The sequence below is a fragment of the Acutalibacter sp. LFL-21 genome, assembly GCF_025630755.1.
Classification (GTDB): Bacteria; Bacillota; Clostridia; order Oscillospirales; family Acutalibacteraceae; genus Acutalibacter; species Acutalibacter stercoravium.
Genome location: NZ_JAOTNT010000001.1, coordinates 170818 through 228176, shown reverse-complemented (window position 1 = coordinate 228176; position 57359 = coordinate 170818). Strand labels below are relative to the sequence as shown.

The window sequence follows — 57359 nt, the reverse complement described above, 5'->3', positions numbered from 1 at the left end:
TTTTGCGGGTGCGTGACAACGGCCAGGGGATGGAGCCAGGGCAGGTGGAAGCCATGAACCGGAAGTTTGCCCAGCCCTATGACGCGCTGGCCCTGCACCATGAGAAGGAGCACGGGATTGGGCTGGAGAACATCAACGACCGGCTGCGCATATTTTCCCGCTCAGATGACAGGTTGGTGCTGCGAAGCAGAAGGGGGCGGTATACCAGCATGTTTATTTTATTGGGCCAGCAAGAGTGAGAGCCGGCGCGGAAGCCCTGTGCCTTTGGGTGGATTCTTCAAAGCAAATAAGCCAGAAGAGGGCTAGCCCTCTTTTTCCGTTGAGAAACTCAACGGAAAAAGGCGGGGCTGTTTGTGATGCGGGGGTCTCCCGCGGGGACAGGCGGGGTGAAATGAAAGGATTGCCAGGAGGAAAAAGGAGGAAGAGAAGATGCTTTCCATTCTAATTGTGGACGATGATCCTCTTTTGTGCGCAGCTATGCGGCGCAAGATCCAGATTGTGGATCAGGGGAACGGGCTGGGTGTCCAAGAGGTGGCGGCGGCCCATTCGGTGCAGGAGGCCTGGGACCTTCTGCGCAGCCGGCCCATCAATGTGCTGATCAGCGATATCCAAATGCCCTATCGTTCGGGGCTGGACTTGGTGCGGGAGGTGAGCCGTTCCCGCCCGGAAATTCAGCTGGTGGTGTTAAGTGGCTATGACGACTATGAGTATATGCGGGGCGCTTTGCACTGCGGTGTGGTGGATTATCTGCTGAAGCCGGTAAAGCTGGTGCAGATCCAAGAGGTGCTGCTAAAATGTGCGGAAAACCTTCGCTGCCAAGAGGAGAGCTCCCCGCGGCAGCAGCCCCAGACGGCCTTGGGGGAATGGGCAAAGGGGCTGCTTGAGGGGAGAAAAGAGGAGCCGCCCTGCGCCTTTCCCCATCCGGTCTTTTGGGTGGCCTGGAGCTTTGGAACAGGGGAGGACCAGGGCCCGCAGCTGCTGCGCGGCTTTTGCGAAGAGAACCAGCCGGCGGGCGTTGCGCTTTACCCCATAGAAACCGCAAACGGAGAGGGCCTCCTGTTTTTGAATACGGAAAGCCGCAGGCAGGCGCCGGTCAAGGCGTGTTTAGAGGCCTGCCGGGCGTACAGCGCTTCTCGGGGGGTGGACATCCGTTTTGCGGTCAGCTGCCCCTTCACGTCTCTGGAGGAATATCCAACTTTTTACAAAGAGGCCCGGTACACCATGGCTTACCGGCTGTTGGAGGATTTTTCCATTCGCTTCGCCTCTCCCCAATGGTCCGCAGAAAGAAGCCGTCTGCCCCGGTATCAGTCCAGGATTCATTCCGCCTTTCAAAGCCGGAATTTTTCAGGAATCTCGGAATGGCTGCAGAGGATCTTTTGTCCCGCCTTTTTTCAAGAGGAGCCCTTTCCCGAAGAGATCCGCAGCTTTTACACCTATTGGGTCTCCCAGGTTCAAGAGATGGCGTCTGGCTTTCACATGGAGCTGGAGCCCTTCCCGCACTTCAGCCGGTTTGGCAGTTTAGAGGCCATGCGGGAATATTTGGACGGCGTTCTGAAGCAGGTGGAGGCCGCAAGCCGCGTCTCCACGGATAAGTACGCCTATATTCTGTCCACGGCCACGGAATATGTGGAGAAAAACTTTAATCGGGAAATCAGCATGAATGAGGTGGCGGAAAAGGTCTCGGTCAGCTATACCTATTTTAGCCGCCTGTTTAAGGAACAGATGCATCAAAGCTTTTCCGAGTACGTTGTGTCGGTGCGGATGCGGGAGGCCAAGCGTTTGATTCAGGAGGACCCTTCTATCAAGATGAAGGATGTGGCGGCCCTGGTGGGCTATGAAAGCGTGTACGCCTTTTCCCGCGCGTTTAAACAGTATTTTCACGTTTCCCCTAAGCAGGCACGGGCGTAAGGGGACGGGGTTTTATTTGAAAAATCTCAAAACAAAAAGCATCGGGCGGAATGTCCGATGCTTTTTGCTGCTTGTAAGGGGTTGAAAACCAACCCTCGTTGTAAAAGGGCCAAAGAGGCCGGTCAGCCCGCCAGCCGGAAAGCCCTCCTCACAGTGTAATGCGGATCTGCTCCTCGCCCTTCAAGGGGAAGAAGGTGCAGTCGTTGCCGAAGGTGCGCTCGGGGAGGAGGATGAGGACGTTGACCTCTGGGGAGTCCACCACGAACTGGCGGCCGTGGAGCACGCCAGGGTTGAGGCGGACAAAAGTGCCCTTGGGCACCCGGAAGGCCACCACCGTCTCCGGGTCCACCCGGAAGCTGGAGGGCCCCACAAAGATGTCAATGTCCCCATCCAGGGGCAGGATGCCCTCGCAGGTGAACTGGTGGTACTCCAGGGCGGAGATGACCCTCTCACATTCCGAGACCCGCGCCACGCACACGGAGGCGGGCATCCGCCCGTCCAAATGGAGCTTCAAAAGGTCCGGGGCAAAGATGTTGTCCCCCTCCCGCCTCTCGATCTGGGGCACACGCAGCAGGTCCATAAAGTCGCCGTAGGGCCGGAACGCCTCCCGGTCCAGGGCCTGGGGATGTATCTCTCTCATAACACATCCCTCCCTCACAAACTGTAAACGCCCTGCTCGTCGGCGTCATCGAAGATGAGGCCGAGATAGCGCGCGGCCTCCCGCAGGACGGGCTTGTAGTTGCCGTAAATGCCGCCCACATGGTGGATGTAGGGGCCGAACATCAGCTTCTCTTCCCAGCGCTTCCAGTTGTCCGTCTCAAACCAGACATAAGTGCCGTTGGTCTGGGGTCCGTCCACCGCCCGGCCCTCGCCGCCGAACAGGTAGTACTTCCCATCACAGTCATCGAACCGGCACACGGTGATGTCCCCCTTCTTCAGCTCAAAGCGCTCCTGGCCGCCCACCAGCCGGGCCTGGCAGCCAGAGTCCTTCAGAGAGTAGGGGAAGGGCCCGCAGTGCCACAGCAGCTCGGCGATCCGCTCAAAGTCCAGGTTGGGCGTCTGGACGTAGGCCCCGTGGGCGTTGCCCACCGCCACCGCCAGGGACCCGCACCCGGTCCGCTCCACGAACTCCACCGCCTGCTCCACGTTGGTGTAGTGGTCCGCGTTGACAATGTCATCCACATTTGCCCCGGACCCCACATGGCCCAGCTCCGCCTCCCAAATTTTGCAAAACTCCGGTGGTTGCCGCCATGGGGCAGCGGCCCTCTGCGCGCTTATTTCAGCCGGAGGGCATACAGCTCCCGTCTGGCGGTGATGTACAAATACTCCTTGTCTGGACCAGCCTCCAGCACACAGGCAGGACGGTCTCCCAGTCCTATGGCGTCTACCTTTTCCCCGTTGCGGAACACATAGAGCAAGCAGTCCGGGACATAGGCCTCGCCGGATTCTGTCATGGCAAAGCCATACTCTCCCCGTTCGGCCCACACCCTCGGGCTGGAAAGGACAAACCCCTCTTCCACCTGCACCTGCACAATGCACTTGTTGTACTCGTCCACCAGGTAAGCAGCCTTCCCGGGGCGGAGGGGCGTCAGCCCCGTGGCCCGGGCCAGAGCGGGCTTGTGAACAATGGCGGTTTTCCCATCGGGAGCCAGATAGCAGTGGGTGTCCCTCTTCTCAAAAGAGCGCATCATGTCCCCGCTGTCCCTCCATTGATTGGCAGGGTAGTAGAGCACCTCTGGCTTTGCCTCTTCCAAGGGGACAATGGGGAGCAGCTCCATAGAGGCTTCTGGCGCCCGGGGGTCTAACGCGCAAACCCGAATGCGCCTGTCATGGGAGAAGAAGGGGTAATAGCACCCGCCGCCCGTGTCCGCGCCGAACTCATCGGTGGAAAGCTCTTCCACGCCGTCCACAGTGGACCCCTTCACAGGCTGGTATTCGGTGACCACCAGCAGCCGGCCCTGGGTGTCGCAGGCAAGAGACAGGGGCTGGAAGTGCTGGCTGGTCAGCAGGGCCAGGGTTTGGGATACGGGGTCCCAGCGGTAGATGCGGTACAGCCGGGAATCACAGAGATAGATGCTGCCGTCCGGCGCCTGGCACAGGGCGTCCACGCAATCCAGGCCAGAGGCCAGCTTGGCAATTTCGCCCTTGGCCCCGGGCAGCTTTTTCTGCGCTGCCGCCTGGGGGATGGAAAGCCGCCCCAGCTGCCAAAAGCCTGCGCGTTCCCCGGTGTTGCCGTCCACATACAGGTTCTCAATGGTGTACTTCATCTGGGTGAAGTTGTGGCAGTTGAGAAACTCCAAGTTCTGGCAATTCCAGGCCCGCACCACACTGGGATAGGGGTTGTCCACCCAGATGACCCGGAAGGAGTAGAAATTGGCGAACAGCAGATTCCGGCAGTTGGTCAGCTCATAGGGCTGGCAATAGGGCCCCTCGGCCACTTCTTCCTCTGTCTGCATGCACAGGAACTGCCAGTTGGCCACGTTGCGCATGAGCACCTCATGGCGCACATGGTGCTCGATGGACACCTGGTACATCACGCCGGGGGTTTCGGTTTCCGAGACGAAAAACCCAGCTTCCGCATAGGTGTTGGCGGTCCACACATCCTTAAAGGCGCCTCCGCCATTTTCGGTGATCCACAAACTCCAGTACTGCGAGTCCCAGGGGCGGTCCGGGTCCACATCCGCTGTGCGGGAGGGGTTGTAAACGGGCACGTTTTCCTGCTGCTGGGTGATTTGGCCATGGCCGCCCACAAACTTCACATCGTTCATGTAGGAATCGGCAGAGGCCATCCACTTGCAGCCCACGGCCCGGGGATTGCGGGACGCGGTGTCGATGCCAAGGCCATTGACCAGGTTCCAGCCGCCCCGGCTGGTCTCCAGAACCGCCTTGGGGGCGCCCATCCCGGCCCAAGCGGGGCTGTTCTCCTCGAGGACCAGCTGGGTGGAAATGGGATTCAGGCCGATGAGGGCGTTCCCCTCCCGCATCCGCAGGGTGTCACGGACAAGGTAGATCCCCTGGGGAAGGTAAACGGTATCGCACTGGTCCAGTGCTTGTTGCAGAGCGGCTGTGTCATCTGCCACACCATTTCCCAACGCGCCGAAGTCCCGCACATTGCGCCAGGTCTCCTGGGGCGGCAGGTCCTGGATCTCCCGGGGGAAATGGGGCGCCTCAGGAAGAGGCTCCAGCTCCACCAGGGTTTTCCGTTCCGGCTCCTGCTGGCCCAGGGTCAGGTCATCTCCGTGGAACAGGCTGTGGAGCAGGTAGGCGCCAGAGCTGCCCTGGGTCACTTGGCCGCTCTCCCTGCCCAGCAGGAGCTGGGGGACATTGCTGCACCAGAGGTTCCGCAGGTTGATCTGGGTGCAGCTGTTGTCCTCGCGGGAAATTTGGATGGCCGGGCCGGAGATGTTCTCCAGCACACAGTCCTTCCAGAACAGCTTTTCCCAGTAGCCGTCCATCACGATATCGGCGGCGGGAACGTCCTGGAACTCCACATGGCTGAACGTCAGGCCGCACTCCCGGGACAGGATGGCGGATTTCCGCTGGCCGGAAAAGGCGCTTTCCACCAGGACAAAGGGCCAGCCGGGAGAGCATTTGGTGGTGTAGATGCCGTACTCTCCCCCCAGAAAGACCAGGTTCTCCATTTCGTTCCCCACATCAAAGATGCCTGCCTTGCCCTGGCCAATGTCGAACACACAGTGGGAGACAAAGCCATGCTGGGCAAAGTGGGCCCGCATCACCACGGCGGCGGGGTTCCCCTCTTCAATTTGAAAGTCAATGTTGGAGACGGCGCTGTAAAAAGTGCCGGCGTTGGCGTCTTGAATACGCCCTTCCACCCGGGGCATGTTGCCCGTGAACCAGAACATGTACACGGCCTCCCCCTTGTCATCCTGGGGGGCTTTCTGAAAGCCGGGGGTGTTCTTTTTCAGGACGAACTTCGGCCGGTTTTTCCCAAAGCCGATCATGCGCACAGCCCGGGGCAGGTAAATGGTCCGGCTGACGCTGTAAGTCCCTTCGGGGATCAGCACGATTCCCCGCTTGTCCTGCTGTTTTACGCTGTCCAGCAGAGTCTGCAGCCGCTCAGTCACATCATACACGCCTTCCGCATCCGGTGTCAAGCCGTCTACGTGAAGTACCACAGCTTTTGGATCGTCCAGCTGCAGGGGATAGACAGAACGGGTGTGGGCAAAACGATACTGCTTCATCATATAGGTAAACTCCTCTCCAAATTCCGGCCCGGCCGGAATTGTAATTTAACCCTTTACTGCTCCAATGACGATGCCCTTTACAAAGTATTTCTGGAAGAAGGGGTACACCACCAGAATGGGCAGCGCGCCCATCACGGCCACCGCCATACGGATGCCTGTGGAGGGCAGCACAAATTCCTCGTTTTGCTGGAGGGATTTGGCCGCGTCGCTGTTACTCATCAGGAACTGTACATCCAAAAGCATCCGATTCAATAGCACCTGAATGCTGAACAGCCGGTCGTCACTAATATAGTATAGACCATTGAGCCAGTCATTCCAATAGGCCAGGCCCACCAAAAGGGCCAGTGTGGCAATGATGGGGATGGACATGGGAAGGACCACCCGGATCAGGATGCGCAGCTCTCCCGCACCGTCAATCCGGGCAGCCTCATACCATAAGCGAGGGCGCTTGCAACCGAGCAGCCGAGCCGAGCGTGACTTTTCGCGGAGAGGAGCGGTGCTGCGCCCCAGTGGGGCGCGTCCAGCACCGACCGAACCGGCAGGTGAGACCAACCCGAACGGTGAAGCCGCATTTTGCGCAGAAAAATGCGGCGAACCACAAGGGTTCGCCGCGACGTGGTTGCGGGGGCAGGATTTGAACCTACGGTCTCGGCTGCCGCCTCGGTCGGGCCTGGACGCGGCCCACCGGGCCGCAGGCCCCTTCGGGAAATCCAGGTTTTATGCGGCTTTCAACGATTTCTCTTTTTCTGGCGTGCGCTGATATTCGCCGCTTTTTGGTAACTTTCTTGAACAAAACTTGAACAAATCCTTGAACAGAAACCGGCGGCTTTTCACACTCTCTCCATCAGCTCCAAAAGCCAGCGGGGTGGAGATCCAGGGGGCTAGAGGGGAGGGGGCTTTTTTTATGTGTCCACTTTTGCACACTTTCCCCGCGTACCATGACAACGTGATCCCCGCCGGGTGTCCACCGGCGATGCTTGCGGGTACGGGAAAAGCGCCTCCCCATTTTCTGGAAAGGCGCACATTTTAAACCCGCACTTCTGTCCCACAGGCAGCGGCGCTTCCTACGTTTTCCCTAATCGCCACGCGCGCGCACGCGAGACCCAAATTCTATGGAATGTCGTGGAAGTCTCACCTGCCGGTTCGGTCGGCGCTGAACGGTGTCCACTGGACACCAGCGCCCCCGAGTAAAGCCCCCAAGGAAATTCCCCGTTTTTTTCGAGGGGGGGAGTCCGACACCTTTGCTTGGATGCTCAACTCGCAAATCACAAATGAAAATTTCAGTTTAGAAATTCATCATTTCGTGATATTCTTCGGGAAAATCCTTTCCACAGTTCCGCCTGCACCTGCTACACTGGGACGCTTGCCGCCCACTGTGCCGTGTGGGGTCATGCCCACCCAGCCGTCGGGGATGTCATAGGTTCCTCTGTGTTCAGTCAGGTGTTTGTAGGGATCACCCTTGGGCAGAGGCCGGTTTGCGTTCTCCGCCTCGCGCAGCATCCCGCCTAGCTGTGTCTCCACGGAAAACTGAGGCCCTGTGTGAATCCCTATGTGGTCGCCGTCACAAGACCCGGTAAAGAGGGAAGGAATGTCGTTTTTTAAGAAGTTGTCCGCTTCTATGTAAGGCTTTACGAGCTTTTCCGTGATCTCGCGCCGGAAATCCTCAAAAGCCTTTAGGGCCTTGCTTACCTTGGCGGAAAGCTCCTTCACCGCCTGTTCTTTTTCGGCAATGGCCTTCTTCAGCTCCGCTTCCAGCTGTTTCTCCCGCTGAATCGCGTAAGGCTTGACGGCTGCCGCTGTAGTTTCCACCGCCTCGCGGAAAGCATCGTCCCGCAGCACAGAGGAGGAAAGCCCGTTCACCACGGCAACCCATTCCTTCATTTTTTCCGGCGAGCCTGTCTCCTGGGCGGCTGTCCATGCCTGTTCCAAATCAAAGGGGTTGTTTCGGGGTAGCTCCATCTGGTCTTTGGTGCCGTTGTTCCGGCTTTCGTTCAATTCCAGAAAGCGCCGGTACATGGCCGCTTTTTTGGCCTTCACAGCTTCACAGGCTTTCGCGTATTCTTGCAGGGCTTGCTCAAAACTTTCCCGGTCGGAAACAGGTGTGGCTGATTCAGAAGTTTTCACCGGCGCGGCTTCTTCCTGGGCAACAGGGGATTCAATGGGTGTTTCCTTCGGCTTTTTCCAAGGATAGTTCATCATTCATCAACCTTTCTAGAAAAATTTTTGTATGGTAAGAGCGCGTCCGCTCGAATTTGCAACCGGGGCGGCAGTCAATTTTTTCCATAGGCAGCCTCCTTCCGCTTCACGTCCTTCTGCATCTCCCGCACCAGCTCCTTGTACAGCTGCTTGCCGTCGGTGGCCTGGGTGTGGATGGTGATGGCCCCCTCCTCGATGGTGTACTGGCGGCGGTTGTCCGTGCTCTGTTGGATGATCTGCTCCCGCCTTATGGCCCCCACCGCCCTGGCGGAGTCCGCGGCAAAGGCGTTGAGCTCCTGCCCCGCCTGATACCACAAGTCCAGGGCCCGGGAGCGGTTTCTTTCCAGGGGGATGACCATTTCATCCCCCGCCTCGCCGATTAACGCAAGCTGGGGTTCATCAACCAGGCCGCCGTCTGCGTAGGCAGAGACGCTGTTTGCCGTTAATCCAACTGCCCCCCGCGCTGCGACTGTATAGTAAATAGTGCGGCTGTTTGCCACCGACTGGGCAATATCCAGTGCCACGCCGACAGAGCTGGCGATATCGGGTGTTGCCACCTTCACCGGGCCCACTGTGGCGCCGGAGATGGTGGTGTCAAATTGGTTCACCGTATCGGAAGCCGACTTCTCCGCCTCCATCAGCAGTGTGGGCGTGTTGTCCCGCACGCCGTCAGCGGTCTTTTGCACCAGCCAGCGTCCATTTTCATACACCAGGCCGTATTGGGAAGCGATTCCCTCGGCGTATTCTGAGCTGTATGAAATGCCGTATTGGTTCATTAGGTCCGCCATCTCCTGAGCGGCTTGGGCTGTATCGTCGGAGAGCTGTGTCCACATCCCCGTGGAAGCGTCCCACACCAGGCCGGAATAGTCGGATGCCATGACAATCGCTGCCCCGCCCGCCGCCAGCAGGGGGGCTGTCACAGCGGTGCTCAGGGTGTTCCCTGCGGAGGAGAGCTTCCCGCCTACGGCTTCCAGCTTGTCCCCGACACTTTGAATTTTGTCCCCCGCAAGGGTGGCCCGGTTGCCCGTGTTTTCCAACTCCTGGGAAAACGTGGCAAGCTGGCCCTTGGCGGTTTGCAGCCTCGATTCCAGGTTGTTCACTGCGGTGGCCTGCTTCGCCAGGGCCGATTCCGCCTTAAGTGCTTCCTCGGAGTTCTCCCCGTGGAGCTGCCGGGCGGAGTCCAAGGCGGTTTCCAGGCGCTTTAACTCCTGGTACTGCTTGTCATACTGGCTGGTGAGCAGCTTGATCTTGTCCTGGGTTGCGCCGATTGCCTTGGTCAAAGCCTGCTGCTTCTTGGTCACGCCCTCCACCGAGCGGTCGTTCTCGTCGTACTCTTTGGAGAGGGTCCTAAGCTGGTTTTGCAGGGCCCGGATTTCGCTGTCAATGGCCTTGATAGAGTTTTTAAACTCCTTTTCCCCTTCAATGCCAATCCGCGGGCCGATATCGTATGCTGGCATATTGTGTCATTCCTCCTTGTTTTTACTTGCTTGTTCTATAATTCGCTCTTCCACGCTTCCTCGATCAAAATACCAGGAAAACCACCCGGTGCCGTGATAGGCCGCCGTCTCCAGCACTTCCTCCCGCAGATGCAGCACCGTGGGCTTTCCCCGGAGAAGCTGCAAGGCTTTTGATTCTTCCCGGCGCACCTCCTGGGGCGTGATATGCAGTGCCAGGGCCGTTTCCATTCGTGTGTGCCGTTGGGTGAAGCGGTGCCGCAGCACAGCACTCTGCACCACAGACAGATCCCCCAGGGCTTGCTCCAGCACGTTGTGGAAGTGCTCCCGCTGGGCGGTATCGTCCACCGCCAGGAGCGCCGCTTCCGCTTTTTCATCCGGGATGGTGTCCCCCTGCTCCCGCCCTTCCTCATCCCCGGGGATGGGCCGCTCTAGGCGGTCAGCGTGGTTGAGCGCGTCCGCCTTGTGGAGCATCCCCATACAGGCCCGGAAACGGTTCTCTGTGGCCCTGGAAAGATAGGTGGTGAACTGATACCCCTTCTCTGGTTTGTAAGCCTGCACTGCGTCCCAGAGGGCAAAGAAAGCTTCCTGCTGCAAGTCCTCCAACGCCACCCCACGCTGGGCGCAGCGGTCTTTCCCCTGGCGGGTGTAGAACCTCCACGCGAGAGAAAACAGCAAGGGCCGGACAGCGCCCCACAATTCCGTGAGCGCCGCCCGGTTCCCGTTCTGTATGTCCAAGGTAAGCTGTTCGTTTGTCATTGACGCAACCCCCGAATCCTGGTAAAATGGTGATAGAATCCAGGGCCGGGGAACAGCTTTCACTCCGGTGATTTCCGCGACAAGAAATCTTTCGGTGCGCAGGGGCGAGCGAGTGGAACGAGCGGCGGCGCGGCTTGTCCTGTGCGGTCACGCACCCGCCCCCGTCTCTGGTAAAATAGTCCTAAGAGGTGGGCTGTCCCAGTTGTGGGGCGGCTCTTTTTTATGCTGTTTTGTCTCCTTGCATGGTGGATTCCGCGACATAAACGGGACGGTTTGCACTATGCCCGGGCCGCTTTACGGCCCGGTGCTGGTGTCCAGTGGACACCGTCCAGCACCGACCGAACCGGTAGGTGAGACCCCGCGTCTTGTCCTGCCCGGCCACGGGCGCGGCTCTTTTTTTATGAGCCGTAGGTGTGGGCCGCCTCGCTTTGCGCCACGTCCTCCAGGGTGCGCAGCCGGTCGAACAGCACCCACAGGCAGTCGGAATAGACCTTCACCCGCTCCGGCTGCATGGTGTCTGTGCCCTCTTGCTCCAGGTTCTCCACCAGCAGGCCCACCAGCTGCCTGGTTTGCCCCAGCTCGATGCCCAGGCACTCCAAGGCGGTTGCCGCTTGAAAAAGCCCTTGCCCCGCCGGGGATTTTGTGGTATCCTGTCCTTGGATATGTTCTACATTTGCGCTCTTGGAAGTTGCAGCTTCCAGGGGCGCTTTCTTTTTCTCTTGCATGGTTTAGCCTCTCCTTTCATTGCCAGCTTTATAAATCTCTCAACACCTCCACGGCGTGCTCCTCCAGCTCCTTGGCAATCACCAGGACAGAACACTTTTTCAGCTCCGGCTCGTACCAGGCGCAGTCTTTTTGCAGGCAAGGGCAAAACCCAGCGGCTTCGCGCCTGCTCAGAATGGGGCAAAAGGCTTTCTTTTCTTCCATGTTGTTCCCTCCCTTCACTGGTCAAATACGAACACTTCCGCCAGGCAGCCGTGGGGGAAGAAATCCAGGGCTTCCAATTCTTCCCGGCTCATGTCCTTGTGGATGCGGTAGGCTTCCTTCACGATAAAGCCGGGTTCTTCCCGTTCCAGCTTGTCCGCCAGCCGGTTCGCCGCTTCCAGGGACGGGATTTCATCCTCCGCAATCTGCGAACAGGCCCGCAGGTTTTGGCCCTTGCTGTTTTGGGCCATGAGTATCCAGTTTTGCATGGTGTTTCCTCTCTTTCGTGGTGTGGTGGGACACTTGGGACACTTGGTGGGACACTTGCGGGACACATAAAAACCGGCTCAACCCCGCATGGTTCCTGGCTTGGGACACTTGGGACACTTCTTTTTTATTTCTTATATATAAGAGAGTGAAAAGAAATAGGGAATACACAGGAAGTTAGGGAAGTGAGGAACACACTGTGTATAGATACACGTTGTGTATCAAAAAGAATGTTTAGGTGTCCCATGTGTCCATGTGTCCCAACCCCCATTCTAGAGCCATTTTTTGGGGGCGCCTTGGGACACTTGGGACAGTTAGGGGGCATTTTGGGACACTTCCACGGGGGAAAATGGGCGGTCATAGCGAATAGAACCGCGCACGAGAAACCGCCGGTCTAGGATTTCAATTCCCGCGAATCCCCGGACTTTCCCGCCCTGGCTGTCCGGCACATGGTTGCTGGCCTGGATGCCCAGCCGCTGCTGTTCCTGCTTTAAGTAGGAGGTCACGCTTTTCCGGCTCACGGGCTTTTCCCCGTTGGCATAGCACCAGGCTGTGTAAGCGTCGTACAAGTCCACGCCGGTGATTTTGCGAGACAAATCCCCCAGCCGCACGGCGTTTTCATCCGCCAGAAACCCCAGCAGGTTGAAGCTCTCCTGTTTGGTTTCCTCCAGGTTTTCTCTTGCCCGCTGGCTGATGGTGAACTCCCAGCCGTTGGAGGTCAGGCGGGAAAGCCCCTCCAGCATCCAGTTGAACACGCCGCTTTTGCCCTGCAAAATCTTGTCGGGCAAATCCCTATCGTCCCTGCGGCCCTCTTGTTTGGGCTTGGTGGTGAGGATGATCCGCCGCCGGAAAGCCCCCTCGCTGTGGTCGTACAGGGTGGAGAAGGGCACGTTTCCAAAGGCCATCAGGCGGCAGGTGAGCATGGCCTGCACCGCCTGCTTCCCCTTGCGCTCAATGGAGAGGGGGGCGTTTGCCGTCACCAGGCGCTTTTGCACCTGGCTTTCTTTGGTGGCGGACACGCCCATGTCCTCATCCAGAAACAGCAGCTTTCCCTCCAGGTTTGCCAGGGTGAAGCGGTTGCGCTCCAGGTCGTGGAGGCTGCCAGAGGTCATAGAGGCGCCAAACACCCCTTTGAGCACCTGGGTGAGCACGCTTTTCCCCTCGCCGCCGCTTCCAATGAGAAAGAGCATTTTCTGGGCCTTGGTGGTGGGGATGCAGCAGTAGCCCAGGAACTCTTGCAGGGTCAGCACGTCCTCCGGCTCCAGCAGGGCGTTCACATAGTCCAGGAACACCGCCGGGGGCTGGGCTGCGGGGTCGTACTCCACGTCCAGCCGGTTCTGGGTGATAGACCGGTCTGCATGGAATACCCACTGGGGCGCTGTTGCTTTCGGCGCGGACGCGCTCGCACGGCCAGCACAGGCGCGGCGCAGCTTGCCGGTCTCGCCTGCCAGCTCGGCCGGGCCTGGGCGGTCCCCGCTGGGGACCAGGACCCCCTGGCGCGAATTGTCCTGTGCGGTCACGCACCCGCCTTGTACATGGATTTTCGTTGGGTCTGCCTGGGGCGCTTCCTGATAGCAGAAGCTCCGCAGGGCCGCAAGCAGGTCTTTGGCCTTTTGCGCCAGCCGGGTGGTGACGTAGGGGGAAAGCTCCTGGGTGATGCGCTGCAAGAGCTTGTCCCGCTCCACCAGGCCGTTTTCGTCGTAGAACACGCCGCCCCAGCAGGCCATATCCCCGTATTTTTGGCGGAACGCGTCGCAGAAGTCCGCCTCAATCACCCGGCCTTGAAAGAGCCACGCTGGGGAGTCCGTGGCCTCCCGCTCCTGCTTGCCCTTGCGCCGGAACTGTTCCAGCCCCCGGTGAAAGGCTTTGCGGTGTTCCTCAAAAGTCTTTGCCGGGATGCCCAGCTCTTTTGCGTGTTCTCTGAGGGCTTCCGTGCGCTGCTGCTGCCGGAATGGGTCATCCTCCACCAGATACACCGCCGCGAAAGCGGTTTCTGAAAGCGCGTCCTCTTTGCTTTCCAGGCTCTCCACATATCCCTGAAAGGCCGCCTGGGTGGTCAGGCTAAAAACGTCCAATTCCTCCAAGCTCTCACCGCCTTTCGCCCAGTGCCTGGGCTGTCAATTCGCGGCGCGTGGCCGCGCGGGACGATTCGCGCCTTGGGCAGCTCGCTTCGCTCGTGCTCATCAGGCCGCCAGCGCACGCCCGCGCCGATGGTTTCGCTGTGACCTTCCCGCCTCTGCCGCAGGCAGAAAGGCGGCTTGTCCAGTCCGGCCACGGACCGGCGGCTTTCGCCGCGCTTGATCGAACCGCCAGCGCACGCCCGCACCGCTGGTTTTGTCTTGTCCATCCCGCCTCTGCCGCAGGCAGAAAGGCGGCTTGTCCAGTCCGGCCACGGACCGCCTTTCCTGGTTGATTGCGCCCCCTCATTCTGCAATCCTCCGAATCTTCCCGTACACCACCGGCGCTTCCTCTTGGGGCGTGCCCCTTTCCAGCAGCTCTAAGAGGTTGGGCCAGTAAATCAGGGACTTTTTCCCCATCTGGGTGTGTTTCAGCTCCCCCCCGGGCGCAGAGGGTGCGCAGCTGGTTTTCCGATAGGCCGATGCCCTCCGCCTTGCACCGCTGGGCCGTCTTGGGGATGGTGGCCACTTGGGTGAACTCTGTCATTGTTCATGCTCCTTTCTCGTTGCAAGTGATGATGGTTTCCCGTTCCAGTTTGGAAAGTGACATGGGTTAGGCCTCCCGCTCGTTGCGTATTTGGGATTTACGGTCAAAAAAAAAGGCCGCTGGGTTTTGCATCTCCAAAACACGGGAAATCGCTTCCATTTCTCCCAGGGTAAACTGCCGCTTCCCGTTCAGCTTTCTGCTGAGGGAGTTGGGGGAAATTCCCACCAATTCCGCCAATTTTCCCTGGGTCATGCCCTGCTGTGCAAGAGCCGCCCGCAGCAAATTGGAATGCAATGTTCTTCACCTCCTTCTGTTGCGCATTTGGGATAATTTTAGTATAGCCCGCTTTTCCCTGTTTGTCAACCCATTTGTGCAACGATTTTGAAAAATCAGTTGCATATTTGGAACAGATGGGCTATACTAAAGGATAGAGAGAAAGGAGGCGGCTGCTGTGTGGAACGAGACAAACAAGGAAATTGCACGCCGCTTAAAAGAGCGGCGGGAGGCCTTGGGGTACAGCTTCCAGCAGCTGGCAGAGCTGACAGGCATGAGCAAATCCACCTTGCAGCGCTATGAAAGCGGCGCTATCAAAAACATCCCCCTGGCCCGGTTGGAAACCTTGACCACCGCCTTGCAAACCACCCCGGAGCAGCTGCTGGGCTGGCAGATGGTGCAGGCCATGCGGAACACCCCCGAAAAGAGCGCTTTGCCTGATGATTATGCCGCCATCAACACACTGCTGAACAACCTGTATTACCGTATAGAAGAACGGGAAGACGGCTTCTATTTTACCGGGAACCGCCAGTGCGGCCTGCTTTCGCCGGAGGAAATGGCCGCTTTGCGGGACAAAGTGGTGGAATATCTGGATTTCCTTATGTCACAGCTGGAGCGGGACGTGTTCCAAAAGCAGAACAGCGAGGAAAGGTAAACCGCTTTCGGGAAAAGCGAAAAGGAGGCGAACGCCGTGGAAGAAATATTGCAGGAGCTTCGCTCTTTGTGCGAGGCGGGGAAAATCACCTGGACGCGCCACGCCCTCACCCGGATGCTCCAGCGGGACATCACCCGGGAGGAAGTGAAAGCGGCAGTGATGCGGGGCCGTATCATTGAGGAATATCCCCAGGACTACCCCTACCCCAGTTGTTTGCTTCTCCACGTCCTGGAAAAGCCCCTGCACGTTGTGTGCGGCGCTGGGGACGGGCAGCTGTGGATTATCACCGTGTACAGGCCAGATCCCAGCCAGTGGGAAACAGACTTTGCTACCAGAAAGGAGAGTTTGCCATGAAGTGCTTTTTGTGCAAGGGCCAGCTGGAGGAACAGCTCACCAATTTTATGATTGACGTGGACAACTGCTTTATCATCGTGAAGAACGTGCCCTCCCAGGTGTGCGGCCAGTGCGGGGAGGTGTCCTACTCCGACGAGGTGGCCGCCAAGCTGGAGCGCATTGTGAAAGCGGTGCGGAAAGCGGTTTCCGAGGTGGCCATCGTCAACTATCAGGACAGCGTGGCCTAAAGCCGCTTTCGCCCATGACGGAGAAAGGAGGCTTTACATTGGTAGCCACAGCGAGGCGTAAGCGAGGGCGCTTGCAACCGAGCAGCCGAGCCGAGCGTGACTTTTCGCGGAGAGGAGCGGTGCTGCGCCCCAGTGGGGCGCGTCCAGCACCGACCGAACCGGCAGGTGAGACCAACCCGAACGGTGAAGCCGCATTTTGCGCAGAAAAATGCGGCGAACCACAAGGGTTCGCCGCGACGTGGGTTAGGGTGATAAAATAGATGTCAATGAAAAACGCGGGCAACAAAAATCGCGACCACCACAAAAGTGATGATCGCGACTTGGGAGCGGCAGCTTGCCGCTGGGTTAGGGTGATAAAATAGACGTCAATGAAAAACGCGGGCAAGAAAAATCGCGACCACCACAAAAGTGATGATCGCGACGTGGGAGCGGCAGCTTGCCGCTGGCGCGCCAGGAGGGACTCGAACCCCCGACCTTTTGGTTCGTAGCCAAACACTCTATCCAGCTGAGCTACTGGCGCATGGGCTGTTCTCTAACAGCCTTATAATTATATCTGCAAAACGGAAAAATGTCAAGCGTTTTTTACAGGTCTTTGAAATTTTGTTAAAGAGAAGCCGTAGGGGGAAAGGACGTGAACGCTTTCCAGGGTTTCGCCCAGCAGCAGGGTTCCTCCCTCCATGTCTAAGCCAGCCCTTAAAATGCTCTGGGGACGGCTGCTGCGGTTGACCACCAGGGTCAGGCTGTGGCGGGCATCCTCTGTGAACACGAACCTCTCAAAAGCCAGCAAGTTGCCGTCGGCGTACAGGGTGCGGTAAGAGCCCTTCCCTAAGATGGCCTTTTCTTGGGCCCGCAGCATTCCCAGCCCTTTGTACCACTGCAGCAGGTTCTTCCCCTCACGGCCCCAGGGGTAGGCTCCCCGGCAGAAGGGGTCCCGATAGCCCTCCATGCCAGCCTCGTCCCCATAATACAGGCAGGGCACACCGGGCAGCAGGTATTGGATGAGGGAAGCCAGACGCAGCCGCTTGAGAGCGGTGTCCCGCTGCTCGGGGGTGAGGGACTGGGCCGCCTGCCACTCCCGGCCCCGGTTCCCGGCGGGCTCGCCGCCCAGCACAGTCAGGGCCCGCTCCGTGTCATGGGTGCCAATGTGGTTCATCAGCAGCCGCAGGCACTGGGGCGGATAGTTCTCCACAATGCTCTCCACAGATTCCGCAAAATTCCGGGGGTCGCCGCCCAGCAGAAAAGCGAAAATGGCGTCCCGGAAGGGGTAGTTCATCACCGTGTCCAGCTGGCCCCCCAGCAGGTAGCGCCGCCGCACACCGTAAGCCGTCTTGTTGGAGGCGTCCTCCCACACTTCTCCCAGCACAACCGCGTCCGGGCTCTCTGCTTTTGCCGCAGCAGTAAGGTTGTCCAGAAATTGGTCGGGCAGCTCGTCGGCCACATCCAGCCGCCAGCCAGATGCCCCGGCCCGCAGCCATTTGCGGATGATGCCGTTCTCCCCATTGATATACTCGTTAAAGCTGGGCTCGGTCTCCTTCACGTTGGGCAGGGTCTCAAAATTCCACCAGCACTCGTAGTTTTGGGGCCACTGGCGGAAGGTGTACCAGGGGTAATAGGGGGACTGCTGCGAGTTGTACGCCCCCTGGGTGGGGTAGCGCCCCTCCCGGTTGAAATACACGCTGTCGCTGCCGGTGTGGCTGAAGACCCCGTCCACCAGCACCCGGATGCCCAGTTTTTTCGCCTCGGCGCACAGGCTGCGGAAGTCCTCCTCGTTCCCCAGCAGGGGGTCGATTGTCGAGTAGTCCGCCGTGTCATAGCGGTGGTTGGAGTGGGATTCGAAAATGGGGTTTAAATACAGGCAGGTGACGCCCAGCTCCTTCAAATAGGGCAGTTTCTCCTGAATGCCCCGCAGGTCCCCTCCAAAGAAGTCCGTGTTGGTGATGACTCCCTGCTCGTTGGGGGCCCACACGGGCTGCTGGGACCAATCGCTGTGGAACGTCCGGCCAGAGGGGATGTTCCCCTTGGGCTGCTGGGACTTGTAGAACCGGTCCGGGAAGATTTGGTACATCACGCCGCCTTCCAGCCAGTCGGGGGTCTTGAAGTTTTTGTCGTACACCGTCAGCTGCCACTGGTTGTTGCCGCCGAAGATGCCGTCCCCGGCAAAGCCACGGGAGAGCCTTTGGCTGCCCCGGTGGGTGCGCACCTCAAAGTGATAGAAATAGAGGCCGGGCTCTTCCGGGGTAAAGTGGCATTCCCACCACTCCTGGGAATTTCCGTTCATGCCGCACCAGAACAAATCCAGCACCTGGATCTGACCGCCCTCCCGCTGGATGATGAGATGGGCGGCCGAACAGCTCAGCTCTCGGGGGAGTGTGATGCGGAAATGGATGGAGGTGCCGTCCGCCACGGCCCCAAGGGGGTCCCGGTATTTCCGGCTGCGGGAATTAAACATGCTGCTTTGCGCCTTCTTTCCAAAATTTCACTGAGATTCTAACGGGGCTTTACAGAGAGCGCCCCAAGAAAAAGCGCGGCGCAAGGCCTGGCTTCTCAAGGGCTCCGGCTCACGCTGCGCTTTTTGTTGTAGACTTGCGAGAGGGTTATTTCTCCAATTTTTTGGCGTTCAGGTTCTTTACCGGGGGCACGGGGGAGGCGTGCCAGATATTCCCGCAGTAATCCCGAATGGCCCGGTCCGCGGCAAAACGGCCTGCCCCGGCAATGTTCACCAGGGACATGCGGTTCCAGTTCTGCTGGTCGCGGTACAGCGCCATTGCCCGCTGCTGGGCCTCGTGATAGGAGCGCAGGTCCGCCAGGGCCATGTAGCGGTCCTCCCGGAGCAGGGCATTGAAAATATCCTTGAACTGGCCGCCGTTCATAGAGCCCATCTCATCCATGGCCCGGTGGATGAGGCCGTCGTTCTGGTACTGGTTGTTGGGGTGGTAGCCCGTGCGCTTGAGCTCTTCCACCTGAGAGGCGGTCATGCCGAAGAGAATGATGTTCTCGTCCCCCACGGTCTGGTGGATCTCCACGTTGGCGCCGTCCAAGGTGCCCAGAGTGACCGCGCCGTTGATCATAAACTTCATGTTGCTGGTGCCAGAGGCCTCTGTGCCGGCCAGGGAGATCTGCTCACTGATCTCCGCGGCGGGGGTCAGCAGCTCGGCCCAGGTGACGCAGTAGTTCTCCACAAAGATGACCTTCAGCTTTTTGTTCACCCGTTCATCGCTGTTGATGGCCTTGGCCAGGGCAGCGATAAATTGGATGATCTGCTTGGCAAAGTAGTAGCCCGGGGCGGCCTTAGCCCCAAAGAAGAAGGTGTGGGGCACAAAGTCCGCGTTGGGGTTCTCCCGCAGCCATTGGTAGGTGGCCAGGATGTTCAGGGCGTTCATGTGCTGGCGCTTGTACTCGTGCAGGCGCTTGACCTGCACATCGAACAGGGTAGAGGGGTCCACAATGTCCCCCTGGGTCTTCTTCAGGTACTTGGCCAGCCGCTCCTTGTTGGCCTGCTTGATCTCCTGCAGCTTCTGCAGCACAGAGGCGTCCTCCGTATATTTCCGCAGGCCCTGCAGCTTATCCGCGTCGTAGATATAGTCTTTTCCGATCAGGTCGGTGATGAGCCCGGCCAGCTTGGGGTTGGACTGGTTCAGCCACCGCCGGTGGGCAATGCCGTTGGTCACGTTGGTGAATTTAGAGGGCTCCTCCACATAGAAGTCGTGGAACACATCGTCCTTCAAGATCTCGCTGTGCAGGGCGGAGACGCCGTTGACGCAGTGAGAGCCGATGACCGCCAGGTTGGCCATTTTCACATAGCCGTCGTTGAGGGGGGCCATGCGGTAGATCTTGGCCTCGTCCACGCCCTTGGCGCGCATTTCGTTCCAGAAGCGGCGGTCGATCTCCTCCACGATCTGGTAGATACGGGGCAGGCGCATCTTGAACAGGTCCCGGTTCCAGGTCTCCAGGGCCTCGCTCATCACGGTGTGGTTGGTGTAGGCCACCGTCCGCTTGACGATGTCCCAGGCGGCGTCCCAGCCATAGCCGCACTCGTCCAGCATCACCCGCATCATCTCGGGGATGGCCAGCACGGGGTGGGTGTCGTTCAGGTGGATGGCCGCCAGCTCGGGCAGCTGGTCCAGGTTGCCGTGGGCGTACAGGTGCCGCCGGATGATATCCTGGATGGAGGCGCTGACCAGGAAGTACTGCTGAGAGAGCCGCAGCAGCTTGCCGTCGGTGTGGTTATCCTCGGGGTAGAGCACTTTGGTGATGACCTCGCTCATAGCCTGCTGCTCCATGGCCCGCATATAGTTGCCGCCGTTGAAGAGCTTCATGTCAAACTTGTCGTTTTCGGCCTTCCACACGCGCAGAAGGCTGACGCCCTTTCCGTCCATGCCGGCAATGCACATGTCATAGGGGATGGCGGTGATGGAGGTGTAGTCCTTGTGGCGCACAGAGTGGTACTGGTCGTGCCACTGCTCCTCGATGTGGCCGCCAAAGCGGACCTCCACAGAGCTTTCCGGCACGCGCTGCAGCCAAATGCCGCCGCCGGGCAGCCAGGTGTCCGGCAGCTCGGTCTGCCAGCCGTCCACCAGCTTCTGGCGGAACAGGCCGTATTCATACCGCAGGGAATAGCCCATGGCGGGATAGCCCTGGGTGGCCAGGCCGTCCATAAAGCAGGCCGCCAGGCGGCCCAGGCCGCCGTTGCCCAGGCCGGCGTCGGGCTCCTGTTCATACAGATTGTCCAGCTTGATATTGTATTCCGCCAGAGCCTTGCGGAAGGGCTCCTCCAGGCCCAGGTTGTACAAGTTGTTGCGCAGAGAGCGCCCCAAGAGGAACTCCATGCAGAGATAATAGATTTGCTTGGTGCCGGTTTTCTCTGCGTTCTGAACAAACTCAGAGCGGCCCTTGGTCAGCAGTTCCCGCACAATCAGGACGCTGGCCTTGTAATATTCTTCGTCGGTGGCGTTTTCCAAAGAGACGCCGAAGGTGTGGGCCAGCTTGTCACGAATGGCCTCCTTAATCTGCGGAACTGTCATTTTATAATCCATGCAAATTCCTCCAAATGTGTTTAAAATATATAAAATTATTTCTTGAAATCCGCTGAATAATTAGTATCATGTGCATTGTACACTAAAAGAAATGGAAAAACAACCGCAATAAAGCCCCAAGCTGCGGCTCCATATTTGGCAATTCTCAACAAATCGGGGCCTGCGCAAGGGGGAAACGGTCCTATGTTGTATCTATCATACCACAGAAATGGCCGGGATACAACAAAAATCCAGGAAAAAAGGGGCTTCTCCGCCGGGGAGGCCCCACTTTGGGAAAAATGCAGAAAAAGTGGGGAAAGGCCTTTTCCAAATCCGTGTTTTGCAATATAATATAAACTACGTAAGCGCCGGCCCAAGGGCAGGGCGCGGGAAAGGGTGGTCATTTGTATGGAAAAAAGGCGTGTGCGGCTTGAGATCAACGGTGTGGTCTGCGGGCTTATCACCCAGGAAAGCGACGAATATATGAGATCTCTGGCCAACGAGCTGGAGGAAAAGCTGATGGAGGTCCAGCTGGCGTCCCCCTATATCACGCGGGAGGCCGCGGCCCTCACTGTGGCGCTGAACTACTGCGATGATGCCAGGAAGAACGGGCAGAAGAGAAAGCAGCTGCAGGACCGGGTGGACGAGCTGGAAGTGGAGGCCGAGGTTTGGCATGAGGAGCGGGCCGATATGGTTCAAAACGGCCCCAACCCAGAGACCCGGGCCCGCATAGAGAACCTGATCCGGCGCAACAACGCCCTGCAGGAGATTGCGGGCGAGGTGGACGAGCTGCGGCGGAAGGCCGCGGCCCTGGAAAAGGAGAAGAAGGCCCTGGAAGAGCGTGCTGCGGGAGGGCCCCAGCTGGAGGCGCTCCACCGGGAAGTGGAGCAGCTGCGGGAGGAAAACCAGCGGCTGCGCCAGGGGATGGCAGGGGCTGCCCCGGACAACGAGGCCCTCTTGGAGGAGCTGGAAAAACTGGCTGCGGACAACGCCGCCTTAAAGCAGGCCGTGGAGGAGAAGGAATCTCAGGCGCAGAAAGCGGAGCAGGAGCGCCAGGCCACCGTAAGCGCTGCCAAACGCGCTGTGGAAGAGGCCAAACGGCTGGTGGATGAGGCGCGTGCCGGCACCGGAGAGAGCTCTGGGGCTGTCCCAGAGGGGCAGACCTCCCTGCTGGGGGCAGGCCTGGAGGAAGAGGCCGGGGAAGGGCCGCAGAAGCAGCCCCACAAGCGGAAAAACCCGCTGCGCCATGAGGAGGATTTTGAGCAGGAGGGCTTTGTCAGCTTTTTTGAAAAGAAATGAGCAACGAGTATTTTGAGATTTTGGCCCCTGCCGGCGGGCCGGAGGCCCTGAAGGCCGCTGTGTTTGCCGGGGCGGATGCGGTGTATTTGGGCGGGCCCGCCTTTGGCGCCCGGGCCAGCGCCAAGAACTTTTCCTGGGAAGAGCTGGCAGAGGCGGCGCGCTTTTGCCATGCCCGGGGCGTGCGGGTCCATGTGACGGTGAATACCTTGCTCAAGGACCGCGAGCTGCCGGACGCCCTGGGCTTTGTAGAGTACCTGTGCTCCCTGCCGGTGGACGCGGTGCTGGTCCAGGATATGGGGCTGTTCTCCCTGCTGCGGCAATGGGCCCCGGCGCTGCCCGTGCACGCCTCTACGCAGATGAGCCTGCACACGCCTGGCGGAGTCAAGCTGCTGTGGGAGCTGGGCGCTTCCCGGGTGGTGCTCTCTCGAGAGCTCTCCCTGGAGGAAATCCGGGAGATCCGCCGGGCCTGCCCTGTGGAGCTGGAGAGTTTCGTCCACGGGGCCCTGTGCATGTCCGTTTCAGGGCAGTGCTACCTCAGCGCCCTTTTAGGGGGGCGCAGCGGCAACCGGGGCTCCTGTGCCCAGCCTTGTCGGCTGCCCTTTGCGGCGCCGGGCGGCACCGGCCACGACCTCTCTTTGAAGGATCTCTCCTTTGTCCAGGAAGTGGAACAGTTGAAAGGGGCGGGGGTGTGCTCCGCCAAGATTGAAGGGCGGATGAAGCGGCCGGAATATGTGGCTGCCGCTGTTTCCGCCTGCCGCCGGGCCGCCGATGGGGAGCAGGTGCCCCAGCAGCTGCTGGACGGCCTGGAGGCGGTGTTTTCCCGCTCTGGGTTTACAAAGGGATACCTCACAGGGCAAAGGGGCCGGGAGATGTTCGGCACCCGCACCAAAGAGGATGTGACCGGCGCCACGGAGAAAGTGTTTTCCTCCCTGCGGAATTTGTACCGGGGAGAGATGCAGCGAGTGTCCGTTTTTTTGGACTTGGAAATCCAGGGGGCGGAGCTGCGCCTCTCCGCGCGGGATGGGGAAGGCCATCGGGCCGTTTCCGCCGCGCCCCTGGGGGAGGGCCTTTCTTTGCTGCCCCGGGAGCGGTGCGAGCAGCAGCTGAAAAAGACGGGGGGCACGCCTTTCCGGGTGGAGGGCGTGTCCGTGCCGGAAGAGGGTGTTCCCTGCGGAGTCTCTGTGCTGAACGCACTGCGCCGGGAGGCCTTGGAGCAGCTTCTGCGCCTGCGGGAGCGGCGCAGCCCCATTCCGTTTTCCAAAGGGGAGCTGTTCTTCTCCCCTCGCCCCAAGCGCACGGGGGAGCTGCCCCTGCGCGCCCATTTCCGAAAGGCCTCTCAAGTGTGCGCGCAGGCAAGGGACTGCCGGGAAATTGTGCTGCCCCTGGAAACGCCGCTCGAAGAGCTGCTCCGTTTGCGGGAAGAGGGATTCCTGTCCATTTTTTTGGACATCCCGCGCGGGCTGTTCGGAGAGGAAAACAGGACAGTGAAGCAGGTGAAGGAGCGGATGCAGGCGGGCTTTCTGGATTTTGTGGCGGGGAATTTGGGAGCCGTCGCGTTGGGAAGGGACCTGGGCGCCCGGGTGCACGGCAGTTTTTCCCTGAATGTGTTCAACACGGCTGCGCTGGATTTCTTTCAGAAGCTGGGCCTTTCCACGGCGGAGCTCTCCATGGAGCTTACGGCCGGCGAGGTGTCCCGGCTGGGCGGGGAGCTTCCCCGGGGCCTGATGGTCTACGGCCGCCAGGCGCTGATGCTCACCCGCAACTGCCCGCTGGCCAATTCCCCCAAGGGATGCCTGCACTGCAAGGAGCCGGGATGTTTGACCGACCGGAAGAGGAAGAAGTTCCCCGTGGTGTGCCGGGGCGGCAGAAGCGTTGAGCTGCTGAACTCTGTCCCCCTGTGGCTGTGCGATTTGAAGCGGGAGCTTTCCCCGGTGGATTTTGGCATCCTCCGTTTTACCGTGGAAAACCCTGTGGAATGTGGGGAGATCCTAACCGCCTGTTTTCGCGGCGAAACACCGGGGTTTGACTACACCCGCGGGCTTTTTCACCGGGGCGTGGAATGAATGTGGAAAACTTGGTGGAAAGTGTGGATTATTTTATGTAAATACCGGTTCAAGGCCCGATAAGCCCTGGATTTTGAAAATGTGGAAAAGCTGGATGTGGAAAACTTGGCCGGAGGGAAAGGAGAGTTTAAGCGTATGGAGGAATCAATGGTTTTGCGCATGAAACGGCTGCGGCCCGGGGCGGAACCGCCCCAGCGCCAGACAGCGGGCAGCGCGGGCTTTGACCTGAAGGCCTGCATGGAAGAGCCTGTCACCCTGAAGCCGGGGGACCGGTCCACCTTTTGCACCGGCTGGGCGGTGGAGATCCCCGAAGGCTGCGTGGGGCTGGTGTTCTGCCGCAGCGGGCTGGGGGCCAAGCACGGCGTCTCCCTGCCCAACTGCGTGGGTGTGATCGACAGCGATTACCGCGGGGAACTGCAGGTTCCCCTGGTGAACTTGAGCCGGGAGCCCTATACGGTGGCGCCTGGCGAGCGCATTGCCCAGCTGGTGGTTGCGCCGGTGTGCCTGCCCGTGGTGGAGGAAGTGGAAGAGCTTACCCAAACGGCCCGAGGAGAGGGCGGGTTTGGCAGCACGGGGAAATGAGCTTCCGCCCCGGAAAGCGCGGCCCCGCATATCTTGTGGGGTGGGCGCTGGAAAGGTGCATATATAAGGAAAAATGGGTTTTTATAGGTTTATGTAAACTTTCGTCTTGAGAAATGCTGGAAAATAGGCTATAATATTTCATGTTCCCGGCTCTCGGGGCAGGGGCGCTCTCACGGGGAACGCTCCAGGAGAGCTGGCGGCTCTTGACAATGTGTGTTTGCGGGAAAACGGGAAACCATAAAAAGTGCCCCGTTTTTTCTTGGGACTGAATTGATATAGGCGGGTACGCCCGCCCCTGCGAAGTGGAAATCTATGGCCCGTGGGGGGCCGGAAAGGTAGAGTTTTTGGTATGGCGGCAAAGGGATTTCTTTCTGGGTTCTTTTCTATGTTTACGATGTTCTCCAAGGACATTGGCATCGACTTGGGAACTGCCAATACATTGGTGTTTATGCGGGGCAAGGGCATTGTCATGCGCGAGCCCTCTGTGGTGGCGGTGGACGTGCGCACCGATGAGGTGCTGGCGGTGGGCAAGCAGGCCAAAGAGATGCTGGGCCGCACCCCCGGCTCCATTGTGGCGGTGCGCCCCCTGAAGGACGGCGTTATCGCCGATTTCGATGTGACCGCGGCCATGCTGAAGTATTTTATTAAAAAGGCCCTGAAGTCCGGCACCCTCAACCGCCCCCGCATTGTGGTGTGCATCCCTTCCGGCGTCACGGAGGTGGAGCGCCGGGCTGTGGAGGACGCCGCCCGCCAGGCCGGCTCCAACAACGTGGACCTGATAGAAGAGCCAATGGCGGCCGCCATTGGCGCGGGCCTGCCGGTGGGCGAGCCCACTGGCTGCATGGTGGTGGACATTGGCGGCGGCACCAGCGAGGTGGCCGTCATCTCCCTGGGGGACATCGTCACCTCTGTCTCTGTGCGCATGGCCGGGGACAAGTTCGACGAGGCCATTGTCAGTTATGTAAAGAAAAAGTACAACCTGCTGATCGGTGAACGCACCGCGGAGGAAATCAAAATCAAGATCGGCTCCGCCTTCCCCACCGAGGAGACCATCAATGCCTTTGTGGAGATCAAGGGCCGCAACCTGGTGGACGGCCTGCCCAAGAATGTGACCATCCACGCCGACGAGGTGCGGGAGGCCCTGGCGGACAGCGTGATGATTGTGGTGGACGCCATCAAGGACACCTTGGAGAAGACCCCGCCGGAGCTGGCGGCGGATATTATCGACCGGGGCATTATGCTCACCGGGGGCGGGGCCCTGCTGCGGGGCCTGGACAAGCTGGTGGCCCAGGAGACGGGCATCCCTGTCCATGTGGCGGAGCGCCCCTTGGACTGCGTGGTGGAGGGCACCGGCAAAAGCCTGGAGGTAGAGCTGCCCAAAAACCGCTACCGCGGCCGCAGGAAATAAGGCGGGGCCTGCCCTGCCGGCGCCTGGAAGAGGGGGCGCCTTTCGCGCTGCCCGCCCAAAGGGGGATGGGCGCGGATGTGAGGAAGCATGAGGACTGCTGGGACCTCCCGGCAGTCCGCATTGGCTTTGACGGGAATTTACCAGAAGGAGCGCTTTTGCTTGAAGGACTTTTTCAAAACCAGCTCATTTAAGGTTCTGGCCATCGCGGTGGTGGTGCTGCTGGGGCTGATTATCTATACGGCTACGGCGGGGGGCTCTCTGCTGGCAAGCCTTTTGGGCTTTGTCACCTCTCCCATGCAGAGTGTGAGCACCCAGGCCACCGGGGCCGTTACGGAGTTTGTGGATTTGGACGCCCTTTCCCGGGACGAGCTCAAATCCATGATCGACAGCCTGACCCAGGAGAACGCCCAGCTGCGGGACCAGCTGGTGGACTATGAGAACACCCTGCAGGAAAACGAGCAGCTGAAGGTCCAGCTGGAGATCACGGAGGAGGAACCGGAGAACACCCTGCGGGCCGCCACGGTCATCGGCCGGGACCCCAACGACGTGTTCTACGGCTTCTCCATCGACCAGGGCACCCTCAACGGCGTGGAGGAAGGCGACCCGGTGATTACCCAGAACGGCTTGGTGGGCATTGTCAGCCAGGCCTACGCCACCACCAGCAAGGTGACCACCCTGCTGTCGGAGGACGTGAAGGTTTCGGCGGTGGACTCTGCCTGCGGGGAGAGCGGCGTGATCGCCAGCGACATCGCCTCGGCCAGCTCTGGGCTGCTGCGCCTGGAGTACCTGCCCAGCGACACCCAGGCGCAGGTGGGGGACATTATCACCACCTCCGGCGCGGGCAGCGCCTATCCGGCGGACATCATCATCGGCCGGGTGGAGAGCGTGCAGAAATCGGAAAGCGATATCTCCCAATACGCGGTGGTGCGCCCTTATGAGGACCTGACCAGCGTGCAGGAGGTCTTCGTCATCATTGATTTCCCCGGAGCTGGGGAGGGGGAGGACTACCTTGCCCAGGCCGACCCCGAGGGTACGGAGGATGCGGAATGATAAGGGACCTCAATAAGCTGATCCGTTATTTGGCCTATGTGCTGGAGCTGCTGGTGCTGTTCATGCTGCAGGAGACGCCGGGCCTGCTGCCTTCCATCTTTGGAGCAAGGCCGGTGCTGCTGTTTCCGGCGGTGGTGGCCATTGCCATGCTGGAGCCCGAAGTGCCCGCCCTGCTGTTTGGCGTTGTGGGGGGGCTGTTCTGCGATTTTGGCCTCTCTGGCATGCTGGGGTTCCACGCCCTGGTGCTGGGGGTGCTGTGCTTTTTTATCAGCCTGGTCATCCGCACCTACCTGCAGAACAATATGGCCACGGCCATCCTCACGGGGGTGTGGAGCATTGGCCTGGTGGTGCTGGCCCAGTGGTTCTTTCTGTATTTCTTCCAATATTCCTATCCGGCCTATGCCCTTACCCACCACTATCTGCCAAAGTATTTTTACACCCTGTTGTTCCTTCCCCTGCTCTATCTGCTCAACCGGGGCCTTTCGCAGGCGCTGGGCGCGCAGGAGAAGGGGACCCTGTAATGTGAGAAGCAATTTGCCCGGGAAAGGAGGCCCTCCCTTTGAAAATGCCCAAGCTGGGAAAGATCGGCCGTTCCGCCGCCTGCATCCTGTTGGTGCTGGCGGTGTTTGTGGTCTATGAGCTTCGCCTGGTCCAATGGCAGCTTGTGGAAGGGGATAAATATGAGCAGCTTTCCCTTTCCAGCCGCACGGACACCATCGAAATCGAGGCCGCCCGGGGGGAGATCCTGGACCGGGACGGCACTGTGCTGGCAGGCAACCGCTCCAGCTACAACATCGTCTACGACGCCCTGGACATGGACTATGACCGGCGCAACGCCACCATCATCCAGGTCATCGACCTGCTGGAGGAGCGGGGGGAGACCTGGCGGGACCGGCTGCCCATTGTCCTGGCGGAGGATGGGACCTACCAATATAAAGAGGACAGCGAAAGCGCCATTCAAACCTTGCAGGAGGCTTTGAGCCTGGCGGAGTACGCCACAGCGGAGGAGTGCATGGCAGAGCTGGCCCAGCAGTACGACTGCCAGGGATATTCCAAAGAGGATATGCGCAACGTGGCTTCTGTGCGCTATTCCATGACCCAAGATGGGTTTTCCCGCACCAGCCCCTATGTCATTGCCGAGGATGTTTCCGCCGAGACGGTGGGCGTCATCAGCGAGCGTTCGGAGGAGTGGCCCGGCATCGAGACCCGGGTGGCGGTCACCCGGTATTACGGGGAGGACGGCGCCTTGGCCCCCCATGTGGTGGGCTACACCGGCGTTATTACGGACACCCAGTACCAGCAGGCCGTGGAGGACGGCACCACCTATGACGCGGAGAACAACATCTCTGGCTACAAGTGGAGCGACACCATGGGCCGCTCGGGCATTGAGGCCGCCTTTGAGGAGGAGCTCCGCGGCCAGCGGGGAGAGGAGACCATTTATACCGATTCCAGCGGCGGAGTGGAGAGCACTGCCGTGACCACCGCCCCGGAGGAAGGGCACACGGTGCAGACCACCCTGGACTCTGACCTGCAGCGGGTGGCCAACCTCTCCTTGGAGAAGAATATCCAGGGCAATATTGACGCGCGCAACTGTACCTCTGGCGCGGCGGTGGTGCTGGATGTGGACACCTTTGGGGTGCTGGCCTGCTCCTCCTACCCCACCTACGACGTGAACCAGCTGGTGGAGAGCATCGCCGGGGACGGGGAGTACTACAACAACCTGCTGGCCGACGAGAACCAGCCCATGGTGAACCTGGCCCTCAACGGCGTGTTCATCCCTGGCTCGGTGTTCAAGCCGGTGGTGGCCCTGGCGGCCCTGCAGGAAGGGGTCATCAGCGCGGGCACCACCTACACCTGCGGCGGCGTGTGGAACTATTTTGACCTGAGCCAGGGCTGCCTCTGCGGCGGCGGCACCTGGAACCTGTACGGGGCCCTGGCCCACTCCTGCAACACCTACTTCAGCAACGTGGGCTTAAACCTGGGCATTGCCCGGCTTGCGCCCTATGCCGAGTACTTCGGCCTGGGCACCACCACCGGCGTGGAGATTGGCGAATCCACGGGCACCATGTCCAACCCCCAGGAGTACCGGGAAAACCACGGTGTGAACTGGACCGACGGCGTATCCGCCCAGACGGCCATCGGCCAGGCGGACAACATGTTCACCCCCATCCAGCTGGCCACCATGTGCGCCACCATCGCCACCGGCGGTGTGCGTCTGCAAACCCACTTTCTGGACAAGATCACCGACTACACCGGTGAAACGGTGCTGGAGGAGTATGAGCCTGTGGAGCTGTACGACGCGGGCCTTTCCGGCAATGTGCTGGGCGTGGTGCAGGCCGGCATGCAGATGGTGGCCACGGAAGGTAATGCGGGCACGGTGTTTGCCAACTACCCGGTGTCCATCGCCTGTAAGACCGGTACTGCCGAAACCTCCACAGGCAAAAACGGCACCGAGCCCAACCTGAGCTTTATCTGCTACGCCCCCGCGGACGACCCGGAGATTGCCGTGGCGGTGATGATCGAGCAGGGCAACACCGGCAACTACGCCAAAAATGTGGCCAAGGACATCCTGGACCAGTACTTCGGCTTCTACACCTGGGACGAGGACGGCAACAAGTACGACCAGGAAGGCAACCAGGTGGACGATGACGGTGTCATCATCAAGACGGCCGAAGAGCTGGCAGAGGAACAGGCCGCACAGGAGCAGCAGAGCGGGGACGCCTCCTCCGACAGCGAGGACGGGGACGCCGCCAGCCAGGAGCCCTCTGCCTCTCCCACCCCGGGCCGGGGCAACGATATCCCAGACACACCCTTTACAGGGGAGAGCGCCTCTCCCGCGCCGGATGCCAGCGGTGAAAGCAGCGGCGAATCCAGCCAGGAGGCGAGCGGCGCCAGCTCTTCGGAAGAGAGCGCGCCCGGGGTGCCTTCGGGCGCACCCTATTACAGAAGGGAGTAGGCGGGCCCAGGTGGGGCGTCTTGTTCAAAAGAATCGCTTAAAAACTGGATGTTCGCCACATATTTTATTTCAACGTATAATTTGCATCTATTTGTTTTTGACAATTTGCTGGAAGTGTGCTAAGATGATAGCCGAGGTAGAGTAATTTATGGGTATAGCAACAGTCATCACGTCTGGAAAGGGCGGTGTGGGCAAATCCACTTTGGCGGTGGGGCTGGGCCGGGCTTTGGCCAAGCGGGGCCGCCGTGTTTTGCTGGTGGATTGCGACGCGGGCCTGCGAAGCCTGGACCGCATGACCGGTACGGAAGAGAACCTGGTGTTCGATATGGCCGATGTGGTCTTTGCCCGGTGCGCTCCGGCAGAGGCCATTTACCCCTGCGGGGAGGCAGAGGGCCTTTTCCTGCTGCCGGCCCCCTCTCTGGGAGAGGATATGATCCGTCCGGCGGTGATGAAGCGCCTGGTGCCCCTGCTTTCCCGCTATTTTGACCACGTCCTGCTGGACTCCCCTGCGGGGGTGGGCGGTGGGTTCCGCTCGGCCGCCTGCGGGGCGGACAGGGCCATTGTGGTGTGCAGCCCGGACCCGGTGTGCGTGCGAAGCGCCGGCGCCGTGCGGCAGCTGCTTTCCAGGCTTTCTATTTCTGATATGCGTTTGGCGGTGAACCGCTTTAACGGCAGGCTTTTTTGGGAGACCGGCGTTTATGGCGACCTGGACGGCGTCATTGATGAGGCGGGCATCCGCCTTTTTGGCGTTGTTCCAGAGGATTTTTCTTTAGCGGCCTCCTTTCTAAAGGGGAAAAGCGCCCGGGAGAATTCCCCCGGGATGATGGCGCTTTCCCGCATGGCGGGCCGGCTGGAGGGGGAGGCTATCCCCATTCCGGATTCTTTATAAAAATTAAAATTCCAGCATAAATTACATAAATGGGGTACAGACGAGCTGTATTGGAAAAGCAAGGAGGAATTGAATCAAGATGAACATTGCAATTACGGCACATGACGCGAAAAAAGAATTGATGGTGCAGTTCTGCATTGCCTACTGCGGCATCCTCAGCCGCTACACCCTGTGCGGCACCGGCACCACCAGCAAGATGGTCTCTGAGGCCACCGGCCTGGAGATCCAGCGGTTTTTAAGCGGCTCTCAGGGCGGCGACCAGCAGATTGCGGCCCGCATCGCCTGCAACGAAATCGACCTGCTGCTGTTTTTCCGGGACCCGCTGAACCCCAAGTCCCACGAGGCCGCCAACGACATGAACCTGCTTCGCCTGTGCGACATGCACAACATCCCGGTGGCCACCAACATCGCCACGGCCGAGGTGCTCATCCACGGCTTGGAGCGGGGCGACCTGGATTGGCGCAATATCCTGCGGGATTGAGCTTTTTCCTGTTGCAAAGAACGGGAAAAGCGGCTATAATAGGACACGTCCGGCAATGACGCGGGATGAGTACCTTCGGATGCCCGGCAGAGAGAGGGGGCGCCCTTTGGGCGCTGCGAGCCCCCTTGGGGAATGAGGAAGGGAAAGACGCCCGCCAGCCGCAAACGTATAAAAAAGGAGAGCGGGGTTTCCCGCTTTTGAATCAGGGTGGCACCACGGAGAGACCTTCGTCCCTGGCACGGCCTTTGTTTGCCGCGTCCCCAGGGGAGGGTCTTTTTTCTGTCTCCGGCGGCAGGCGCGAATGGTCCAGCCGGGGCCGCCCGGCGTTCTTTGGCCCCTTTCTGCGGGAGAAAGGGGAGACATGGCGCAGTTTTCCCCAGGGGGGAAACTGAGAAAGGAGACATCAGAATGGAACTCATCACGAAAGCGCCCAAGGGGACGGTGGACATCGTTCCGGGCAAATCGGAAAAATGGCAGGTTATGGAGGACGTGTTCCGCAGCGAGGCGGAGCTCAACGGCTTTGGGGAGGTGCGCACCCCGGTGTTTGAGCACACCGAGCTGTTCCTCCGGGGCGTGGGCGACACCACCGATGTGGTGGAAAAGCAGATGTACACCTTTGAGGACAAGGGCGGGCGCTCCATTACCCTGCGGCCCGAGGGCACGGCCGGGGCTGTGCGGGCCATGCTGGAGAACGGCCTGTACAACGCGGGCTACCCGGTGAAGCTGTACTACCTGACCTCCTGCTACCGGTATGAGAAGCCCCAGGCGGGCCGCCTGCGGGAGCTGCACCAGTTCGGCGTGGAGATGTTCGGCGCCGCCCAGCCCGTGGCCGACGCACAGATCATCGCCATGGCCCTGTCCGCCTTTAAGCGCCTGGGCCTGGAGGACGTGGGCCTGCAGCTGAACTCCATCGGCTGCCCGGAGTGCCGCAAGGAGTACCACAAGGCCTTGAAGGAGTACTTCACCGCCCGGAAGGACCAGCTGTGCGACACCTGCCTCTCCCGGCTGGAGCGCAACCCCATGCGCATTTTGGACTGCAAGAGCCCCGAGTGTCAGGAGGTGGCCCAGGGCGCGCCCAAGATCACCGATTACTTGTGCGAGGACTGCAAAGCCCACTTTGCCAAGGTCCAGGAGTTTTTGACCGCCCTGGGCATCGAGTTTGAGATAGACCCCGGCCTGGTCCGTGGCCTGGATTACTACACCCGCACCGTGTTCGAGTTCCCCTCCAAGAGCCTGGGCTTTGCCCTGGGCGGCGGCGGCCGGTACGACGGCCTGGTGGAGGAATTCGGCGGCAAGCCCACCCCCGGCCTGGGGTTCGGCCTGGGCCTGGACCGCATCATGATGGCCCTGGAGGCCCAGCAGGTGGAGTTCCCCCAGCCGGTGAAGTGCGAGGCTTACATTGCCTCTATGGGGGACGCGGCCCAGACAAAAGCCCTGCTGCTTATGGAGGAGCTGCACCGCTGCGGCATTCCCGCCGACTGCGACCTGTGCGGGCGGGGTCTGAAGGCCCAGATGAAGTATGCCGACAAGATCGGCGCCAAGTTCACCATGGTGCTGGGTGACAACGAGCTGGAGGCCGGAAAGGCCGAGCTGAAGAACATGAAGACCGGCGAGAAGAGGAAAATTGCCATCAGCGGCCAGGACTTTATCAATGATTACGTCACGGTGAGCACCGAGGCGGAGGACTTCTCGCAGGACGGGATTTTCTTTTAATGGGATGCCGCCCGCCTATTTGATGGGCGGCATTTGGATGGCCAAAACGGCAAGCCCTGTCCGAGGGGCGGCTTTCAGAAACGTGAGAAAGGGAAAGAGGAACTATGACACAGACAAAGTATCGCACCCACACCTGCGGCCAGCTGCGCATGGAGCATGTGGGCCAGACCGTTACCCTGGCGGGCTGGATGGAGAACCTGCGGGAGGTGGGGAGCAACTTCGGCTTCCTGGTCCTGCGGGACTTTTACGGCACCACCCAGGTGGTCATCGAGACAGAAGAGATGATGGAGCAGGTGAAGGCCCTGAACAAGGAGACCACCATCGCCGTCACCGGCCTGGTGCGGGAGCGCACCAGCAAGAACCCCAAGCTGCCCACCGGCGACATTGAAGTGGCCCCCAGCCAGATTACCGTGCTGGGCCGCTGCCAGTACAACGAGCTGCCCTTTGAGATCAACTATTCCAAGGACGCCGGCGAGGACGCCCGGCTGAAGTACCGTTACCTGGACCTGCGCAACCCCCAGGTGAAGCGGAATATCGTGCTGCGCAGCCAAGTGGTCTCTGCCCTGCGCCGGGCCATGGAGGACCAGGGTTTTCTGGAGATCACCACCCCCATCCTCACCGCCTCCTCCCCCGAGGGCGCCCGGGACTACCTGGTGCCCTCCCGCAAGCATCCGGGCAAGTTCTATGCCCTGCCCCAGGCTCCCCAGCAGTTCAAGCAGCTGCTGATGACCTCCGGCTTTGACAAGTACTTCCAAATTGCCCCCTGCTTCCGGGACGAGGACGCCCGGGGCGACCGTTCCCCCGGCGAATTCTACCAGCTGGATATGGAGATGGCCTTTGCCGGGCAGGAGGATGTGTTCGCCGTGCTGGAGCAGGTGCTGCCCCCCATTTTTGCCAAATACGGCGCCTATCATATCGCCTCCCAAGCGCCCTTCCAGCGCATTCCCTATTTCCAGGCCATGGAGGAGTTCGGCTCGGACAAGCCGGACCTTAGAATCGACCTGCGGGTGAAGGACGTGACAAACCTGCTGCAAAACTGCGGCTTTGGCCCCTTTGAGGGGAACCTGGTCAAGGCTGTGCCGGTGTCGGGCTGCAAGCTGACGAGAAAGGCCATCGACAAGCTGTGCGCCGACGTGGAGGTGCAGGCGGGGCAGAAGCCCTACTGGTTCCGGGTGGACGACAAGGGGGAGATCGTGGGCGGCATCGCCAAGTTCCTCAACGCCGGCCCGGCCTTGGCCGCCCAGGTGAAGGAGGCCCTCTCCCTGGAAAACGACACCCTGGTGCTGCTGTGCGCCGGGACCCGCTCTCAGGTGTGGAAGACCTCCGGCGTCATGGTGAAGCTGGCCGGCGCCCAGTGCGAAGGCCACCTGGACAAGGAGCGGTACGAGTTCTGCTGGATCGTGGACTTCCCCCTGTACGAGATCGGGGAGGAGAGCGGCCAGCTGGAGTTCTGCCACAACCCCTTCTCCATGCCCTCCGGCGGCTTAGAGGCCCTGCTCAAGGCCGAGCGGGGAGAGACCGACCCCTTGACCATCCTGGCCGAGCAGTACGACCTGGTGTGCAACGGTGTGGAGCTGTCCTCCGGCGCGGTGCGGAACCACGACCCGGAGATCATGGTGAAGGCCTTTGAGCTGGTGGGCCTGGGAGAAGAGGACGTGAAGGCCAAGTTCCCCGCCATGTACAACGCCTTCTGCTACGGCGCGCCGCCCCACGCGGGCATTGCCCCCGGGGTGGACCGGATGGTCATGCTGCTGTGCGGCGAGAGCTCCATCCGGGAGGTCATCGCCTTCCCCATGAACAAGAGCGCCCAGGATTTGATGATGGACGCCCCCGCCCCCGTCACCCCGGCCCAGCTGGAGGAGCTCTCCATCCAGGTCGTGGAACATTCGGAAGAAGAGTGAGCAAAGCAGGATAAAACCTTGTGAAATCAGCCCCCGGCGGCGTTGTGAAACGCTGTTTGGGGGCTGTATATTTTGGGTATTTCTCAGAGGGAATTTCAAAAACCCACAATATATAGTGTTTTGCCTGTTGACAGCCCCCCTGCTTTGGACTATAATAAAAAGCGTCCTCCCCCGAAGAACTGGGGGAGGATACGCCCCCTCTGGGAGGCTCAATGAGAATTTGAGAAAGAGGAAAACGCCATGCTGAAAACCATCATCAAGCGCAGTGGGGAGCAAGTCCCCTTCGACGCTTCCAAGATACGCGGCGCCATCTTTAAGGCCAACGTGCGAAACGCCACCGAAAAGATGAGCGACAAGCAGCTGGACCAGCTGACCCAGGCTGTTGTGGCAGAGCTGGAAAAGATGAAAGAGGTCCCCACGGTGGAGCAGATCCAGGACGTGGTGGAGGAAAAGCTCATTGCCGCCGACTATGCCAAGACGGCCAAGGCCTACATCTTGTACCGGGCCGAGCACCAGAAGCTCCGCGAGATGGACGACGAGCTGGTGAAGATCTACTCTGCCCTCACCTTTGTGGCCGCCGAGGACGTGGACCTGAAGCGGGAGAACGCCAACATCAACGCGGACACCGCCATGGGCACCATGCTGAAGTACGGCTCTGAGGGCGCCAAGAGCTTTTATGATAAATACGTCATCCCGCCCCACATCGCCAAGGCCCACGCCGAGGGGAAAATCCACATCCATGACAAGGATTTCTACACCCTGACGGAGACCTGCTGCCAGATCGACCTGATCAAGCTGTTCCACAACGGCTTCTCCACAGGCCACGGCTATCTGCGGGAGCCCAACGCCATCTCCAGCTATGCGGCGCTGGCCTGCATTGCCATTCAGGCCAACCAGAACGAGATGCACGGCGGCCAAAGCGTGCCCAACTTCGATTACTCCATGGCCCAGGGCGTGGATAAGACCTACTCCAAAGAGTATTTTAAGGCTTTGATTCAGTTTATTCAGCTGGAAAAAGGCATGCCTTACGACCAGGTGAAGGCCCTGGTGGACAACGTGAAGGAGAACCTGGGGGAGCGGGTCAACATGGACCAGGCCCAGGAATTTGCCCGGAAGTTTGTGGACTACCTGCCCCGCCATCAGCGGGAAAACGGCTTCCAGGAGATCACCCAGGAGGAGGCCCAGAAAGCCGCCGGCTACGCCGCCGAGACAGCTTGGCGGGAGACGGACAAGGCCACCTACCAGGCCATGGAAGCCCTGGTGCACAACCTGAACACCATGAACTCCCGGGCGGGCGCCCAGGTGCCCTTCAGCTCCTTGAATTACGGCACCGACACCAGCGAGCAGGGCCGCATGGTCATCCGCAACCTGCTGTTGGCCACCGAGGCCGGCCTGGGCGACGGGGAAACCCCCATCTTCCCGGTGCAGATCTTCAAGGTGAAGGAAGGCGTCAACTACAACGAGGGCGACCCCAACTACGATTTGTTCAAGCTGGCCATGCGGGTCTCCGCCAAGCGGCTGTTCCCCAACTTCAGCTTTTTGGACGCCCCCTTCAACCTGCAGTATTACAAGCCCGGCGATTACAACACCGAGGTGGCCTACATGGGCTGCCGCACCCGCGTGATGGGCAACGTCCACGACAGGAACCGCGAGGTGACCTGCGGCCGGGGCAACCTGAGTTTTACCTCCATCAACCTGCCCCGCATCGGCATTGAGGCCCAAAAAGATATCAAGAGATTCTACCAGATCCTGGATGAGCGCATTGACCTGTGCATCGAGCAGCTGCTGCACCGGTTCAAGATCCAGTGCAGCAAAAAGGCTTACAACTACCCCTTCCTGATGGGGCAGGGGGTTTGGATTGATTCTGAAAAGCTGGACCGCAACGACTCTGTGGCCGAAGTGTTGAAGCACGGCACCCTCTCCGTGGGCTTCATCGGCCTGGCAGAGACGCTGGTGGCCCTGACCGGCAAGCATCACGGCGAGAGTGAGGAAAGCTATCAGCTGGGCTATGAGATCATCTCCTACATGCGCAAGCGCATGGACGACAAGTCCCAGGAGACGGGCCTGAACTTCACCCTGCTGGCCACTCCCGCCGAAGGCCTGTCCGGCCGCTTTGTCCGCATCGACCAGAAGAAGTTTGGGAAAATCCCCGGCGTCACCGACCGGGAGTACTACACCAACTCCTTCCACATCCCGGTGTACTACCCCATCAGCGCCTTTGAGAAGATTAAGAAGGAAGCGCCTTTCCACGCCCTGACCAACGCGGGCCATATCAGCTATGTGGAGCTGGACGGGGACGTGTGCAAGAACATCGACGCCTTTGAGAGCGTCATCCGCTGCATGAAGGAGGCGGGCATCGGTTACGGCTCTGTGAACCATCCGGTGGACCGGGACCCTGTCTGCGGCTATAACGGCATTATCGACGACGTGTGCCCCCGCTGCGGCCGCCACGCCGGGGAGGGCGTGCCCCTGGAGAAGCTCCAGGAGCTGCGCAAGAAGTACCATGACGTGCCGGATTACTCCTGCCTGATCCGATAAGTCCGTGACCGGACGGGACAAGCCGGTTGTCTTGCCTGCGGCAAGGCCAGGAAGGTCCCAGCGAAGCCAGCGCCGCGGACGCGCGTTGGCGGCTCGATCAGCACGAGCGTCAGCGAGCTGCCCAGGGCGCGAAGAGACAGCGGAGGCACTCCGCCGCGGACGCGCGTTGGCGGCTCGATCGGCACGAGCGTCAGCGAGCTGCCCAGGGCGCGAAGAGACAGCGGAGGTACTCCGCCGCGAATCGCTCCATCCGGGCACGGCCCTCAAAATCTTGTGGGATACTGTTGACAGGGACACAGGATTCTGCTAAAATAAGAATAGTTCTTGATTTTTGATAGAGAAACCCTTTTGGATTTTAGAATAAGGAGGAATTTGTCATGGCAAAGACAGTTGTGGAAAATAAAGAGCAGGTTTTGGTGGGCGAGGGCCGGGACTTCGAGCGCATCCGCCGCATCACCGGTTACCTGGTGGGCACCATCGACCGCTGGAACAACGCCAAGCGGGCCGAGGAAAAGGACCGGGTGAAGCACACCCTTTCCAACCTGTAAGAGAGGGCTGTCATACATGGGAAGCCGGATGGGGAAACCCACCCGGCTTTCTTTTCCAAATATGTTTGCCGCTAAGGAGAGAGAGGTATGGAACTGACAATCGCCGGCGTTATCAAAGAATCCATTGTGGACGGGCCGGGCATCCGCTACACCGTGTTCACCCAGGGGTGCCCCCACCACTGCCCGGGCTGCCACAACCCCCAGACCTGGGCCTTCGAGGGGGGGCAGCGGACCACGCCCCAGGCTTTGTTCGAGGACTTTCAAAAGGACCCCATTTTAAAGGGCGTCACCTTCAGCGGGGGGGAGCCCTTCTGCCAGCCGGAGCCGCTGGCGGAGCTGGCAAAGCTGGTCCACGGCGCGGGGAAGGACGTGGCCTGTTACACCGGTTGGACCTATGAACAGCTGCTGGAGAAAAACGACCCCGCCGTCAACGCCCTGCTGGCAGAGGTGGACCTGCTCATCGATGGGCCCTTTGTGCTGGAACAGCGCAACCTGGAGCTGCGCTTCCGGGGCAGCGAGAACCAGCGGCTCATCAACATGAAGGAGACCCGTAAGCAGGGGCATGTGGTGCTGGTGGAAGAGGAATAGCAGCTTGAACGGGGAGGGCTGAACGCCCCCGGCCAGATTGCTGTCTTTTTAACAAATTAGTCATTGATTCTTAGGCCCCGCTGTGCTAGAATAAACACTGGAAGACAAGCACAAATTTTGCCATTGGGCGAAAGGAGATCATACAAATGACCAACAATAAGTCCGTGCTGGCTTGGCTTGACGAAATGAAAGAGCTGGTCACTCCCGATGAGGTCGTCTGGATCGACGGCTCTGAGGAGCAGCTGGAAAGCCTTCGCAAGCAGGCCTGCGAGACCGGTGAGATGATTAAGCTGAACCAGGAGAAGCTGCCTGGCTGCTATCTGCACCGCACTGCCATCAACGACGTGGCCCGTGTGGAAGGCCGTACCTTCATCTGCTCCCGCAAGGAAGAGGATGCCGGCCCCACCAACCACTGGATGGAGCCCCAGGGCGCCTATAAGATGCTGTTCAACATTGCTCGTGGCAGCTACAAGGGCCGCACCATGTATGTGATCCCCTACTCCATGGGCCCCATCGGCTCTCCTCTGGCTAAAATCGGCCTGGAAGTCACCGACTCCATCTACGTGGTGCTGAACATGGCCATTATGACCCGCGTGGGCCAGGCTGTGCTGGACGTGCTGGGCGACAGCGAGGACTGGGTGAAGGGCCTGCACTGCAAGTGCAACATCGAGGAAGAGAACCGCTATATCTGCCACTTCCCCGAGGACAACTATATCATCAGCGTCAACTCCGGTTACGGCGGCAACGTGCTGCTGGGCAAGAAGTGCTTCGCCCTGCGCATTGCCTCCTACCTGGGCAAGAACGAGGGCTGGATGGCCGAGCACATGCTCATCCTGGGCATTGAGAATCCCCAGGGCGAGGTGAAGTACGTCACCGCCGCCTTCCCCTCCGCCTGCGGCAAGACCAACCTGGCCATGCTCATCCCGCCGGAAGGCTACCGCAACAAGGGCTACAAGGTTTGGACCGTGGGCGACGATATCGCCTGGATGCGCCAGGGCGCCGACGGCAAGCTGTATGCCATCAACCCCGAGAACGGCTTCTTCGGCGTGGCCCCCGGCACCAACATGAAGTCCAACCCCAACGCTCTGATCTCCACCCAGAAGGGCACCATCTTCACCAACGTGGCCCACAACCTGGATGACAACACCGTGTGGTGGGAAGGCCTGGACAAGAATCCGCCCGAGAACGCTCTGGATTGGACCGGCGAGCCCTGGAATGGCAAGACCTCTGAGAAGAAGGGCGCCCATCCCAACAGCCGCTTCACCGCTCCCGCCAAGAACTGCCCCTGCATCAGCCCCGAGTTTGACAAGGGCGAGGGCGTGCCGGTTTCCGCCATCATCTTCGGCGGCCGCCGCGCTCAGACCACTCCCCTGGTGTACCAGTCCCGCGATTGGAACAACGGCGTGTTCGTAGGCTCCATCATGGCCTCTGAGACCACCGCCGCCGCCACCGGCGCTGTGGGCGTGGTCCGCCGTGACCCCATGGCTATGCTGCCCTTCTGCGGCTACCACATGGGCGACTACTTCCAGCACTGGTTCGAGATGGGCGAGAAGCTGGGCGAGAACGCTCCCAAGATCTTCAACGTCAACTGGTTCCGTCTGGACAGCGAAGGCCACTTCCTGTGGCCCGGTTTCGGCGACAACTTCCGCGTGCTGGAGTGGATCCTCAAGCGCTGCGAGGGCAAGGTGGACGCCAAGGAGACCGCTATCGGCTATGTGCCTTACGCCGAGGACATCAACCTGGAGGGCATTCAGGACTTTGATATCGAGACCCTGAAGTCCATCCTGGAAGTGGACAAGGCTGCCTGGGCCAAGGAAGCCGAGGGCATTGAGGAGTTCTACAAGCAGTTTGGCGACAAGCTGCCCCAGGAGCTCCGCAACCAGCTGGAGACCCTGAAGAAGAACTGCGCCGAGTAAGCTGCTTTTCTCACCCTTTTATTTCAACCTCTTCTTATAATGCTTTTAAGGGGCTGCCGTGAAAACGGCAGCCCCTTTTGTATCCCCCTGGTTTCCGGCAAAAAAATTTGCGGCAGGCGGGATAGAACGCTCCCCTGCCGGGTATAAAGTGTGAAGAGCTTTTCAAAAGGAGGTGGAGGCCATGGAGGAGCAGGAGTTCACCGGCTACGTCCGGGAATACACAGACGCCGTCTACCGGGTGGCCTTCCACGCCTGCAAAAACCCGGCGGACTCCCAGGACATTGTGCAGAACGTGTTCCTGCGGCTGTACCGGGCCAGCCCCACCTTTGAAAGCAAAGAGCACGCCCGGCGGTGGCTCCTGCGGGTGGCGGTGAACGAGTCCAGGCGGCTGGTGTGCTCGCCGTGGTTTCACAGGCGTGTGCCGCTGGAGGAGTACGCCCAGTCCCTGGGGATGGAGTCCCCCCAGGAGACCGGGCTGTTCCAGGCGGTGATGGGCCTCCCGAAAAAGTACCGGGTGCCTTTGTACCTTTACTACTACGAGGGATACCCGGTGAAGGAGGTGGCCGCTCTCTGCGGGCTGAAGGAATCCACAGCCCAGACCCGTCTGCAGCGGGCCCGGGAGCGGCTGAAAAAGGAACTGAGCGACGATTAGAAAGGGGAGAGACAGATGGCTCTGAACACACGGTACCGGCAGACCTTTGCCAAATTGAAGGCGCCTCCCCAACTGGAAACGGAGGTTTTGCAATTGACAGAACAGAAGCGCAGACCGAAAAAGTTCATCGCCCGGCGGCTGGCTGTGGCCGCGTTGGCCGCCGCCCTGATGGGGGCCTTGGCCGTGGGCGCCAACGCCGCCACCGGTGGTTCCTGGTTGGGGGAGTTTCTCCAAACGATCACCGGGGGCCGGTTTACCGTGGAGGACGTGGAGACTCACGGGAATTTGATCCGAGGCCGCTTGGTGGACGGTCAGGGAAACAGCGTAGGGGAATTCGCGGGAGTGGATTTGGAAGATTATGTTTCTCAAGACGTTCCTGGTCAGGAAGTTTATGTGGAGGTTTATTCTGACCGGATGGCAAAAGCCGAGTTGTATACTTTGCCACCCCAGGAATAAAAACAGGGGAGAGCGTTCGCCCTCCCCTTTTTTGCGCAAAAAAACAGCCTGGAAATTCCAGACTGCTTTTTCATGAAACGAAGAATCTTATAAAACTTTGGAGAGAAACTCCTTCAACCGGGGGTTCTGGGGGTGGGTGAAGAAGGCCTCGGGCTCGTTCTGTTCGGCGATATTGCCTTCGTCCATAAAGAGCACCCGGGTGGCTACGGAACGGGCAAAGCCCATCTCGTGGGTGACCACCACCATGGTCATGCCGTCGTCTGCCAGTTCCTTCATAATCTCCAGCACCTCGCCCACCATCTCCGGGTCCAGGGCGGAGGTAGGCTCGTCGAAGAGCATCACATCCGGGTTCATGGCCAAAGCCCGGGCAATGGCGATGCGCTGCTGCTGGCCGCCGGAAAGCTGCTTGGGGTAGGCGTTGGCCTTGTCCGGCAGGCCCACCCGCTCCAGCAGCTCCAGGGCCTTTTTGTCGGCCTGGGCCTTGGTCATCAGCTTCAGTTTGGTGGGGGCCAAGGTGATGTTCTGCTTTACGGTCATGTGGGGGAACAGGTTGAACTGCTGGAACACCATGCCCATGCGGGCCCGCAGTTTGTTGATGTCGTTTTTGGGGTTGGTGATGTCCACGCCCTCAAAGGTGATGGTGCCGGAAGTGGGCTCCTCCAGCAGGTTCAGGCACCGCAGAAAGGTGGACTTGCCCGAACCGGAAGGCCCGATAATGGCCACTTTCTCCCCTTTGGAGATGTGTTCGTTGATACCTTTAAGAACCTGATGGTCCCCATAGGTCTTGGTCAAGCCTTTAACGTCGATCACTGGCGCGCAGCCTCCTTTCCAGAATCCCCTGGAGCCAGGTGAAGATCAGCACCAGGATCAGGTACATCACCGCGGTGATGAGGTAGGGCCACATGGGTTCATAGGTGCGGGCCACAATCGCCTGGGCAAAGTAGACGATCTCTGTGCCGGCCACCACCGAGATGAGAGAGGTGTCCTTCAGCAGGGTGATGAACTCGTTGCCCAGGGCGGGCAGAATGGCCTTGAAAGCCTGGGGCACCACAATGCACCGCATGGTGGTGAGGTAGCCCAGCCCCAGAGAGCGCCCGGCTTCTGTTTGGCCGGGGTCCAGGCTCATCAGGCCGCCGCGGATGATCTCTGCCACATAGGCCCCCGAGTTGATGCCCAGGGCCAGGGCGCCCACCATGGAATGGTTGCGGCTGCTTTTGAAAATGACAAAGCCCATAATCAGCAGCTGCACCATCATAGGGGTGCCGCGAATGACGGTGACATACACCTTGCAGACCATGTTGAGCAGCGCTAAAATGGGGTTGTGGTGGCCTTTTCGCTGTTGGTCGTGGCCTGTGCGGACAACGGCCACCAGCACGCCCAGCACCACGCCAATCAGCAAGGCGATGATTGTGACAAGAATGGTAACGCCCAGGCCCTCGAAGTACTGCATCCACCGGTTGCCCTCAAACCAGGCCCGATAGAAATTCATGTAAGCTTCCTGCCAGAAGCCGGGGTTCTCCAGGGCGGCAAACTGCTCGTACAACTGGGAAAAATTCATCTGCCCACTCCTCTCTCCTTAGGGATTCCATAGACCAAAAGAGCGGCGCAGGGCCGCTCCTTGGGACAATGGTATCATTTCGCTTATTCCGCGCTGATGTACTTGGCGATGATCTCGTCCACGGTGCCGTCATCAATCAGCTCGTTGAGAGCGGTGTTGATGGCGTTTTGCAGCGCGGTGTTGCCCTCATCCACGGCGGCGCAGTACTGCTCTTCCACCCAGTTGCCGGGCAGGATGGTGAGGCCCTCGTTGGCGGCCACAAACTCCTTGGCAGGGGCCTCGTCGATGATGACGGCGTCGATCTGGTCGTTCATCAGGGCCTGCACAGCGGTGGCGCCGTTGTCGTAGGCCAGCACATGGTCTTCGCCGTAACCGCCGTTCTCAGGGGTGTCAGAGGCGTAGATGTAACCGGTGGTGCCCCGCTGGGTGCCAATCATCTTCTCGCCCAGGTTATCCATGGTCACGTCAGAGCCGTCCTTCACAATAACCACCTGTACGCCGGTGGCGTAGCTGTCGGTGAAGTCCACCACTTCGTCCCGCTCTTCCGAGTAGGACAGGCCGGCCAGCATCACATCGGCGGTGTTGTTCTGCACGGCCAGCAGGGCGGAGTCAAACTCCATGTCATCAATCTGGAGCTCCAGACCCAGCTTGTCAGCAATGGCAGAGGCGATTTCCACGTCGATGCCCTCAAACCCGGTGCCGTTAAAGCCTTCGCCGTCGGCCACCATCTCGTAGGGAGGGAACTGGGCATTGGTGGACATAATCAGCTTGCCCTCTTCAATGGTGGTGAACTCGCCGTAGTCGCCAGCGGCGGTCTCCTCAGAGGAAGCCTCGCTGGAGGAGCTGCTTTCAGAGGCGGCAGAGCTCGCTTCGGAAACGGAAGACTCGCTTACAGCAGAGGATTCGCTGCCAGCGGCGGAAGAGGAGCTTGTCCCAGCATCGCCGCAGCCAGAGAACGCGGCAGTCATCAGCATCAGGGCTGCCAGAAGCGTTGCAATTTTTTTCATAGGTAATTCTCTCCTTCGTCCTTTATGGGTTTCTTTGTAGGGAATATACACATTATACAACTTATTTCTCCGTTTTCAAGAGGGAAAAAGGGAAATTATCGGGGATTTCTTGTATCCATATTTGTATAAAAATACAACTGGCCCCGCGGTGGGGAGAAACCGGTTGACAAAACCGCGCCAAAAGGTTAAACTTAAAGTATAGTTTAATCACCTGTTGGAAAGGAGAGGCGCAATGGAGGGTTACAGCATTTCCCAAACAGCCCAGCGCTTTGGGGTGGAGCCCCACACCCTGCGGTTTTATGAGAAGGAGGGCATCATCCACCCCCAGCGAAGCAAAAATGGCGTCCGGGTGTACACCGAGGAGAACATCTCTCAGCTGGAAATGGCCATGTGCCTGAAGAGCACCGGAATGCCCCTGAAAGAGATCAGGCGCTATTTCGACCTGGTGGCCCAGGGAAAAAGCACCGTGGAAGAGCGGTTGCAGATCTTTACCGGCCACCGCCAGCGGGTGCTGGAGGAGATCCAGGAGCTGCAGCGCCACCTGGAAAAGATCGAGCACAAGATCCAGCGCTTGAAACAGGCCGAGGGCCGGTGACGGCTCCCTCTCCCAAGGGCGCGGGGCCGTGGAAGGGTGTGAAAAAAGAGGATGGCGTTTGGCCATCCTCTTTTTTTCGGGGGCGGCAAAGCTGCCCCCGCGGCGGACTTACACATTAAAGCGGAACAGCACGATGTCCCCGTCCTGCATGACGTAGTCCTTGCCCTCGCTGCGCACCAGGCCCTTCTCCTTGGCGGCGGCCATGGTGCCGCACTCCATCAGCTCGTCAAAGCCGATGACTTCCGCCCGGATGAAGCCCCGCTCGAAGTCGGAGTGGATCTTGCCTGCCGCCTGGGGCGCCTTGGTCCCCTTTTTGATGGTCCAGGCCCGCACCTCGGGCTTGCCGGCGGTCAGGTAAGAGATGAGCCCCAGCAGGGAGTAGCAGGCTTGGATGAGCCTGTCCAGGCCGGATTCCTCCAGGCCCATGTCCGCTAGGAACAGCTTCTTCTCCTCAGGCTCCATGCCGGAGATCTCCGCTTCGATCTCGGCGCAGATGGGCAGCACCGCGGCGTGCTCGGCCTGGGCGAACTCCTGCACCACCTGGAAGTACTTGTTGTTTTCCACGCCGCCCCGGAAGTCGTCCTCGCTCATGTTGGCGGCGAAGATGATGGGCTTGTTGGTCAGCAGGGACACGGTGGAGAGGATTTCCGCCTCCTCCTCGGTGCACTCCACGCTGCGGGCGGATTTCCCTTCCTCCAGCGCCTGGTGGACCCGCTCTAAAAAGTCCAGCTCGGCCTGGTATTTCTTGTCGGCCTTCAGCATTTTCCGGGTCTTGTCAATGCGGCGGTCCAGCACCTCGATGTCCGAGAGGATCAGCTCCAGGTCGATGGTCTCAATGTCCCGCTTGGGGTCGATGCTGCCCTCCACGTGGATGATGTCGTCGTTTTCAAAGCAGCGCACCACGTGGACGATGGCGTCCACCTCCCGGATGTTGGAGAGGAACTTGTTGCCCAGGCCCTCGCCTTTAGAGGCGCCCTTTACCAGGCCGGCAATGTCCACAAACTCGATGGTGGCGGGGGTGAATTTTTCCGGCTCGTACATTTCAGCCAGCTTGTCCAGGCGTTTGTCCGGCACAGCCACCACGCCCACGTTGGGCTCGATGGTGCAGAAGGGGTAGTTGGCCGACTGGGCGCCGGCGTTGGTAATGGCGTTGAAAAGGGTGCTTTTGCCCACGTTGGGCAGGCCCACGATTCCTAATTTCATTTCTCTCTTTACCTATCCAAAAAGCCTTGCTTTTAGGGGCTTTCTGCCTTTCTCTAAATTTTGTCTACGCCCTTTTTACGCCCTTTTTTCACAATGGGTGGGCGCTGCTGCCGCAAACAGCGGGACAGCCTTTGCCAGCGGCTCATCCGTAACGGTTCCCAGCTTTATGGGGATTTTGCCCGCTTGCAGACCGTGTTCTTGTATTATACCGCTCTTTTGGGGTTCCCGCAAGCCTGGAGGGCCTATAGGGAGAGGCGCATTTTATACAGGGCGCGCCCTTCCCGCAGGACCTCCCCCTCCTTCTCAAACCCCATGGCGTTCCAAAAGGCCAGGCCCGGGGCGTTGCGCTCATAACACCCCAGGCGCAGGGAGGAAAACCCGGCCTTTTGGGCGGCGGTTTTCAGGGCCCGGAGCAGCCGGGTCCCCAGCCCCTGGCGGTGAAACTGCACCTCCAGCTCCAGCAGGCCAATGTAGAGGGTCCCCTCGCCGGGGTACCCCTCCACCAGGTCCAGCACGGCGGCCAGGCCCTCCCCCTGGAACAGCCCCAAAAACAGCTTGTGCCGGCGGTCCCGGCCAGGGGGCAGGGCGGCCAGATCCTCCCGGCAGCTTTCCAGGGTGGGCGGCGCCTCTAGGGCCACGGAGTTGTAAAACGTGTTGCGCTGGTACAGGGCAAAGACCAGGGGCAGGTCCCCCTCCTCCAGGGGGCGCAGGCCGGGAAAGGCGGCGCACAGCGCCGTCAGGAGCTCTTGGGCCCGGGGGCTGTGTTCCATCTGAATAGCCCCCTTTACAGGGTGTAGCCGAAGGTGGCCTCCAGCCAGCGCAGGCACAGGTCCATCCACTGGGCGTTGTGGGGATGGGGCATGCCGATCTCCTGGGTGCAGACGGAGAGCCCGTGAATGCCAGTGGGGAAGAAGTGAGCCTCGCAGGGGATGCCCGCCCGGTGCAGGGCGGCGGCCATGGCAAAGCTGTTTTCCACGGGGACGCAGTCGTCGTCCATGGTGTGCCACAAAAAGGCGGGGCAGGTGTCCTTTGTCACATGCTGCTCCAGGGAGAAATACCTGTAGCCGGGTTCGCCGGGCTGGCAGCCGCTGACGTGGCGGAGGGAACCTTCGTGGGCAAACTCGTCCGCGGTGATGACGGGGTACCCCAAAATCATGGCGTTGGGGCGGTTTTGGCCGCCGTGGCTGTCATAGTGCTTTAAAAACTCCGGGTCGTTCCACAGGGTGCCCAGAGAGGCGGCCAGGTGCCCGCCTGCGGAGAAGCCGCACACGGCGATCTTTTCCGGGTCCACGCGCCATTGGGCGGCGTTCTCCCGGATGCGGCGCACCGTCTCAGAGAGCTCCTTCAAGGGGCGGAAGTCCTTGGCCTCCTCCCCAATGGAGTAGGTGAGCACGAAAGCCTGGCAGCCGTGGGCCAGAAAATCCAGGGCCACCGGGTCGGCCTCGTGGGCGGAGATGGATTCATACCCGCCGCCGGGGCATACCACCACAGCGGGGAAGGCCTCCCGGCGGTTCTGCGCGTCGCCAGAGGGAAGATGCAGGTAGCCTTCCACCTGGGCGGAAGAGCCGGGAAGGGGTTGAAATTTGACAAACTCCATAGAGAAACTTCCTTTCTGGGGAAATAAGGGTCCTTCCTATTATTATCCCAGGATTTTCCCGGATGTCAAGGCGGAAAAACAGGTTGCGTTTTTGGAAAAGATGGGGTAGGATGGAGGAGGAAAGGGGGGCTTTGCAATGGGTCCTTATGAATATGTGGTGGAGCGCATCGAAGGGGAGTACGCCTATCTGCGGCGCACGGACATCCCGGATGGGGGCGAGCCCATGATGATCGCCATGGCCCTGCTGCCGGAGGGCGTGGACGTGGGCACCCGGCTGCGCTGGGAGAACCTGGTCTATGAGGTCTTGGACTGAGGCAGGGCAAGAGAAAAGGGCGCCCAAGGTTTTGGCCTGGACGCCCTTTTTCATTTTTTAACTCGTACCGTTGCGATCGTTGCAGGGCATGGGGCCGGGGATCACACCTGGGGCAGCTGCTTAAAGCTCTCCTCCAGCTCCGCGTCGGTGGGGATGTAGTCGCTCATCAGGCCGTCGTTGAACTTCTGGTAGGCGGTCATGTCGAAGTAGCCCGTGCCGGTCAGGCCGAAGAGGATGGTCTTTTCCTCGCCGGTCTCTTTGCACTTCAGGGCCTCGTCAATGGCGGCCCGGATGGCGTGGCTGCTTTCGGGGGCGGGCAGGGTGCCCTCTACCCGGGCGAACAGCTCCGCCGCGGCAAACACGCTGGTCTGCTCCACAGCCCGGGCCTCCATCAGGCCGTCGGCGTACAGCTGGGAAAGCACGCTGCTCATGCCGTGATAGCGCAGGCCGCCGGCGTGGTTGGCCGAGGGGATGAAGTTGGAGCCCAAGGTGTACATCTTCTGCAGGGGGCACACCATGCCGGTGTCGCAGAAATCGTAGGCGAACTTGCCCCGGGTGAAAGAGGGGCAGGAGGCGGGCTCTACGGCGATGAAGCGGTAATCGGCCTCGCCCCGGATCTTCTCGCCCATGAAGGGGGAGATCAGGCCCCCCAGGTTGGAGCCGCCGCCGGCGCAGCCGATGATGATGTCCGGCTTGATGCCGTACTTGTCGCAGGCGGCCTTGGCCTCCAGGCCGATGACGGACTGGTGCAGCAGCACCTGGTTTAAAACCGAGCCCAGCACATACCGGTATCCCGGGAGGCCCGTAGCCACCTCCACGGCCTCGCTGATGGCGCAGCCCAGGCTGCCGCTGGTGCCGGGGTGGGCCTCCAAAATCTTCCGGCCGATGGCGGTGGTCTCTGAGGGGGAGGGGGTGACAGAGGCGCCGTACACCCGCATCACTTCCCGGCGGAAGGGCTTCTGCTCGTAAGAGACCTTCACCATGTAGACCTTGCAGTCCAAATCAAAGAAGGAGCAGGCCATAGAGAGGGCGGTGCCCCACTGGCCGGCGCCGGTCTCGGTGGTAACGCCCTTGAGGCCCTGCTTTTTGGCGTAGTAGGCCTGGGCGATGGCGGAGTTCAGCTTGTGAGAGCCGGAGGTGTTGTTCCCCTCAAACTTGTAGTAGATCTTGGCGGGGGTGCCCAAGGCCTTCTCCAAAAACTCCGCGTGGACCAGGGGAGAGGGCCGGTACATCTTGTAGAAGTCCAAAATCTCCCCGGGGATGTCGAAATAGGGGGTGGTGTCGTCCAGCTCCTGCTTGACCAGCTCGTCGCAGAACACGGGCCGCAGCTCCTCGAAGGTCATGGGCTGATGGGTGGCGGGGTTCAGCAGGGGGGCAGGCTTGTTTTTCATGTCGGCCCGCAGGTTGTACCATGCCTGGGGCAGCTCGCTTTCATCCAGATAGATTTTGTAGGGGATCTGTGCCATGATGAACCATCCTTTCAAATTGTGGTTTTGAAATGCGCTCAACCAACATGAAAAACGAAAAAACGCACCTGTCCTAAATACTTAGGACAGGTGCGTAAACTTTCGCATCTGCGGTGCCACCTAATTTCGCCCCTGGGGGGCGCGCTCATCGCGTACACTGTGATACGCTAGCTGCTGTAACGGTCAGCCTCCGTCTCGCCTAACAGGGAAAACGCCCTGCTCGGTTTGCCCTCGCGGGTCCATTCGCCTTTCTCCGTTCCGCTGTGCTCCCACCGCCCACAGCTCGCTTGGAAACGGCTCCGAAAGGGTACTCGTCCCGGTCACCGGTTTCAGGTTGATTGATTAGTGTTACTATAGCACTGTCTCTGGGGATTGTCAAGGGCTTTTTTGTGGTTTTTTCTCAGGGCAGCAGGGCGTGCAGGTCTGGGAACAGCTCCACGCTGCGCTTTAAGATGCCCTTTAAGTGGGCGATGGTGATGCCGTAGTTGGTAAAGGGCACCCCGGCGTCGGCCGCGGTCTTGCGGCGGTAAGCCACCTCCCTGTCATTGAGCATGCAGCCGCCGCAGTGGATGACCAGCTTGTAGGGGGAGGGATCCTCGGGGAAATCCCGGCCGGAGGAGTGCTCCAGCTGAAGCTCTTTCCCGGTGTATTCCCTCAGCCACCGGGGAATCTTCACCGTGCCGATGTCCTCGCACTGGCGATGGTGGGTGCAGCCCTCGGCAATGAGAACTTTGTCGCCGTCCTGAAGCCGGTCAATGGCGGCCACGCCCTTGACAGCGTCCGTGAGAAAGCCCTTGTACCGGGCCATCAGGATGGAGAAGGAGGTCAGGGGGATGTCCCCTGGCGTGTCCCGGTCCACCTGGGAAAAGGCCTGGCTGTCGGTGATGACCATGCGGGGCTTTACGGCCAGCTTTTGCAGGGCGTCCCGCAGGCCGTCCTCCTTTACCACAAGGGAGATGCATCCGGCGTCCAGCACATCCCGAAGGGTCTGCTGCTGGGGCAGGATGAGCCTGCCCTTGGGGGCGGCGCTGTCAATGGGGGTGACCAGCACCACCAGGTCCCCGGGGGAAAGCAGGTCCCCCACCAGGCGCTTGCCCTCACTGGGAGACCGGGTCAGCCGGGCCACCCGCTCTTTCAGCTCCTCCATGCCCTCCCGGGTCACGGCGCTGACGGCCAGCTCGTTCTCCCCCAGCGGGGGGGCTGCGGCCAGGTCGCTCTTGTTGTAGGCCACCAGATAGGGGATGTCCTTCTGCTGGAAGAGGGCAATCAGCTCCTGGTCGGCAGGGGTCTTGCCCTGGGTGGCGTCCACCACCAGCACGGCGCAATCCGCCCGGTTGAGGGCCTGCTTTGTCTTTTTCACCCGCAGCTCTCCCAGGGCGCCCTCGTCGTCAAAGCCGGGGGTGTCGATGATGACCACCGGCCCCATGGGCAGCAGCTCCATGGATTTCATCACCGGGTCGGTGGTGGTGCCCTTCACGTCGGAGACCACGGAGAGCTCCTGGTTGGTAAAGGCGTTGACTACGCTGGACTTGCCCGCGTTTCTCCGGCCGAAAAAGCCGATGTGTACCCTCTCAGCGGAGGGGGTGTTGTTTAGGCTCATGGTGGCAGTGCCTCCTTTCACAGGTTGGATCGAATGTATTGTGCCGGAAACGAAAAGTTTTCGCGCAAGCCTTTGCGCTTGCTAACGCCAGGAAGACCTTGGGGCTTTGGTCTCGCCTGTCTTACCATGCGTAAGAGATTTTGGGGACGTACGTCCCCATTTTTTGCTGACGCTCAGGGAGGCAGGACCTACGGTCCTTGCAACCCCCTTAGGGCCGTAGGGCTCTGCCCTACAACCCGCAGCTTTTGAAAAAGCTGGCAAAACTTTTACTTGTCTCTCTCAAGCCTGAGCGCGGGCCGCTTGTTCGCCGCCCTCAGCAGGCCCCGCCGCCCTAAAGCGGCGTGCGCGACTTGAGTGCCCAGGCACTGGGCCGGCTTAGAACCGGAAGTCCCGGATGCCCTGCTCGATCTTCTCCAAATGGTCCTTGCAGATCTCCCGCACCTTCTCCTTGGGGATGTTGCCCAGCTCCGCCTGGATCAGCTTCTCCCCAATGGCCTTGGTCTCCGGGGCGGCGTAGTCCATCAGGTACTCCTTCAAGGTCATCAGGGCGTTGGGGTGGCAGCAGTTCTGGATCTGCCCGGCCTTGCACAGGCTCATAAACCGGTCGCCGGTGCGGCCCTCCCGGTAGCAGGCCGTGCAGAAAGAGGGGATGTACCCCAGCTCCATCAGCCAGGCCACCACCTCATCCAGGGTGCGGTTGTCGCTGACGTCGAACTGCTCAGTGTCGTGGGGACGCTCCTCCTCGGTGTAGCCGCCAACGCTGGTGCGGCTGCCGCCGGATACCTGGGAGATGCCCAGATGCAGCGCCCGCTCCCGCACGGACTGGTTCTCCCGGGTGGACATAATCATGCCGGTGTAGGGCACCGCCACCCGGATGCAGGCGCAGATCTTCAGGAAGGTGTCGTCGTCAATGCCGTTGTCGAACTCGTCGGGGTCGATGTCGTCGGCGTGCTTTACACGGGGCACGCTGATGGTGTGGGGCCCCACCCCGTGGACGGCCTCCAGGTGCTCGGCGTGCATCAGCAGGCCCGCGAACTCATAGCGGTACAGCTCCAGGCCGAAGAGCACCCCCAGGCCCACGTCATCAATGCCGCCCTCCATAGCCCGGTCCATAGCCTCGGTGTGGTAGCAGTAGTTGCTCTTGGGGCCGGTGGGATGCAGGTGCTCGTAGCTCTCCTTGTGGTAGGTCTCCTGGAACAGGACGTAGGTGCCAATGCCCGCCTCCTTCAGCTTGCGGTAGTTCTCCACGGTGGTGGCGGCGATGTTCACGTTCACCCGGCGGATGGCGCCGTTTTTGTGCTTGATGGAGTAGATGGTGTGGATGCAGTCCAGCACATACTCAATGGGGCAGTTGACAGGGTCCTCGCCGGTCTCGATGGCCAGGCGCTTGTGGCCCATGTCCTGCAGGGCGATGACCTCTTTCTCCACCTCTTCCTGGGTCAGTTTTTTCCGGGGGATGTGCTTGTTCTTCTGGTGATAGGGACAGTACAGGCAGCCGTTGACGCAGTAGTTCGAGAGGTACAGCGGCGCGAAGATGACAATGCGGTTGCCGTAGAAATCCTTCTTGATCTGCTCGGCCAGGGCGTACAGCTCCTGGACCTTCTCGGGGATGTCGCAGGCCAGCAGCACAGAGGCCTCCCGGTGGGACAGGCCCTTGCGCTCCCGGGCCTTGTTCAAAATCTCGTCAATGAGCGCCACGTTGTTTTTATTGGCGTCGGCATACTCCAGGGTGTCCAGGATCTCCTGGTGGTCGATAAATTCCTCTGCTTTCAAAGACTTGGGGTTGTACATGGAAAATCATCCTTTCTTTTGGGTCAGAAACACTTTCCCATCAGTTGTAATAGTGAGAGAGGGGGAAAGCCCCCTCTTGCCGGCACAGGGTCCACTTGAATATTCCAGAGGGTCAAGAGCGGCCAAAACCCGCATAAAACCTGGGTTTTTAAACTTGTCCCCAGGGTCAAGAGTGCAGGAAAACAGGGGCAAGAGTGAGGGAAACCAGAGGGACTCTCGACCCTTGGGTCAAGTTCTGAAAGCCGCATAAAACCTGGCTTTTTTCTATACTTGACCCTTTTGATCTCTTCGGCTCGGGGGCAACGGCTTTTGTGCTGTCCCAAGAGGGGGACATTCGTCCCCCCTTTTTTTGCTGACGCTTAGGAAGGCAGGGGCTTACGGGTCTCGCCTGCCGGCTCGGTCGGTCCTGAACGGTCCCCACCGGGGACCAGGACCCTTGCAACCCCCTTAGGGCCGTGGAGCTCTGCTCCACACCTCGCAAGTTTTTTGAAAAAAACTTGACTAAAAACTTTTCCTTGTCTCCACCGAACTCAAGCGCGGGCCGCTTGCCAGCCGTTCCCCGCAAACCCCGGCGCCTTTAAGCGCCGTTCGCGTCTTGTCCAGTCCGGCCACGGACCGCGACTTGAGAGCCCAGGCACTGGGCGCGGGCTTTCCAGTTAGCGGCTCTCAGCCAGCTCCGGCGCCTTAAAGCGCCGTGCGCGACTCGTCCAGTCCGGCCACGGACCGGACCCTTTGTCTATGGGGATCTCATATCCGATCTTGCTCAGGCTCTCCCGCAAAAGGCCCAGGCTCTCCGCGGCCTCCGCCCCCGAGTGGAGCTTGTTGTCGTACAGGGTGTACTTTTCCCGGGCGTCCTGGGGGGAGAGGTTGGGCATCACCACATTGGCCCCGTGGAGGATGCCCTGCTCCCGGCCGCCGGGCAGCAGGGTGCCCAGGGCCGTGGTGGCGGGCAGCAGCACCTCTGGCAGCAGCAGCCGGATGACGGAGAGCAAAAACAAGGTCAGCTCCCCGCTGCCGTTGGGAAAGTCCCGGAAAGGCGTGTCCTTTTGGCTTAGAAAGGGCCCAATCCCCACCATGTGGGGCTGAAAATCCTTTAAAAACCGCAGGTCCCGCACCAGGTCCTCCCAGGTCTGCCAGGGAGAGCCCACCATAAAGCCCGCCCCCACCTGGTAGCCCAGGTCTTTCAAATCCCCCAGGCATGCCAGCCGGTGGGCCAGAGAGAGCTCCGGCGGGTGGAGCTTCTGGTAGTGGCTGGGGGTGGCGGTCTCGTGGCGGAGCAGGTACCGGTCGGCCCCGGCCTCCCGCAGCAGGCGGTAGCTCTCCCGGCTGCGCTCCCCCACGGAAAGGGTGACGGCGCAGTCCGGCCAGCGCGCCTTAATGGCCCGCACAATGGCGCACAGGCGCTCGTCGGTAAACCAGGGGTCCTCCCCGCCCTGGAGCACAAAGGTGCGGAACCCCAGCCCATAGCCCATCCCGCAGCAGGCGAGGATGTCCTCCTGGCTCAGGCGGTAGCGCTGGGCCTGCCGGTTGCTTTTGCGGATGCCGCAGTAGTAGCAGTCGTTTTTGCAGAAGTTGGTGAACTCGATGAGCCCCCGGATGAACACCCGGCGGCCATAGACTTCCTGGCACAGGGCCTGGGCCCGGCTGCGCAGCAGCTCCGCCGCCTCCGGGTCCCAGTGCTCCAGCAGGTAGAGCAGGTCCCCGTCCGGCAGGTTGTGGGTATCTGCCAGCTGCCGGGCCAGCGCCAGGGCCCGGCTCATGGCCGCACCCCGGAATAGGCTGTTTTCGAGCTGACCCCCGGCAGACGGCCCACCTTGCCGGAGAGGGCGGAGATCACATCCTGGGGGGCGTCCACGGCAATGCTGATGATGTTCAGCCCTTTCTGCCGGTAGGGAATGCCCATCCGGCCGATGATGTATTCCCGGTATTCGTGGAGGATCTCATTGAGGGCCTCTGCAGACTCCTCTTCCTCCACTACAATGCCGACAACGGCGATCCGTGTCTCCATTTGGTTTCTCCTTTCTGACAAAATAAAAAGCCGCGCCCGAAAGGCACGGCAAAGGAAGGGGCGCTGGCCCCGTGAAAAGATCCTTTTTTCCAAGCCTTCCGCCTCAAGAGGATTTCAGCGTCAGAGCACGTTGCGTGAGAAATTGCCAGGTTGGCGCGGGTCCCGCCGCTTTCTGCCGGGCGCTCTACAGGGGAGCGGCCGGGCCGTTCAGAAACGGGACAGCTGTATTATAGCACAGAAGCCAATGGGATTCAATTAAAATTTAAGAGCTTTTATTGATTTTTTGGAGAGGAACGCAGCCACCCCTCTGTCACCCGGACATAGTGGATGTGCCGGCGGTTCCAGGCGGAATAGGCGATATGGATGGCTCCGTCCCGTCCAACCAGCAGGCAGGGGTATTCAAAGGCGGCGTTTTCCAAACGGTTTTCCGCGCCGGTAAAGCCGCTGCCCGGCTCAATCACCCTTTGCAGGGGGAAGGTTTCGCCTTCGTCTTCGGTGATGGCCACAGAGACGCTCCAGCGCAGGCCGGGCCACTCCACCTCCTTTTTTTCGCGGGGCGGCAGGCCATAGGGGTTGAAGACCAGGGCGATGGCCCCGCTGGGGAGCTTTGCCGCCTGGATGGAGGCGTTGTTGTTGGGCAGAAGGGTGGGGGTGGGCGCCGACCAGGTGCGGCCGTAATCCTCCGAGAGGCTTTTGTAGACGCAGTCTGCCCACCGGCTGCGGAAGAAAGCCACCAGATGGCCCGGGCGGGTTTCCACCGCGGTCATGTGGACCCGGCCCACAGAGTCCGGCACGGGCACTTCCTCCCAGGTTCCGCCCCTGTTGTGAGAGAGCCGCACCACAGAGTAGTCCTTGCCGTACTGCTTGTCCGAGTGGGGGTCCTCCACGCTGTACCACATGGGGAAGAGCCAGTCCCCGTTGGAGAGCTCCAAAATGGGGTGCCTGCAGAAAGAGCCGGGCTTCTGGGAGAACACGGTGGTGGGCTGCCAGGTGCGGCCCTGGTCCTGGGAAAGGCGGCGGCGGATCTGGGCGGTCTCTTGCATGGAGAAGTTGCCGGTGACCTTGCCCTGGGATTTTAGGGCAAGCCATTCTGCCTCTGTCATGGTCCCGCGGCTTTTTTGGGCTGTGTGCAGCAGCCACAGGGTGCCGCCCTTCTCCTGGAAAAAGCAGGGGTTCTGTTCAGAGCACTGGGCGTCTTCCGACAGCACCCCCTCGTACTCCCAGCGGTCCGCACCTGCCCGCAGGCGGGCGGCCACAATGGAGATGTCGCTGCTGCCCTCTGCCAGGCCGGCAAACCAGGCGCAGAGCAGGTCCCCGTTTTCCAGCTCGATCAGGGAGGAGGCGTGGTTCGAGCGCCGGTCTGTGGGCAGAATGGCCTCCACCTTTTCAGGGGAGCCGGGAAGGGTGTAGAGGCAGCCGTCGTTCACAAGGGATTCAAGGTGTTTCATCAAAAGGGGTTCCTCCTTCTTCGTGTGTTTCGCGGGGGCGGCCCCCGCCCGGAGCGTCCCCCTCTTTTTTGAGGAGCCTCCAAAGGGTGGAGCGGGCAATGCCCAGGCTTGCCGCCGCCTGAGAGCGGTTGCCCCCCTTGGCGCGGAGCACCCGCCGGGCAATCTCCCGGTGGATCTCCTCCAGGGGGCGGGATAAATCCAAAGGGATGGAGCTTTTGGCCTGCTGTGCCATCAGCTCCTCCTGGGCCAGGGCCTTCTCCACGTCCTGGGGGAGAATCGTCCCCTGTGCCCCGGCCTGGAGGCGCTCCAGCACGTTGGAAAGCTGCATATAGTTGCCGGGCCAGGGGGATTGCGCCAGCAGCTCCAGCGCCTGGGGGCCGGCCTGAAGGGACGGGCGCCCGCCCTCTCCCAGCAGGAAACCCTCTGCCAGGTGGAGAATCCAGGGGGGAGATTCCCGCAGGGAGGGCAGCCGGAAGGTCTGGCAGCCTAAACGCTGGAAGAACTCCCCCGCTATTTTCCCGGCGTCATCCGCCAGGGTGGTGGAGACGGAGAGCAGCAGCTTGTTCTGCCGCAGGGTGTAGCCGCTGTCCAGCAGGTCGATCAAGGTCTCCCGCAAAGGGGGAGACATGGCCTCCAGGTTTTTGAAATAGAGGGTGTTCCCCGGCCGGAATAAGGGGGAGTCCGCGTGGCCAAAGAAAAAGGCCGCTCCCTTGGGGGAGAGGGTTTGGCAGTCCACCTCCAGAAAGGCGCCGGGGCGCAGGCCGCCTTGGTAGAGCAGCCGGGCGGCGTAGTCCTTGCCAGAGCCCACTTCCCCCAGCAGCAGAAGGGGCTTGGG

Annotated in this window: 50 protein-coding genes, 1 tRNA gene and 1 pseudogene (2 of these 52 only partly in view); 24 read left to right on the top strand and 28 right to left on the bottom strand. The window is 60.4% G+C overall.

The genetic code is table 11. The features are described from left to right. Nucleotides 1-239, top strand: partial view of a cache domain-containing sensor histidine kinase gene (locus ODJ80_RS01030; RefSeq protein ID WP_263040533.1) — the 3' end only. The gene continues 1474 nt to the left of window position 1, outside the view; only the last 239 of its 1713 coding nucleotides appear in the window; its start codon lies off the left edge, out of view; the stop codon is at nucleotides 237-239. Nucleotides 240-429: 190 nt separating this feature from the next. Continuing rightward, on the top strand, nucleotides 430-1908 hold the full coding sequence (locus tag ODJ80_RS01025) for a response regulator (protein ID WP_263040532.1): 1479 nt from the start codon (nucleotides 430-432) through the stop codon (nucleotides 1906-1908). A 148-nt stretch (nucleotides 1909-2056) separates the two neighbouring features. Here the strand turns inward: ODJ80_RS01025 and ODJ80_RS01020 are convergent, their stop codons facing one another. From ODJ80_RS01020 to ODJ80_RS00965, 12 genes are all read right to left on the bottom strand, one after another. After that, complete coding sequence (locus tag ODJ80_RS01020) at nucleotides 2057-2548, bottom strand: DUF4867 family protein (RefSeq protein WP_263040531.1); 492 nt, start codon at nucleotides 2546-2548, stop codon at nucleotides 2057-2059. A gap of 14 nt (nucleotides 2549-2562) precedes the next feature. Next, complete coding sequence (locus ODJ80_RS01015; protein WP_263040734.1) at nucleotides 2563-3117, bottom strand: class II fructose-bisphosphate aldolase; 555 nt, start codon at nucleotides 3115-3117, stop codon at nucleotides 2563-2565. A gap of 65 nt (nucleotides 3118-3182) precedes the next feature. Further along, nucleotides 3183-6113 (bottom strand): glycosyl hydrolase family 28-related protein, encoded by a 2931-nt coding sequence (locus ODJ80_RS01010; RefSeq protein WP_263040530.1) that lies wholly within the window; start codon nucleotides 6111-6113, stop codon nucleotides 3183-3185. Between the two features lie 45 nt (nucleotides 6114-6158). Then, the gene (locus ODJ80_RS01005; RefSeq protein WP_263040529.1) at nucleotides 6159-6665 is read right to left on the bottom strand and encodes a carbohydrate ABC transporter permease; all 507 of its coding nucleotides are present in this window, start codon (nucleotides 6663-6665) and stop codon (nucleotides 6159-6161) included. A gap of 744 nt (nucleotides 6666-7409) precedes the next feature. Next, entirely contained in the window at nucleotides 7410-8312 is a 903-nt protein-coding gene (locus ODJ80_RS01000; RefSeq protein WP_263040528.1) for a hypothetical protein, read from the bottom strand. A 71-nt stretch (nucleotides 8313-8383) separates the two neighbouring features. Further along, nucleotides 8384-9766, bottom strand: coding sequence for a hypothetical protein (locus tag ODJ80_RS00995; protein ID WP_263040527.1), 1383 nt, complete (start codon nucleotides 9764-9766; stop codon nucleotides 8384-8386). A 6-nt stretch (nucleotides 9767-9772) separates the two neighbouring features. Further along, a complete protein-coding gene (locus ODJ80_RS00990) occupies nucleotides 9773-10522 on the bottom strand; it encodes a sigma-70 family RNA polymerase sigma factor (RefSeq protein WP_263040526.1) in 750 nt (249 codons plus the stop codon). Nucleotides 10523-10920: 398 nt separating this feature from the next. Continuing rightward, a complete protein-coding gene (locus ODJ80_RS00985; protein ID WP_263040525.1) occupies nucleotides 10921-11247 on the bottom strand; it encodes a hypothetical protein in 327 nt (108 codons plus the stop codon). Nucleotides 11248-11275: 28 nt separating this feature from the next. Continuing rightward, entirely contained in the window at nucleotides 11276-11449 is a 174-nt protein-coding gene (locus ODJ80_RS00980) for a hypothetical protein (RefSeq protein WP_263040524.1), read from the bottom strand. Between the two features lie 14 nt (nucleotides 11450-11463). Next, entirely contained in the window at nucleotides 11464-11715 is a 252-nt protein-coding gene (locus tag ODJ80_RS00975) for a hypothetical protein (protein ID WP_263040523.1), read from the bottom strand. A 312-nt stretch (nucleotides 11716-12027) separates the two neighbouring features. Continuing rightward, entirely contained in the window at nucleotides 12028-13797 is a 1770-nt protein-coding gene (locus ODJ80_RS00970) for a DNA primase family protein (RefSeq protein ID WP_263040522.1), read from the bottom strand. Nucleotides 13798-14443: 646 nt separating this feature from the next. Next, entirely contained in the window at nucleotides 14444-14671 is a 228-nt protein-coding gene (locus ODJ80_RS00965) for a helix-turn-helix domain-containing protein (protein WP_263040521.1), read from the bottom strand. A gap of 157 nt (nucleotides 14672-14828) precedes the next feature. Between ODJ80_RS00965 and ODJ80_RS00960 the strand changes: the two genes are divergently transcribed. The 3 genes from ODJ80_RS00960 to ODJ80_RS00950 are packed head-to-tail and all read left to right on the top strand — an operon-like array spanning nucleotide 14829 to nucleotide 15886. After that, nucleotides 14829-15305: a helix-turn-helix domain-containing protein gene (locus ODJ80_RS00960; RefSeq protein WP_263040520.1), complete on the top strand. Its 477-nt coding sequence runs from the start codon at nucleotides 14829-14831 to the stop codon at nucleotides 15303-15305. A 36-nt stretch (nucleotides 15306-15341) separates the two neighbouring features. Further along, nucleotides 15342-15659 (top strand): DUF4258 domain-containing protein, encoded by a 318-nt coding sequence (locus ODJ80_RS00955; RefSeq protein ID WP_263040519.1) that lies wholly within the window; start codon nucleotides 15342-15344, stop codon nucleotides 15657-15659. Next, nucleotides 15656-15886: a type II toxin-antitoxin system MqsA family antitoxin gene (locus ODJ80_RS00950; protein ID WP_263040518.1), complete on the top strand. Its 231-nt coding sequence runs from the start codon at nucleotides 15656-15658 to the stop codon at nucleotides 15884-15886. Before ODJ80_RS00955 ends, ODJ80_RS00950 begins: the two co-directional genes overlap by 4 nt. A gap of 443 nt (nucleotides 15887-16329) precedes the next feature. Here the strand turns inward: ODJ80_RS00950 and ODJ80_RS00945 are convergent. The 3 genes from ODJ80_RS00945 to ODJ80_RS00935 form a co-directional block, all read right to left on the bottom strand. Beyond that, nucleotides 16330-16406: transfer RNA gene (locus tag ODJ80_RS00945), tRNA-Arg, on the bottom strand. 51 nt (nucleotides 16407-16457) lie between these two features. Beyond that, entirely contained in the window at nucleotides 16458-18335 is a 1878-nt protein-coding gene (locus tag ODJ80_RS00940; protein ID WP_263040517.1) for a glycoside hydrolase family 13 protein, read from the bottom strand. A gap of 145 nt (nucleotides 18336-18480) precedes the next feature. Next, a complete protein-coding gene (locus ODJ80_RS00935; RefSeq protein ID WP_178863856.1) occupies nucleotides 18481-20919 on the bottom strand; it encodes a glycogen/starch/alpha-glucan phosphorylase in 2439 nt (812 codons plus the stop codon). 387 nt (nucleotides 20920-21306) lie between these two features. On the opposite strand from ODJ80_RS00935, the gene zapA reads away from it, so the two are divergent. The 17 genes and pseudogenes from zapA to ODJ80_RS00850 all read left to right on the top strand — a co-directional run bounded on the left by zapA (nucleotide 21307) and on the right by ODJ80_RS00850 (nucleotide 41938). Beyond that, a complete protein-coding gene (zapA, locus tag ODJ80_RS00930; RefSeq protein WP_178863854.1) occupies nucleotides 21307-22197 on the top strand; it encodes a cell division protein ZapA in 891 nt (296 codons plus the stop codon). Next, on the top strand, nucleotides 22194-24260 hold the full coding sequence (locus ODJ80_RS00925) for a U32 family peptidase (RefSeq protein WP_263040516.1): 2067 nt from the start codon (nucleotides 22194-22196) through the stop codon (nucleotides 24258-24260). Before zapA ends, ODJ80_RS00925 begins: the two co-directional genes overlap by 4 nt. A 135-nt stretch (nucleotides 24261-24395) precedes the next feature. Then, nucleotides 24396-24842, top strand: a complete 447-nt coding sequence (gene dut, locus ODJ80_RS00920) for a dUTP diphosphatase (protein ID WP_263040515.1) — start codon at nucleotides 24396-24398, stop codon at nucleotides 24840-24842. Between the two features lie 394 nt (nucleotides 24843-25236). Continuing rightward, entirely contained in the window at nucleotides 25237-26250 is a 1014-nt protein-coding gene (locus ODJ80_RS00915) for a rod shape-determining protein (protein ID WP_178863870.1), read from the top strand. Between the two features lie 159 nt (nucleotides 26251-26409). Then, nucleotides 26410-27300, top strand: coding sequence for a rod shape-determining protein MreC (gene mreC / locus ODJ80_RS00910; RefSeq protein ID WP_178863841.1), 891 nt, complete (start codon nucleotides 26410-26412; stop codon nucleotides 27298-27300). Continuing rightward, entirely contained in the window at nucleotides 27297-27821 is a 525-nt protein-coding gene (gene mreD / locus ODJ80_RS00905; RefSeq protein WP_263040514.1) for a rod shape-determining protein MreD, read from the top strand. Before mreC ends, mreD begins: the two co-directional genes overlap by 4 nt. A 44-nt stretch (nucleotides 27822-27865) precedes the next feature. Further along, on the top strand, nucleotides 27866-30256 hold the full coding sequence (locus ODJ80_RS00900; RefSeq protein ID WP_263040733.1) for a penicillin-binding transpeptidase domain-containing protein: 2391 nt from the start codon (nucleotides 27866-27868) through the stop codon (nucleotides 30254-30256). Nucleotides 30257-30404: 148 nt separating this feature from the next. Next, a complete protein-coding gene (locus ODJ80_RS00895) occupies nucleotides 30405-31145 on the top strand; it encodes a nucleotide-binding protein (protein ID WP_263040513.1) in 741 nt (246 codons plus the stop codon). A gap of 79 nt (nucleotides 31146-31224) precedes the next feature. After that, nucleotides 31225-31626: a methylglyoxal synthase gene (locus ODJ80_RS00890; RefSeq protein ID WP_178863829.1), complete on the top strand. Its 402-nt coding sequence runs from the start codon at nucleotides 31225-31227 to the stop codon at nucleotides 31624-31626. Between the two features lie 408 nt (nucleotides 31627-32034). Then, nucleotides 32035-33339 carry a histidine--tRNA ligase gene (gene hisS, locus ODJ80_RS00885; RefSeq protein WP_263040512.1) on the top strand — a complete coding sequence of 435 codons (1305 nt, stop codon included), beginning with the start codon at nucleotides 32035-32037 and terminating at the stop codon, nucleotides 33337-33339. Nucleotides 33340-33443: 104 nt separating this feature from the next. Further along, complete coding sequence (gene aspS, locus ODJ80_RS00880) at nucleotides 33444-35240, top strand: aspartate--tRNA ligase (RefSeq protein WP_263040511.1); 1797 nt, start codon at nucleotides 33444-33446, stop codon at nucleotides 35238-35240. Between the two features lie 240 nt (nucleotides 35241-35480). Further along, nucleotides 35481-37778, top strand: coding sequence for an anaerobic ribonucleoside triphosphate reductase (locus ODJ80_RS00875; RefSeq protein ID WP_178863822.1), 2298 nt, complete (start codon nucleotides 35481-35483; stop codon nucleotides 37776-37778). A 422-nt stretch (nucleotides 37779-38200) separates the two neighbouring features. Next, nucleotides 38201-38326, top strand: a pseudogene (nrdD, locus tag ODJ80_RS00870) (anaerobic ribonucleoside-triphosphate reductase); the annotation flags it as partial. A gap of 87 nt (nucleotides 38327-38413) precedes the next feature. Beyond that, the gene (gene nrdG / locus ODJ80_RS00865; RefSeq protein ID WP_263040510.1) at nucleotides 38414-38914 is read left to right on the top strand and encodes an anaerobic ribonucleoside-triphosphate reductase activating protein; all 501 of its coding nucleotides are present in this window, start codon (nucleotides 38414-38416) and stop codon (nucleotides 38912-38914) included. 146 nt (nucleotides 38915-39060) lie between these two features. Then, nucleotides 39061-40830, top strand: a complete 1770-nt coding sequence (locus tag ODJ80_RS00860) for a phosphoenolpyruvate carboxykinase (GTP) (RefSeq protein WP_178863815.1) — start codon at nucleotides 39061-39063, stop codon at nucleotides 40828-40830. Nucleotides 40831-41011: 181 nt separating this feature from the next. Further along, complete coding sequence (locus ODJ80_RS00855) at nucleotides 41012-41482, top strand: RNA polymerase sigma factor (RefSeq protein ID WP_263040509.1); 471 nt, start codon at nucleotides 41012-41014, stop codon at nucleotides 41480-41482. Nucleotides 41483-41497: 15 nt separating this feature from the next. Continuing rightward, entirely contained in the window at nucleotides 41498-41938 is a 441-nt protein-coding gene (locus tag ODJ80_RS00850; protein ID WP_263040508.1) for a hypothetical protein, read from the top strand. An 87-nt stretch (nucleotides 41939-42025) separates the two neighbouring features. Here ODJ80_RS00850 and ODJ80_RS00845 read toward each other — a convergent pair whose 3' ends face one another. The 3 genes from ODJ80_RS00845 to ODJ80_RS00835 form a co-directional block, all read right to left on the bottom strand. Then, entirely contained in the window at nucleotides 42026-42748 is a 723-nt protein-coding gene (locus ODJ80_RS00845) for an amino acid ABC transporter ATP-binding protein (protein ID WP_178863808.1), read from the bottom strand. Then, nucleotides 42735-43496 carry an amino acid ABC transporter permease gene (locus ODJ80_RS00840; RefSeq protein WP_263040507.1) on the bottom strand — a complete coding sequence of 254 codons (762 nt, stop codon included), beginning with the start codon at nucleotides 43494-43496 and terminating at the stop codon, nucleotides 42735-42737. The genes ODJ80_RS00845 and ODJ80_RS00840 overlap by 14 nt, the downstream gene beginning before the upstream one ends. A gap of 83 nt (nucleotides 43497-43579) precedes the next feature. Further along, nucleotides 43580-44503, bottom strand: coding sequence for an ABC transporter substrate-binding protein (locus ODJ80_RS00835; RefSeq protein WP_263040506.1), 924 nt, complete (start codon nucleotides 44501-44503; stop codon nucleotides 43580-43582). Between the two features lie 232 nt (nucleotides 44504-44735). Between ODJ80_RS00835 and ODJ80_RS00830 the strand changes: the two genes are divergently transcribed. Further along, nucleotides 44736-45098: a MerR family transcriptional regulator gene (locus ODJ80_RS00830; protein WP_178863802.1), complete on the top strand. Its 363-nt coding sequence runs from the start codon at nucleotides 44736-44738 to the stop codon at nucleotides 45096-45098. A 108-nt stretch (nucleotides 45099-45206) separates the two neighbouring features. On the opposite strand, the gene ychF is transcribed toward ODJ80_RS00830, so the two are convergent. The 3 genes from ychF to ODJ80_RS00815 all read right to left on the bottom strand — a co-directional run bounded on the left by ychF (nucleotide 45207) and on the right by ODJ80_RS00815 (nucleotide 47898). Beyond that, nucleotides 45207-46301 carry a redox-regulated ATPase YchF gene (ychF, locus tag ODJ80_RS00825; RefSeq protein WP_263040505.1) on the bottom strand — a complete coding sequence of 365 codons (1095 nt, stop codon included), beginning with the start codon at nucleotides 46299-46301 and terminating at the stop codon, nucleotides 45207-45209. A 242-nt stretch (nucleotides 46302-46543) separates the two neighbouring features. Next, nucleotides 46544-47071: a GNAT family N-acetyltransferase gene (locus ODJ80_RS00820; protein ID WP_263040504.1), complete on the bottom strand. Its 528-nt coding sequence runs from the start codon at nucleotides 47069-47071 to the stop codon at nucleotides 46544-46546. A gap of 14 nt (nucleotides 47072-47085) precedes the next feature. After that, nucleotides 47086-47898: an alpha/beta hydrolase gene (locus ODJ80_RS00815; protein ID WP_263040503.1), complete on the bottom strand. Its 813-nt coding sequence runs from the start codon at nucleotides 47896-47898 to the stop codon at nucleotides 47086-47088. A 136-nt stretch (nucleotides 47899-48034) separates the two neighbouring features. Between ODJ80_RS00815 and ODJ80_RS00810 the strand changes: the two genes are divergently transcribed. Next, nucleotides 48035-48211 carry a hypothetical protein gene (locus ODJ80_RS00810; protein WP_178863793.1) on the top strand — a complete coding sequence of 59 codons (177 nt, stop codon included), beginning with the start codon at nucleotides 48035-48037 and terminating at the stop codon, nucleotides 48209-48211. Nucleotides 48212-48312: 101 nt separating this feature from the next. Here the strand turns inward: ODJ80_RS00810 and ODJ80_RS00805 are convergent, their stop codons facing one another. From ODJ80_RS00805 to ODJ80_RS00775, 7 genes are all read right to left on the bottom strand, one after another. Beyond that, nucleotides 48313-49677, bottom strand: coding sequence for a TrpB-like pyridoxal phosphate-dependent enzyme (locus ODJ80_RS00805; RefSeq protein WP_263040502.1), 1365 nt, complete (start codon nucleotides 49675-49677; stop codon nucleotides 48313-48315). A 400-nt stretch (nucleotides 49678-50077) separates the two neighbouring features. Next, nucleotides 50078-51277 (bottom strand): [FeFe] hydrogenase H-cluster maturation GTPase HydF, encoded by a 1200-nt coding sequence (gene hydF / locus ODJ80_RS00800; RefSeq protein WP_263040501.1) that lies wholly within the window; start codon nucleotides 51275-51277, stop codon nucleotides 50078-50080. Nucleotides 51278-51652: 375 nt separating this feature from the next. Beyond that, nucleotides 51653-53068 carry a [FeFe] hydrogenase H-cluster radical SAM maturase HydG gene (gene hydG / locus ODJ80_RS00795; protein ID WP_263040500.1) on the bottom strand — a complete coding sequence of 472 codons (1416 nt, stop codon included), beginning with the start codon at nucleotides 53066-53068 and terminating at the stop codon, nucleotides 51653-51655. A 656-nt stretch (nucleotides 53069-53724) separates the two neighbouring features. Next, nucleotides 53725-54828, bottom strand: coding sequence for a [FeFe] hydrogenase H-cluster radical SAM maturase HydE (gene hydE / locus ODJ80_RS00790; RefSeq protein WP_263040499.1), 1104 nt, complete (start codon nucleotides 54826-54828; stop codon nucleotides 53725-53727). Further along, nucleotides 54825-55076: a TM1266 family iron-only hydrogenase system putative regulator gene (locus ODJ80_RS00785; RefSeq protein WP_178863781.1), complete on the bottom strand. Its 252-nt coding sequence runs from the start codon at nucleotides 55074-55076 to the stop codon at nucleotides 54825-54827. Before ODJ80_RS00785 ends, hydE begins: the two co-directional genes overlap by 4 nt. 272 nt (nucleotides 55077-55348) lie before the next feature. Further along, nucleotides 55349-56524 carry a sialidase family protein gene (locus tag ODJ80_RS00780; RefSeq protein ID WP_263040498.1) on the bottom strand — a complete coding sequence of 392 codons (1176 nt, stop codon included), beginning with the start codon at nucleotides 56522-56524 and terminating at the stop codon, nucleotides 55349-55351. Next, a protein-coding gene (locus tag ODJ80_RS00775; RefSeq protein ID WP_263040497.1) for a helix-turn-helix domain-containing protein crosses the window boundary here: on the bottom strand, nucleotides 56511-57359 show its 3' portion. The gene runs 303 nt beyond the window's last position; the window shows 849 of its 1152 coding nt (coding positions 304-1152); its start codon lies off the right edge, out of view; it ends in the stop codon at nucleotides 56511-56513. Before ODJ80_RS00775 ends, ODJ80_RS00780 begins: the two co-directional genes overlap by 14 nt.

Coding starts and splice junctions, on each gene's coding strand:
- ODJ80_RS01025 (WP_263040532.1), top strand. CDS start 430: ATGCTTTCCATTCTAATTGTGGACGATGATCCTCTTTTGTGCGCAGCT.
- ODJ80_RS01020 (WP_263040531.1), bottom strand. CDS start 2,548: ATGAGAGAGATACATCCCCAGGCCCTGGACCGGGAGGCGTTCCGGCCC.
- ODJ80_RS01010 (WP_263040530.1), bottom strand. CDS start 6,113: ATGATGAAGCAGTATCGTTTTGCCCACACCCGTTCTGTCTATCCCCTG.
- ODJ80_RS01000 (WP_263040528.1), bottom strand. CDS start 8,312: ATGATGAACTATCCTTGGAAAAAGCCGAAGGAAACACCCATTGAATCC.
- ODJ80_RS00995 (WP_263040527.1), bottom strand. CDS start 9,766: ATGCCAGCATACGATATCGGCCCGCGGATTGGCATTGAAGGGGAAAAG.
- ODJ80_RS00990 (WP_263040526.1), bottom strand. CDS start 10,522: ATGACAAACGAACAGCTTACCTTGGACATACAGAACGGGAACCGGGCG.
- ODJ80_RS00985 (WP_263040525.1), bottom strand. CDS start 11,247: ATGCAAGAGAAAAAGAAAGCGCCCCTGGAAGCTGCAACTTCCAAGAGC.
- ODJ80_RS00980 (WP_263040524.1), bottom strand. CDS start 11,449: ATGGAAGAAAAGAAAGCCTTTTGCCCCATTCTGAGCAGGCGCGAAGCC.
- ODJ80_RS00975 (WP_263040523.1), bottom strand. CDS start 11,715: ATGCAAAACTGGATACTCATGGCCCAAAACAGCAAGGGCCAAAACCTG.
- ODJ80_RS00950 (WP_263040518.1), top strand. CDS start 15,656: ATGAAGTGCTTTTTGTGCAAGGGCCAGCTGGAGGAACAGCTCACCAAT.
- ODJ80_RS00940 (WP_263040517.1), bottom strand. CDS start 18,335: ATGTTTAATTCCCGCAGCCGGAAATACCGGGACCCCCTTGGGGCCGTG.
- ODJ80_RS00935 (WP_178863856.1), bottom strand. CDS start 20,919: ATGGATTATAAAATGACAGTTCCGCAGATTAAGGAGGCCATTCGTGAC.
- zapA (WP_178863854.1), top strand. CDS start 21,307: ATGGAAAAAAGGCGTGTGCGGCTTGAGATCAACGGTGTGGTCTGCGGG.
- ODJ80_RS00925 (WP_263040516.1), top strand. CDS start 22,194: ATGAGCAACGAGTATTTTGAGATTTTGGCCCCTGCCGGCGGGCCGGAG.
- dut (WP_263040515.1), top strand. CDS start 24,396: ATGGAGGAATCAATGGTTTTGCGCATGAAACGGCTGCGGCCCGGGGCG.
- ODJ80_RS00915 (WP_178863870.1), top strand. CDS start 25,237: ATGTTCTCCAAGGACATTGGCATCGACTTGGGAACTGCCAATACATTG.
- mreD (WP_263040514.1), top strand. CDS start 27,297: ATGATAAGGGACCTCAATAAGCTGATCCGTTATTTGGCCTATGTGCTG.
- ODJ80_RS00900 (WP_263040733.1), top strand. CDS start 27,866: ATGCCCAAGCTGGGAAAGATCGGCCGTTCCGCCGCCTGCATCCTGTTG.
- ODJ80_RS00895 (WP_263040513.1), top strand. CDS start 30,405: ATGGGTATAGCAACAGTCATCACGTCTGGAAAGGGCGGTGTGGGCAAA.
- ODJ80_RS00890 (WP_178863829.1), top strand. CDS start 31,225: ATGAACATTGCAATTACGGCACATGACGCGAAAAAAGAATTGATGGTG.
- hisS (WP_263040512.1), top strand. CDS start 32,035: ATGGAACTCATCACGAAAGCGCCCAAGGGGACGGTGGACATCGTTCCG.
- aspS (WP_263040511.1), top strand. CDS start 33,444: ATGACACAGACAAAGTATCGCACCCACACCTGCGGCCAGCTGCGCATG.
- ODJ80_RS00875 (WP_178863822.1), top strand. CDS start 35,481: ATGCTGAAAACCATCATCAAGCGCAGTGGGGAGCAAGTCCCCTTCGAC.
- nrdG (WP_263040510.1), top strand. CDS start 38,414: ATGGAACTGACAATCGCCGGCGTTATCAAAGAATCCATTGTGGACGGG.
- ODJ80_RS00860 (WP_178863815.1), top strand. CDS start 39,061: ATGACCAACAATAAGTCCGTGCTGGCTTGGCTTGACGAAATGAAAGAG.
- ODJ80_RS00855 (WP_263040509.1), top strand. CDS start 41,012: ATGGAGGAGCAGGAGTTCACCGGCTACGTCCGGGAATACACAGACGCC.
- ODJ80_RS00850 (WP_263040508.1), top strand. CDS start 41,498: ATGGCTCTGAACACACGGTACCGGCAGACCTTTGCCAAATTGAAGGCG.
- ODJ80_RS00840 (WP_263040507.1), bottom strand. CDS start 43,496: ATGAATTTTTCCCAGTTGTACGAGCAGTTTGCCGCCCTGGAGAACCCC.
- ODJ80_RS00835 (WP_263040506.1), bottom strand. CDS start 44,503: ATGAAAAAAATTGCAACGCTTCTGGCAGCCCTGATGCTGATGACTGCC.
- ODJ80_RS00830 (WP_178863802.1), top strand. CDS start 44,736: ATGGAGGGTTACAGCATTTCCCAAACAGCCCAGCGCTTTGGGGTGGAG.
- ychF (WP_263040505.1), bottom strand. CDS start 46,301: ATGAAATTAGGAATCGTGGGCCTGCCCAACGTGGGCAAAAGCACCCTT.
- ODJ80_RS00820 (WP_263040504.1), bottom strand. CDS start 47,071: ATGGAACACAGCCCCCGGGCCCAAGAGCTCCTGACGGCGCTGTGCGCC.
- ODJ80_RS00815 (WP_263040503.1), bottom strand. CDS start 47,898: ATGGAGTTTGTCAAATTTCAACCCCTTCCCGGCTCTTCCGCCCAGGTG.
- ODJ80_RS00810 (WP_178863793.1), top strand. CDS start 48,035: ATGGGTCCTTATGAATATGTGGTGGAGCGCATCGAAGGGGAGTACGCC.
- ODJ80_RS00805 (WP_263040502.1), bottom strand. CDS start 49,677: ATGGCACAGATCCCCTACAAAATCTATCTGGATGAAAGCGAGCTGCCC.
- hydF (WP_263040501.1), bottom strand. CDS start 51,277: ATGAGCCTAAACAACACCCCCTCCGCTGAGAGGGTACACATCGGCTTT.
- hydG (WP_263040500.1), bottom strand. CDS start 53,068: ATGTACAACCCCAAGTCTTTGAAAGCAGAGGAATTTATCGACCACCAG.
- hydE (WP_263040499.1), bottom strand. CDS start 54,828: ATGAGCCGGGCCCTGGCGCTGGCCCGGCAGCTGGCAGATACCCACAAC.
- ODJ80_RS00785 (WP_178863781.1), bottom strand. CDS start 55,076: ATGGAGACACGGATCGCCGTTGTCGGCATTGTAGTGGAGGAAGAGGAG.
- ODJ80_RS00780 (WP_263040498.1), bottom strand. CDS start 56,524: ATGAAACACCTTGAATCCCTTGTGAACGACGGCTGCCTCTACACCCTT.